At 48.6% G+C, this 42,040-nt stretch carries 43 protein-coding genes and 6 pseudogenes; 34 read left to right on the forward strand and 15 right to left on the reverse strand.

The window, feature by feature from the left end; translation table 11 throughout:
• Nucleotides 1-521: 521 nt before the first annotated feature.
• From HA48_RS22620 to HA48_RS15765, 5 genes and pseudogenes are all read left to right on the forward strand, one after another.
• Nucleotides 522-743, forward strand: a pseudogene (locus tag HA48_RS22620) (DUF905 family protein); the annotation flags it as partial.
• Nucleotides 744-1,113: 370 nt separating this feature from the next.
• Nucleotides 1,114-1,263 carry a succinate dehydrogenase flavoprotein subunit gene (locus HA48_RS15750; RefSeq protein WP_128602169.1) on the forward strand — a complete coding sequence of 50 codons (150 nt, stop codon included), beginning with the start codon at nt 1,114-1,116 and terminating at the stop codon, nt 1,261-1,263.
• Nucleotides 1,260-1,832 (forward strand): hypothetical protein, encoded by a 573-nt coding sequence (locus HA48_RS15755; RefSeq protein ID WP_128602170.1) that lies wholly within the window; start codon nt 1,260-1,262, stop codon nt 1,830-1,832. Before HA48_RS15750 ends, HA48_RS15755 begins: the two co-directional genes overlap by 4 nt.
• An 88-nt stretch (nt 1,833-1,920) precedes the next feature.
• The gene (locus tag HA48_RS15760; RefSeq protein ID WP_128602171.1) at nt 1,921-2,268 is read left to right on the forward strand and encodes a hypothetical protein; all 348 of its coding nucleotides are present in this window, start codon (nt 1,921-1,923) and stop codon (nt 2,266-2,268) included.
• 5 nt (nt 2,269-2,273) lie between these two features.
• The gene (locus HA48_RS15765; protein WP_128602172.1) at nt 2,274-2,795 is read left to right on the forward strand and encodes a DUF5983 family protein; all 522 of its coding nucleotides are present in this window, start codon (nt 2,274-2,276) and stop codon (nt 2,793-2,795) included.
• Nucleotides 2,796-2,903: 108 nt separating this feature from the next.
• Here the strand turns inward: HA48_RS15765 and HA48_RS15770 are convergent, their stop codons facing one another.
• Complete coding sequence (locus tag HA48_RS15770) at nt 2,904-3,161, reverse strand: hypothetical protein (RefSeq protein ID WP_208613143.1); 258 nt, start codon at nt 3,159-3,161, stop codon at nt 2,904-2,906.
• A 241-nt stretch (nt 3,162-3,402) separates the two neighbouring features.
• Here HA48_RS15770 and mobA point away from each other — a divergent pair, with 241 nt between their 5' ends.
• The 3 genes from mobA (at nt 3,403) to HA48_RS15785 (ending at nt 6,225) form a co-directional block, all read left to right on the forward strand.
• Nucleotides 3,403-3,744: a plasmid mobilization protein MobA gene (gene mobA, locus HA48_RS15775; RefSeq protein ID WP_128602173.1), complete on the forward strand. Its 342-nt coding sequence runs from the start codon at nt 3,403-3,405 to the stop codon at nt 3,742-3,744.
• Nucleotides 3,744-5,705, forward strand: a complete 1,962-nt coding sequence (gene traI / locus HA48_RS15780) for a TraI/MobA(P) family conjugative relaxase (RefSeq protein WP_128602174.1) — start codon at nt 3,744-3,746, stop codon at nt 5,703-5,705. Before mobA ends, traI begins: the two co-directional genes overlap by 1 nt.
• 262 nt (nt 5,706-5,967) lie before the next feature.
• The gene (locus HA48_RS15785) at nt 5,968-6,225 is read left to right on the forward strand and encodes a hypothetical protein (RefSeq protein WP_128602175.1); all 258 of its coding nucleotides are present in this window, start codon (nt 5,968-5,970) and stop codon (nt 6,223-6,225) included.
• A 1,145-nt stretch (nt 6,226-7,370) separates the two neighbouring features.
• Here the strand turns inward: HA48_RS15785 and HA48_RS15790 are convergent.
• Nucleotides 7,371-7,742 (reverse strand): hypothetical protein, encoded by a 372-nt coding sequence (locus tag HA48_RS15790; RefSeq protein WP_128602176.1) that lies wholly within the window; start codon nt 7,740-7,742, stop codon nt 7,371-7,373.
• 428 nt (nt 7,743-8,170) lie between these two features.
• On the opposite strand from HA48_RS15790, the gene HA48_RS15795 reads away from it, so the two are divergent.
• From HA48_RS15795 to HA48_RS22625, 3 genes are all read left to right on the forward strand, one after another.
• On the forward strand, nt 8,171-9,691 hold the full coding sequence (locus tag HA48_RS15795) for a recombinase family protein (RefSeq protein ID WP_128602177.1): 1,521 nt from the start codon (nt 8,171-8,173) through the stop codon (nt 9,689-9,691).
• A 77-nt stretch (nt 9,692-9,768) separates the two neighbouring features.
• Entirely contained in the window at nt 9,769-10,356 is a 588-nt protein-coding gene (locus HA48_RS15800; protein ID WP_244182873.1) for a resolvase, read from the forward strand.
• 45 nt (nt 10,357-10,401) lie between these two features.
• Nucleotides 10,402-10,548, forward strand: coding sequence for a tyrosine-type recombinase/integrase (locus tag HA48_RS22625; protein ID WP_244182874.1), 147 nt, complete (start codon nt 10,402-10,404; stop codon nt 10,546-10,548).
• A 224-nt stretch (nt 10,549-10,772) separates the two neighbouring features.
• Here HA48_RS22625 and HA48_RS15805 read toward each other — a convergent pair whose 3' ends face one another.
• Nucleotides 10,773-11,444 (reverse strand): coiled-coil domain-containing protein, encoded by a 672-nt coding sequence (locus tag HA48_RS15805; RefSeq protein WP_128602178.1) that lies wholly within the window; start codon nt 11,442-11,444, stop codon nt 10,773-10,775.
• A gap of 550 nt (nt 11,445-11,994) precedes the next feature.
• Here HA48_RS15805 and HA48_RS15810 point away from each other — a divergent pair.
• Entirely contained in the window at nt 11,995-12,591 is a 597-nt protein-coding gene (locus HA48_RS15810; RefSeq protein ID WP_128602198.1) for a DUF2913 family protein, read from the forward strand.
• Nucleotides 12,592-12,752: 161 nt separating this feature from the next.
• On the opposite strand, the gene HA48_RS15815 is transcribed toward HA48_RS15810, so the two are convergent.
• Nucleotides 12,753-13,541: a nucleotidyltransferase domain-containing protein gene (locus HA48_RS15815; protein WP_244182876.1), complete on the reverse strand. Its 789-nt coding sequence runs from the start codon at nt 13,539-13,541 to the stop codon at nt 12,753-12,755.
• A gap of 226 nt (nt 13,542-13,767) precedes the next feature.
• Here HA48_RS15815 and HA48_RS15820 point away from each other — a divergent pair, with 226 nt between their 5' ends.
• Nucleotides 13,768-14,226 carry a helix-turn-helix domain-containing protein gene (locus HA48_RS15820; protein ID WP_128602179.1) on the forward strand — a complete coding sequence of 153 codons (459 nt, stop codon included), beginning with the start codon at nt 13,768-13,770 and terminating at the stop codon, nt 14,224-14,226.
• On the forward strand, nt 14,223-14,798 hold the full coding sequence (locus HA48_RS15825) for a PIN domain-containing protein (RefSeq protein ID WP_128602180.1): 576 nt from the start codon (nt 14,223-14,225) through the stop codon (nt 14,796-14,798). The genes HA48_RS15820 and HA48_RS15825 overlap by 4 nt, the downstream gene beginning before the upstream one ends.
• Before the next feature lie 57 nt (nt 14,799-14,855).
• On the opposite strand, the gene HA48_RS15830 is transcribed toward HA48_RS15825, so the two are convergent.
• Nucleotides 14,856-15,893 carry a tyrosine-type recombinase/integrase gene (locus tag HA48_RS15830; RefSeq protein ID WP_128602181.1) on the reverse strand — a complete coding sequence of 346 codons (1,038 nt, stop codon included), beginning with the start codon at nt 15,891-15,893 and terminating at the stop codon, nt 14,856-14,858.
• 464 nt (nt 15,894-16,357) lie between these two features.
• On the opposite strand from HA48_RS15830, the gene HA48_RS15835 reads away from it, so the two are divergent.
• From HA48_RS15835 to HA48_RS22630, 3 genes and pseudogenes are all read left to right on the forward strand, one after another.
• The gene (locus tag HA48_RS15835) at nt 16,358-18,034 is read left to right on the forward strand and encodes an ATP-dependent nuclease (RefSeq protein ID WP_158086972.1); all 1,677 of its coding nucleotides are present in this window, start codon (nt 16,358-16,360) and stop codon (nt 18,032-18,034) included.
• A gap of 3 nt (nt 18,035-18,037) precedes the next feature.
• Complete coding sequence (locus HA48_RS15840) at nt 18,038-18,904, forward strand: DNA adenine methylase (RefSeq protein WP_128602183.1); 867 nt, start codon at nt 18,038-18,040, stop codon at nt 18,902-18,904.
• A 365-nt stretch (nt 18,905-19,269) separates the two neighbouring features.
• Nucleotides 19,270-19,475 (forward strand): annotated as a pseudogene (locus HA48_RS22630) (transposase); the annotation flags it as partial.
• 86 nt (nt 19,476-19,561) lie between these two features.
• On the opposite strand, the gene HA48_RS15845 reads toward HA48_RS22630, so the two are convergent.
• The gene (locus HA48_RS15845) at nt 19,562-20,371 is read right to left on the reverse strand and encodes a hypothetical protein (protein WP_128602184.1); all 810 of its coding nucleotides are present in this window, start codon (nt 20,369-20,371) and stop codon (nt 19,562-19,564) included.
• A gap of 83 nt (nt 20,372-20,454) precedes the next feature.
• Here HA48_RS15845 and HA48_RS22635 point away from each other — a divergent pair.
• From HA48_RS22635 to HA48_RS15870, 5 genes and pseudogenes are all read left to right on the forward strand, one after another.
• Nucleotides 20,455-20,632 (forward strand): annotated as a pseudogene (locus tag HA48_RS22635) (DNA cytosine methyltransferase); the annotation flags it as partial.
• 45 nt (nt 20,633-20,677) lie between these two features.
• Nucleotides 20,678-21,115, forward strand: a complete 438-nt coding sequence (locus tag HA48_RS15855) for a DUF4926 domain-containing protein (RefSeq protein ID WP_128602185.1) — start codon at nt 20,678-20,680, stop codon at nt 21,113-21,115.
• Between the two features lie 22 nt (nt 21,116-21,137).
• Nucleotides 21,138-21,398 carry a MafI family immunity protein gene (locus HA48_RS15860; RefSeq protein ID WP_128602186.1) on the forward strand — a complete coding sequence of 87 codons (261 nt, stop codon included), beginning with the start codon at nt 21,138-21,140 and terminating at the stop codon, nt 21,396-21,398.
• A 311-nt stretch (nt 21,399-21,709) separates the two neighbouring features.
• A complete protein-coding gene (locus HA48_RS15865; protein WP_244182878.1) occupies nt 21,710-21,919 on the forward strand; it encodes an Imm8 family immunity protein in 210 nt (69 codons plus the stop codon).
• A gap of 78 nt (nt 21,920-21,997) precedes the next feature.
• A pseudogene (locus HA48_RS15870) lies at nt 21,998-22,479 on the forward strand (hypothetical protein).
• A 292-nt stretch (nt 22,480-22,771) separates the two neighbouring features.
• Here the strand turns inward: HA48_RS15870 and HA48_RS15875 are convergent.
• A pseudogene (locus tag HA48_RS15875) lies at nt 22,772-23,703 on the reverse strand (LysR family transcriptional regulator).
• A gap of 123 nt (nt 23,704-23,826) precedes the next feature.
• Here HA48_RS15875 and HA48_RS15880 point away from each other — a divergent pair.
• From HA48_RS15880 to HA48_RS22640, 3 genes are all read left to right on the forward strand, one after another.
• The gene (locus HA48_RS15880) at nt 23,827-25,221 is read left to right on the forward strand and encodes an MFS transporter (protein WP_128602187.1); all 1,395 of its coding nucleotides are present in this window, start codon (nt 23,827-23,829) and stop codon (nt 25,219-25,221) included.
• Entirely contained in the window at nt 25,211-25,312 is a 102-nt protein-coding gene (locus HA48_RS22975; protein WP_128602201.1) for an integrase core domain-containing protein, read from the forward strand. The genes HA48_RS15880 and HA48_RS22975 overlap by 11 nt, the downstream gene beginning before the upstream one ends.
• Nucleotides 25,313-25,415: 103 nt before the next feature.
• Nucleotides 25,416-25,619 (forward strand): VOC family protein, encoded by a 204-nt coding sequence (locus HA48_RS22640; protein ID WP_244182879.1) that lies wholly within the window; start codon nt 25,416-25,418, stop codon nt 25,617-25,619.
• Nucleotides 25,620-26,327: 708 nt separating this feature from the next.
• Here the strand turns inward: HA48_RS22640 and HA48_RS22645 are convergent.
• The 6 genes and pseudogenes from HA48_RS22645 to HA48_RS15915 all read right to left on the reverse strand — a co-directional run bounded on the left by HA48_RS22645 (nt 26,328) and on the right by HA48_RS15915 (nt 31,322).
• Nucleotides 26,328-26,615 carry an alpha/beta hydrolase family protein gene (locus tag HA48_RS22645; RefSeq protein ID WP_244182880.1) on the reverse strand — a complete coding sequence of 96 codons (288 nt, stop codon included), beginning with the start codon at nt 26,613-26,615 and terminating at the stop codon, nt 26,328-26,330.
• Nucleotides 26,616-26,665: 50 nt separating this feature from the next.
• On the reverse strand, nt 26,666-27,337 hold the full coding sequence (locus HA48_RS15895) for an alpha/beta fold hydrolase (protein WP_244182881.1): 672 nt from the start codon (nt 27,335-27,337) through the stop codon (nt 26,666-26,668).
• A 14-nt stretch (nt 27,338-27,351) separates the two neighbouring features.
• A complete protein-coding gene (locus HA48_RS15900) occupies nt 27,352-27,681 on the reverse strand; it encodes an EthD family reductase (RefSeq protein WP_244182882.1) in 330 nt (109 codons plus the stop codon).
• A 276-nt stretch (nt 27,682-27,957) separates the two neighbouring features.
• A complete protein-coding gene (locus tag HA48_RS15905) occupies nt 27,958-28,977 on the reverse strand; it encodes an alpha/beta fold hydrolase (RefSeq protein ID WP_208613144.1) in 1,020 nt (339 codons plus the stop codon).
• 226 nt (nt 28,978-29,203) lie between these two features.
• Nucleotides 29,204-30,672, reverse strand: a pseudogene (locus HA48_RS15910) (MFS transporter).
• A gap of 47 nt (nt 30,673-30,719) precedes the next feature.
• Nucleotides 30,720-31,322, reverse strand: a complete 603-nt coding sequence (locus HA48_RS15915) for a TetR/AcrR family transcriptional regulator (protein ID WP_128602188.1) — start codon at nt 31,320-31,322, stop codon at nt 30,720-30,722.
• A gap of 469 nt (nt 31,323-31,791) precedes the next feature.
• On the opposite strand from HA48_RS15915, the gene HA48_RS15920 reads away from it, so the two are divergent.
• The 5 genes from HA48_RS15920 to HA48_RS15940 all read left to right on the forward strand — a co-directional run bounded on the left by HA48_RS15920 (nt 31,792) and on the right by HA48_RS15940 (nt 35,781).
• The gene (locus HA48_RS15920; RefSeq protein ID WP_128602189.1) at nt 31,792-32,538 is read left to right on the forward strand and encodes an SDR family NAD(P)-dependent oxidoreductase; all 747 of its coding nucleotides are present in this window, start codon (nt 31,792-31,794) and stop codon (nt 32,536-32,538) included.
• Nucleotides 32,539-32,658: 120 nt separating this feature from the next.
• The gene (locus HA48_RS15925; protein ID WP_128602190.1) at nt 32,659-32,961 is read left to right on the forward strand and encodes an EthD family reductase; all 303 of its coding nucleotides are present in this window, start codon (nt 32,659-32,661) and stop codon (nt 32,959-32,961) included.
• Between the two features lie 222 nt (nt 32,962-33,183).
• Nucleotides 33,184-33,816, forward strand: coding sequence for a TetR/AcrR family transcriptional regulator (locus tag HA48_RS15930; protein WP_128602191.1), 633 nt, complete (start codon nt 33,184-33,186; stop codon nt 33,814-33,816).
• The gene (locus HA48_RS15935) at nt 33,809-34,699 is read left to right on the forward strand and encodes an alpha/beta fold hydrolase (RefSeq protein WP_128602192.1); all 891 of its coding nucleotides are present in this window, start codon (nt 33,809-33,811) and stop codon (nt 34,697-34,699) included. The genes HA48_RS15930 and HA48_RS15935 overlap by 8 nt, the downstream gene beginning before the upstream one ends.
• A gap of 446 nt (nt 34,700-35,145) precedes the next feature.
• Entirely contained in the window at nt 35,146-35,781 is a 636-nt protein-coding gene (locus HA48_RS15940) for a response regulator transcription factor (protein ID WP_128602193.1), read from the forward strand.
• A 162-nt stretch (nt 35,782-35,943) separates the two neighbouring features.
• Here HA48_RS15940 and HA48_RS22650 read toward each other — a convergent pair whose 3' ends face one another.
• Nucleotides 35,944-36,069, reverse strand: coding sequence for a sigma factor-like helix-turn-helix DNA-binding protein (locus HA48_RS22650; RefSeq protein ID WP_244182883.1), 126 nt, complete (start codon nt 36,067-36,069; stop codon nt 35,944-35,946).
• Nucleotides 36,063-36,500, reverse strand: coding sequence for an RNA polymerase sigma factor (locus HA48_RS15945; RefSeq protein ID WP_244182884.1), 438 nt, complete (start codon nt 36,498-36,500; stop codon nt 36,063-36,065). The genes HA48_RS22650 and HA48_RS15945 overlap by 7 nt, the downstream gene beginning before the upstream one ends.
• Nucleotides 36,501-36,753: 253 nt before the next feature.
• Between HA48_RS15945 and HA48_RS15950 the strand changes: the two genes are divergently transcribed.
• The 4 genes from HA48_RS15950 to HA48_RS15965 all read left to right on the forward strand — a co-directional run.
• Nucleotides 36,754-37,899, forward strand: coding sequence for an HrpJ domain-containing protein (locus HA48_RS15950; protein WP_128602194.1), 1,146 nt, complete (start codon nt 36,754-36,756; stop codon nt 37,897-37,899).
• Nucleotides 37,900-37,915: 16 nt separating this feature from the next.
• Nucleotides 37,916-40,018, forward strand: coding sequence for a type III secretion system export apparatus subunit SctV (sctV, locus tag HA48_RS15955; protein ID WP_128602195.1), 2,103 nt, complete (start codon nt 37,916-37,918; stop codon nt 40,016-40,018).
• Between the two features lie 11 nt (nt 40,019-40,029).
• Nucleotides 40,030-40,947: an FHA domain-containing protein gene (locus HA48_RS15960; RefSeq protein ID WP_128602196.1), complete on the forward strand. Its 918-nt coding sequence runs from the start codon at nt 40,030-40,032 to the stop codon at nt 40,945-40,947.
• A partial coding sequence (locus tag HA48_RS15965; RefSeq protein ID WP_208613145.1) for a FliI/YscN family ATPase occupies nt 40,941-42,040 on the forward strand: 1,100 nt, incomplete at its 3' end. The genes HA48_RS15960 and HA48_RS15965, both read left to right, overlap by 7 nt.

The raw sequence follows: 42,040 nt of genomic DNA on the forward strand, positions 1-42,040 counted from the left end.
TTCGGCTCCCCGGCAAGCCGGGTCGTCGAGCGCTATGTCGCTAAGCGGTAAGCCGCCAAGCGCCACCGAACCCATGCGGGTTTCGGCCGCAAGCCGTTCCGGTCTGATGGCTGAGGTCAACGGCTGCTGCCGGCTTCGCCGTCCCTTTCACCGTCCCGGCAAACCCCGCCGGGACTTAAAGGCCAGCCCGCGGGGCGGTCTGAAACTTCCCTTCTGACGCTCCTCTGCCTTCCGGCCAGCCCTTGCGCGGAGGGCTGGTCGTAGCACCGCCGGCTCAGGCAAAAAGGGGTGAAATGCACGCCGCCAGAAACTTTTCGCCAGGGGCCGCAAAAACTTTCAGTCGTCGCCCCTTTCTGCCCTCGCTTCGTCGTTGCTCCTTTGCCCTTTGCCGCGAAAGGCCAGACCGGAAAGAAGAACCCCGCGTCAGAGAAGGGCTTTTCAGGCACCGCGCGGCGGTCAGCCGGATCATTTATTTCAGACAGGAGCACATCATGACCTCAACCCAGACTGACAACACCGAAATGCGCTGCGTCGCGGCGCTGGGCGACGGCGCTTTTACGCGCGAGCAGGCCGAAAACATCACGGCAGCCTTCAGCAACGTTTTCATTGAAGACGATCAGGACAGCCACTTTCGACTGGTCGTGCGCGAGCCGTCAGGCAGCCTCATCTGGCGCACCTTCAGCTTTGAGCATGACGCCGGGTACTGGCTGCGAAAGTACATCAACAGCCGGGGCGTGCGTCAGTCCCTGAAGGATCAGCTGACGGCGCTGACCGACCTGAATGACGTCCCGATGACGCTCACCCAGCGCCGTGAGCTTATGGCGCATATCGTCAGCAACTTAGCTGAGTCGGTGGCACGGCGGGTGCCGGTCAATCACGTGGTGCTTCCGGCTGAAGAGTCACAAGTCTGGGAAGAAACCGGGCGCATCGCGCTGGCACACTTCGGGCTTCAGAGTGAAAAGGCGTGGCTCAAGGCGAGCCAGTGGCTGACCGCTGAGCTGGAGCAGGGCGGCAACGAACAGGCGTAAAAAAAGCAGGGTTTCCCCTGCTTTATTCACGGCGGCCAGTTCGAGCTGGCTGCCTTATCAAAGACCAGATACTTAGGAGAGTAATATGATTTTTGACCCGCAAATCGTCGCACAGGCAACGGCATTTGTAAAAGCTTTAAATAGCGGACGTGGCGTGCGCGTACCAAAAATGACCTTCAACCAGTGGCCGCACTTCATGCGCGCCGTGCGTCAGCAGCTGAAGGTGCAGATATGAGTATCGCAACTGCCCTGAATTTACCCGCCGCGCTTCCGGACGTAACGCAGAACGACATCATCCGCGTGCTGGGTGAGTACACCTTTATCCGCCTGGATAACGGCGGCGAAGCGTTTTATCACCACGGCAACTGGATCACCGGCGCAGACGCGAGCTGCGGCGAGCCTTCCGTATCAGGGCTGGCGCAGAGCATGGCGCGCGCGGGGTGTAAGTCCCTGCGCTGCATTGAACTGCCGGTGCCGGATGACGCGGAATGGAGCTGGGATGACGTGGTGACGCAGCTGGTTCGCGCATCATTTACGCGTCAGATCCGCGGCGAACTGACCGTCACGGTTAGCGTAAGCACCCGACACGGGCGCGGCGTGCACGTCTGCGCTGACCCGCTGCTGAGCGGGATTAACAGTAACCTCTGGTTTCCGCTGAACGCGGCAGAAGACTGGCACGCAGGCATAGAGCGCGTGCTGACCATGAACGGCGTGGCGGAGAACGTGGTGCGGCTGGAGCCATTGCGGGACGGTCCTGAGTACACCGATTTTAAGGTGATTTATAACCGTAAAGTCTGCGCCTGATGCGCAGAGGGGCCGGAGGAAATCTGGCCCCATGACGTTTTTTTTCCTGTCGCATCCTGAGCGTCACAGCATTACAGAGGTCTTCACAATGAAATCCGAATCCATCAACTTACTGACCGCTTCAACGTCTGAAGAGACATTCACCATCCTTGATTTACGGGCACTTTCACAGCGGGCAGAAGCTTCCGAAGAGGTGAACGACAACGCCCGGCGCATCAGCCTGGCGGCATCCTCACTGCTAAATTTTGCGGAGCAAACGGGGATCGGAAACAGTACCGAACCGGCAGAGACTGCCGTCACCGATCTTCTGACAGACCTTATGCACTTATGTGCACATTGCTGGCCGGATGAGGGTGAAATATTCTTTTACAGTGCACTGAACACCGCCCGTATGCACTTCGCTACGGAATCTGATGAACCTGCACAGTGGGACTGAATGAAATGAAAATCTCCATCACTGATATTTCGGGAGGTATTAACAGTTCGCACGAAGGATATGCCGACCTGGTTGCTGATTCTGTTTCCTTCAGCCTGGGCCGTCCGCTGATCCATGAGGAACATGGGAAGATATATGACATCACAGAACGCGCCATTTCTGATGCGGTTCAGCAGCTGGAAAGCAGCGAAACAGACTCCCTGAGTAAGCCTGATGAACCGGAAATCTGTCGCTGTGCAGTAATCAGTAACGCGCACATGACGCATAATGATTCTGAGATTCTTGAATCATTATCACCCAGGCTGAGCGGTGGAGATGGCGCATATCACTGGATACACCCAACGCGATATGGATTTCTAATTAGTTTGTCTGCCAGTACGGATGCGATTGAGGAAATGAGAAGGGAAGGGCTGTCTGATAACTTCTGTCACGTTGTCACCTTTTTGTCAGAAAAGCGCCAGGTATCGATGATTCATTTTGATGCTGATGCGGATCTTCTGGAAGGATTCAACGTCCACAACTGGTAATGAGGAATTCCGGCAGGTGATCACAATACCTGCCGGATATTTTCATGAGGCAGGCTGGTTGTCCTGCGATGTGGTTTTCTGCTGCACCGGCTCAGACTTTCGCTGAATTCACTTTTTCTTACCACTTCCCTCATTTACCACAGCAGAAATTGCTTTCTCACTGAAACGGAAATTCATGGCATCCAGTGCCGACTTGATATCCGCTACCGTGTAACCTTTCTCTTTCGCCAGCACCAGAATGGTGTCCTTCAGATTTTCCAGCGCACCCTCTCTCGTGATGCGCTGAGACGTTAAATCCGGAAGATTTTCCAGCTTTCTGCGCGCCTCATCCAGTTCCTGCTGTGTGAAAACATTACGTGCCGCCATTTCCTGTTTACTTCTTATTGGTAAAGGACCGATTTTGCTGGATTTTTATCACTATTTCCACCCCATCACCTCACATGACGCCGGTTTACTTTTAAACAGCTAAGTGGCAAAATACGCCTTATTGATTTAAATGCTGGGCAGGAAATGTTTTGTGACCACCGCCAGCACGCTGGCAGTGATTCCCAAAACGACCTGCTCAGGGCTCCGCCCCGAGACCCGGGTAATGTGCCAAGGTTAAGTTATGTCGAAAAGCGAAAAGCGTCAGAGGGAAAAACTGGTTAAGTGCCGCTGCACAGAGGCGGAATTCGAGGCCATTAACAAGAAAGCCGCTGCCGCCGGACTGACGACTTCTGAGTACCTGCGCCGCACGGCACTTAACCGACGTATTACCGTACGTACAGATATCCGTATGATGAACGAGCTCCTGCGCCTGGGCGGTTTGCAAAAGCACCTGTATACCCAGATGCAGGAAAGCATGACTACCGAACTGAGCCATCAGTTTTCTGAAGTACTCACCAGCATCAAGCACGCCATTAACGCGCTGGACATGACACCGGTTCCCGTTGAGGAAATGAAAGACTGATGAACGTGATCATCCCGCCCAAGCGCCGCGATAAGAAGACCAGCTTTAAAAAGCTGGTTAACTACGTGAGCACGCGCGAGGAAAAGAAACCGGGTGAAGCCGTGACGCATGAGGCGGTCCACGATGCCAAAACAGAGTACGTCTCCACGCCCGGATTTGGTCAGCTGGTTGATTACGTCGGGCGCAAACGTGCTGAACCGGCGGCCGAAATTGTCAGCATTTCACCGGAGGGCATTCAGCGCGTGCTTTCCGGTGAAGTGCTGTGTGAGACAAACTGCTTCTCTCTGGAAACCGCCGCGTCTGAAATGAACCTCACAGCCTCGCAGAACCGACACTGCAAGGATGCGGTCTATCACTTTATTCTTTCCTGGCAGGGCGACGAAAACCCGGCGCCGGATGCAATTTTCCGCTCCGTGCGTTACAGCCTCAAACAGCTGGGCATGGAAGAACATCAGTATGTTGCCGCCATTCACCGTGACACGGACAACATCCACTGCCACGTGTCGGCTAACCGCGTTCATCCTGCTACCTTTCGCGCGCAAAACATGTGGAACGACGCTGACGAGCTGCAGAAGTGCTGCCGTGTGCTTGAGCGCGAGTTCGGCTTTAAAGTCGATAACGGCAGCTGGCATATGGATGAATATGGTGATCTCCATCGTACCCGTCGCGATATGCCCTCTGCTCCGCGCGGCGCCGCCAGGCGTGAAATCTTCTCAGACAAAGAAAGCCTGCATGGCTATGCCGTACGTGAGACCCGTCAGGTTCTCTCTGACGCGATTGCTCAGGACAAGCTGAGCTGGGATCGCCTGCATAACATTCTGTACACCCGGGGGCTGGGACTGCGCGAACAGAACGGTGGCCTTGCCGTGTATGACCTGATGAATTCCGAAGAGGTCAGCGTTAAAGCTTCTGATGTCCATCCGGACATCAGCCTGACGTCAATGGTCAATCAGCATGGCGAGTATCAGCCAGCACCTCCTGTATATAATTCTGACCGCCCTGAAGACGGCATGCTTGCAATGGAAACCTGCTACATGCCGCAGCTGCACGTGCGCGATCAGGAAGCACGCCGGGAGCGTCGCGAAGCCCGTGCGATAGCGCGCGACATTCTCCGTGCCCGCTATGAGGCTTATCGTAATGGCTGGGAAAAACCTGACCTGCGCGCAGGCGAGCGGTTCCGTCAGATAGCGTCTCACTGCGTTGTGGCCAAAGCCCACGTACGCGAGACCGTCAGGGATCCGCTGATGCGTAAGCTGATGTATCGGGTGGCTGAGTTTGAAAAGATGAAAGCCATGGCGGAACTGCGCCTGCAGCTGCGCGAGGAACGTCAGGCTCTTAAAGACACCGGAGAAGCCCGTCCGCTGAGCTGGAAGTCATGGGTTGAGCGCGAAGCGGTGAAAGGTGACGCTGCGGCACTCAGTCAGATGCGTGGCTGGGCTTACCGTGAGAAACGCGCCGCACGTCAGCAGAACAATGGGTGGCCGGAACCGAACGCCGTTATTCATTATGGCCCGGGTGATGATGTTCCAACGTTTAAATCGAGCGAACATGATACGCGACTGCTGCGTGACGGAACGGTCAGCTACCTGCGCGATGGTAAACCGGCCGTCACCGACTTTGGTGACAGGGTCGAGGTTTACGCCGCACCTGATAGCAAGTCCGATCGTTTCAACAATGATCTGGCGGCTGAGCTGACAGCCTGGCGAAGTGGAGATGCTACGGTTCTGAGCGGCGATCAGAAGGCTGTTAACCGTGTACTTTATTCAGGTGTGGTGAGAAACATCACCAAAGAGGACGGGCGCACCTTTAAAGTGAGCGATCCTGAGCAGATGGCCAGCATCTATGCGACCGAAAACAGCCTGAGAAATCGAGACGTACAACCAGAGCTGAAACAGGCAGAACCTCAACAGCGGGACGATGAAAATGTGCGCCCTGTTTTCAGAGATTTACCACGACCGTAAGGAGATCAACAGAAGAGACATAACCCAAACGTAAGTATTCAGTCGCTGATTGCACAGGGTTAAAGGCCTGTAAAATTAGCAATCGGGCACCTCGGCGTATCCATTGAGGACCCTTCTGAAACGTTGCTACAGGGGTGTCACGGCGGCGGACGATGAATTTAGCTGAAAGTGGGATAAAGTGCGGGTTGTGTCAGCGCGACGTCTAAAGCCTACCGCATGGGTGCATTAGCATTTCTGCTTGGAGAAATCCACGGCGAATGAAGTGCTGAAAGACTCGCTCAGCATGTTTGAGGCGTCGACCTTCCACGGCGCGATGCTGAAAGAGTCGCTGGAACATTATGTGATGTTGTGGAGAAATCAGCCTAATGCAAGGGCTCAGGTGGTGAGCACCCTTTACGTTCTGGCGCACCAGAAATGCGCGTTGGCCGGCGGCCAGCTCACCTTCGAACAGCACGATGGCGGGGCCATCGGTTTCTGCTCCAACGCCGCCGCAGTCCGACGGTTAAGCGTGCCGGTCTGAGCGCTGAATGACACCTACTTAGCTGACACCGTACCAGATGAAACTGTGATTTCTGCGGCCTTTTGCTGAACTTTCGGTAAGGGGCTCCATGACCAATCAAAGACCAGGCCAGCTAAACGCCACCGTGTACGTCATCGACAGCCGTCTACAACAGATACTCATTACATTGAACCAAAACGCACAGAACGATACCTGCTGGCTGAACGGTAAAGCCTTCAGTCAGCAGGGTAGGGGCTACGGTGTCAGGGCATGCGGCGACCTGAGGCGTACAGCCTAAAACCGGCTGGCCACAGTGACGGCGGCGGCAAGATACTGTCCGGGAAATAACTTCCTGCTTCATTTGTTTCTCTCATCCGTCTGAACACTCTTATGACAACGCCTGATGTCGCTTATCCCGAATATGAGCGGTGAAGCCTTAGCGCCGTGACCAATCCACGTGGCATCTGCGTCACATGCGCACAGCGCCAGTGTCCGGCTGACCAACCACTATGCACGCTTTGCTGACTATTGGCGTAAAAGGAGGGAAGTTTACCTATTAACCGCTGAACGAGCTTTTACAACTGCGATGATCCTTTTCAAAAACTAATCTCCTTTCTTTTAAAGGAAAGTTATTAATTACCTTTAAATATAAAAGTTGTTCAGCACCCGTCCTTGCAGCGGACTTTTATCCGCGCCGGTTCGTATCAGCCGCTTCGCGTCAAAAGTAGCTCCCGCCGACTAACGGCGGGCAATAGCATTTTAGTTACAACAAACACAGACACTCATATTGAACACTAACCCCGAGCAGATCCTGAAACCCCGCGCCCCTCTCCGGCAGGACCTGAGCCGTACCTGAAGCCCGGTTGCCCCCACTGACCAGCCCCGGCCGCCCGACCCGAAGGGTCGGAACTGCAGTGGCTGATAAATGGGTGTTGTAACTATGACTTTGGAGTAGCTGTGAGTAGTGCTGCGGGTTCTTTCTTTCGTCTACGACCGTCTGACTTCAGTGCGCCTGACAGGCCGCTGCTTAAACGGCGGTCAGACAGGAAAGGGCTGGGGGCGGGTAATTTATGCGGCTGAAGCGCCTGTATGGCTCTCTGCGCTGTTTTTAGCTAATGAATGACTTATCATTCACATACAGTGAGCAGAAGCTGAGAATGGCAAAATCAGACGTTATGGTCTGACAGCAGTTTGTTTATCTCTTTTGCCCGCCCTACACGAAAATCAAACTCGTACGTACATCCCTTCGCCGACAGAACGCGGTATAGCTCGTAGATAAGATCCCGGTTAGGCCCTTCACCCATTTCAGCTTTTTCCACCGCCAGCGGAGAAGCACTGATGAGGACTACATGATGCGGAGAATCCAGCTGCAGCACAGCATCAATCATGCCCTGAATCTGGCTGCGCTTATAAGTTGTGTTTTCATAATTAAAGATAACCGGCGTTTTCCGGGTACCCTGCTCAATCAGGACGCGTGCAAAACCGAGTCGTGTATGCGGGTTACCGCTACCTGTTACATAAATGTGGGCTGTTTGCATATCGATTTAATAATCCATGAAAGTTATGTTGTTCCATATCGAGAGCTGAGAAGGATTATGGACATCTCCTTTAAGAAGTCACTTCACACGCATTCTGTGTCACTTTCTGTGCCAGGTTATGTACAAGGTCTTGTGCATTATCAGTTTCGCCTGCCTGTATTAAGAGCTGGCTCGTCAGATGTCCTGATGTCAGTCACCTACTGCCAGGTAGCCATTTCACGCGCCACTTTAAGAGCACGGGGATTATGCAGAAGCTCGGGAAGGTCTGTAAATTCTCTGCTTATAAAACATTTCAGCTAAAACCGGACCGAAGCAACAGATTTGTTCTGGTGCGACCAGTATTCTCATCACAGTGAGATGTTCAGTCTAAACACGATAACGTCAATGCAACCTTAGCCTATCTGACTCAGTATTGAGGGCGGATTCTTATGAAAAAGGCGATAGCGTATTTACGGTTTTCATCACTTCAGCAGGCTCAGGGAGATTCTGCCAGACGGCAGAAAAAACTCATTGAAGACTGGCTTAGTCATAACCCAGAATATTATCTCGACCCTGTCACTTATGAAGATATGGGAATGAGCGCATGGCATGGTCAGCATGCTTCAAGGGGTGCCTTTTCAGTATTCATGGCTGCAGTTGAAATGGGCCTGATCGAAAGCGGTACTGTTCTTCTTATTGAGAGCCTGGACAGGCTTTCACGGGAGAAAATTGGCGATGCAAACAGCCGCCTGCGCGTTATTCTGGAGGCCGGTGTAAACGTCGTTACGCTCAGCGATAATATGCTTTATTCGCGTGAATCGCTTAATGAACCTTTTGCCATAATTAAAGCCATTCTGATTGCACAACGCGCCAATGAGGAAAGTGAGCTCAAATCGAAGCGACTTCGGGCGTCTTGGGCAGAAAAGAGAAAACAAGCGGCCCTGAGCGGTAAGATTATGACAACCAAGTGTCCGTACTGGCTAAAGGTAAATGCTAACCGCGATGGTTTCGATATTCTTGAAGACAAAGCCGATATTATCAGGTCAATTTTCAGGATGCGCCTGGAAGGTTTGTCATACGGCAGAATTCGCCAGGCGCTTAATTCACAAGGGCTGGAAAACCTGAAGGGTAAAGTTGCTCAGTGGCACTCTTCTTCCGTTGAAAGGTTACTCAGTAGAAAAGCAGTTATAGGCTATCTGGTTCCTTCTAAAAGTTGCAAATCGTCCGACAATGAAGATATCGCGGGATACTATCCTCCCATCGTCAGTAACGAGGATTTTGAACGTGTACAGCTGATGTTCTGGGAACCAGAAAGCCGCAAAGATCGAAACTTTAATCCTTATCTTATCAATGTATTTCGAAGTCTGATGCGTTGCAGTGTTTGTGGTCACTCAATGGTGCTCACTGGCATAACCACGAAAGGATACGGCTATTATGTTTGCTCCATGCGTCGTGAAGAACGCTGTGTTACCCCTACGATACGCAGAGATCTGACTGACCGCTATTTAATTACCGGCCTGCTTCGGGAAGCATCTTTAGCGACTACGCACACTTCACAGGAGGAAACGCTCCAGTCGCTAACTGTACGCCGGCTCACGCTAACCATGCAGCTGCAAAATATCATCAGGGCCATTGAAAACGTTCCTGATGTAAAGGAACTGAGTGAACGTGCAAAAATCTTGTCTCGTGAAATCAGGGATCTGGAAAGAGACATGAGCGAGGTCAGGCAAATAAGGGATAATAAAGCAGCCGCTGCGCTTAGCGTACTCAACATTGATGATCGCAAAGACTATCAGATGATTGCCCGTAGTCTCATACGTGAAATCCGAATGAATACCGAAGCTAAAACCTGCGATGTATTTATGCACAACGGAATTAAAATCCACAATTATCCGCTGACACGCTTTGTTGGATGGTCTTCAATACTCGATGCACTGGCCTTTTTGGAGCAGCAGGAAGTCTATCTCTAAAACGAAGATAGTCTGATCAGATGTGTATTTCGTCTTTACATTATGGTGTACAGCTAAGTTGCTACGCGATATGACGTATGGCTACCGTTATCTCTGACCACTTAGCCCTTAAAGGCTTTACCCGCGAAGTGATGCAGATTTCGCGTAGCGATGTCACCGGTCAGAACGTGACCGGATCTAGCGCCGTGGCGCTGCGCAACCTGGCCGCCGCGTACGGCACCGACATGCCGCGCTACCTACTCGTCCCCGAGGTGGCCATGCTGCTCTCGAAGGTGCCCGACCCGAAAAAGCTTCTCTTTATTGACGCGCTGTGGAACACCGGCGGAAGGATTAACGAGATTCTGCTGCTTACCCGGAAGGACTTTGCGCTGGATGATCCGCTGACCGGCGCCACGCTTTCTTCGCCTTTCGTGGTGCTGCGCACGCTCAAGCAGCGAAAGCTTGAGGAAGCCGCACGCAGCCGCCCGACGAAGGAAGAACAGCAGGCGGAGCGGGAAACCGAGGCGGAGATACCGAGAACCCCCCGCGCGCAGTGCCGCTCACCGATCCGGGCTTCGTGCAGCGCTTACGGGAGTGGTTTGCGACGGTGCAGCCGGCAGCCGGCGCGCGCCTGTGGGACATTAAAAGCGAGGACACCGCGCGCAGCTAGATTTCGCAGGCGGTGATGGCCGCCGCGCGTGACGCCCAAGACGTTCCAGGATTCGTTTGCGATGCATCTCGTGCAGCACCAGGTGCCGCAGAAGGTGATCCAGACGCTGATGGGTCATAAGGACACGAAGTCCACCGAGTGGTATACGCGGGTGTTTGCGCTAGACGTCACCCGCCAGCTCGGCGTGCGTTTCTCCATGGATGCCTAGGAGGCCGGCAGGCTGCTGCTGCCCGGTCAACCCTCAGCCCGCTGATTTCTCATCCATGGCCGGTCACAATTTTCCTGTAAGTACCACGGCGGATCCCGGGCCCGAGCGTGGGGTTACACGCAGCGGTGTCAGGACCTGTTAAGCCGTTCTTATTACTCGTGCTTCTGCTCGGCCAGAATTCCCGGATGCGGAACCTTCCCGGGTCAGACTGCTGCAGGCGGCTGTCACTCTTTCTCTTCCAGGGCTATTATCTGGTCACTCAAATTTTTGCCCTGTCTTTCAAGCAAACTAATTTTTTCCTGCAGGGCCCGGACCTGCGATTCCTGCTTTGAAGCCTGTTCGCAGATGTTAGAATAAACATTTGCACTTTTCTTTCCACATGCTGCCCTGTCATAGCCTGCGCTGGCGCTGGTCCTGTAGAGCAGCTGCTGAGCTTCTGCAATCTGCCTGATATTCAGTTCCAGGGCGGCGCTCAGTTTGCTAAGCCTGGTCTCTTTGCGATCCGAGCTCTGCCGGCGCTCAACGCTGCGCAGTGCGCTGAGCGTGCTTTTCAGGTCAGCATTCTCCAGCACGAGCTTTTCATTCCGCTCCTCAAGGCTTTTAACGTTCTCCCGATAGCCGGCTGACAGCTCAGCGACCCGCTTACTGATAGTCTCTTCACGGCTTGCCTGCGCCGCATCGTAGCGACTATGCGCAGTCCGGATCTCTTCACGTAAGTATGCAATATCTGAAGTCAGTCCTTCGTTGCGTACCTTCATTTCAGCCAGTGTAGTGTTATTCAGCACCTCTGAAGTGATAATGGTCGAAACGGTAGCCAGTGCAGCGCTCCAGACAATCCATGTTATGACAGGGTGGTTTCTGATTGTTAGGGGGATCCATCCGAACAGGTTGAACATTGGGCCGGGTGCCTTAATTCACTGAAATAAAATTAATATAACAGATATAAAACGCGCTGAGCACCTTCCCACCGCCGCCTCACCGAGATTACAAAATCGGCACTTGGGGCGAAGGCGAGCGCGGTGACGCGTTTTGGTGAATTCTGCAGGAGAGTAGTGAGGCTGTTCATGCGTGAATTTTCACGTAGCGTTGTCTGGGCATTTATACCGCTATTTTCCAGCAGCGGGGCTGGAACCAGCTCAATAAATCGCGCAGGAAGGATCCGGAATTTGGTTTTAACCGCAATATAGAGGGTTATCCAAACCCCGTAAAGGATCCTTCTTTCCAGCAAACTTAAGCAAACCCTTGCGGCACAAGGGCTCGGCCCCCCAATGCGCGCTTCTGGTATAATTGCATAATTTACCAGCCTCAAGCCAAATATACATTTTACTTGCATTCCAATAAACAAGGGTGAAATTCAAGCCCGCGCAGGTTAGGATCGACTATTAATTATCAACTCCCCGGTCCTGATGGAGTGGCATCTAAATGTCCTCTAAATATAATCAAAATATGGATACCTCAAACTTTTACGTCGATCACCTTGCCTGGTGTGGACTTATCGCACTGAACATGGCGCGTCAGACCGGAGCCGTCAGTTCCGCTGCGCAGGAAAATCTCTTTTTATGCAGGTGGCTGGCGACGGCAGAGAAGAAACGTCTGTTCCGGCGTGAACTGGCTAATGACATTCGCTGGCTGCTCAGGGAAGGCAGGGAGAAAGGGCTTCGGGCGGATCTTCCGGGCAAGCTGGAATATCTCTGGCGGGCAAGCAGTAGCGATTTGCTGGCGCAGAATGATTTATTCCGCCTCCAGCACGTGATGCACGCCATTACGCTGACGGGTATTAATTACGGCGTTCTCACTGAGTCTGAATGGGAAGGGCGCTATGCGGTTAAACTGAGTCAGAAGGTACCGGGAGTGTTTTTAAGGAAAAACGATCTGGAAACCGGCTTCGATGACGATGGGCGTCAGGTTAACCCTCTCGCTGTCCGTATCACCGCCGCTCTTCCTGCCGTGGATGCGCTGCTGAAGCGCGCAGGATGGCAGCGTCACGCCATCACAGCGGATCCCCTGCTGCATCATTTAATGATTTGTACTGAGGAAGGATAATTGAACTCCGGTTCCGCTTAACCACTTTTTACGCTCCTCGTATAGTCAGACAGGAACTGAGCAGGTTGACGTTTCAGTCAGCACTTCAACAGGCAGTGACCATCGGTTACTGGCTATCCAGAGCACAGTGTTCAGCTTTTAATCCGTAACCGTTCTCTGCGTCACCGCTGACGCGTGTGAAATTCTGCATTCAGCCAGTAGGCAAATGTCATTATCCTGCCAGCGAATGCCATTATGTCACCACGCGGGCGATAACTCATGGCCAGCCAGTAGTCCATCTCCTCAGCCAGTGCCGGGTACCGTTCATTAAACCACTCGCATTGCTCCTCAAGCGTGGCTGGCCAGTCCCGGTCCTTTTCAGTCCTCAGAATACTCGTTGACCGGATGGCTTTACGGGCCGCAGCTCTTTGCAGTCTCTGCCGTTGTGCGGGTTCTGAAGACGATTTCATCTGGGAAGCGTAATCATTAAGCACGTTAAAAAAATCACCATTTACGGCAACGGCAATTTCCCTTGAAGGCCTGAAGGCCGCAAAACTTTCGCGTAAATCCTCGCCGTATACGCAGACGCAATGGTGCTTGAGCCAGTATCCCCATCGATTGAGCTGCTGAGGATCCATCACAGTGGAAAGGGTGCCGGTGTCCAGGTCAATTTTACTGATTACCGGATGTGCCTCTTCAAGCGACCTGATAACCTCAGTCAGTTCAGGCGATGCAGTCCCGACGCGTTCACGACTGAAAATAACCGTGATATCCAGATCGGACACCGTCTCTACGGCGGTTCCCTGAGCCACGCTCCCGTAGACGTAGATGCTGTGTATGTTGTCTGCCTGAGAAATGACAAGAGCTTCAGCAACATCGCTAATCACATTGTTGAACTGAGGCTGTAAATTTTTTCCGTCAGGGACAGAGATAAAACCGGTTTCATCAACAGCCATTTTTCTCAGCTTCATCAAGGAATATGCTTACATTATGAAGGACAGGCCAAGACAGTTCACTCGTTCTGTAAACCCTGTGCAGGTAAAGAGTGCCACACAGCACAACGTTCCCTGCGATGCTGGCACATATTCCGCCAGAGGAACCCTTCCTGCAGCGTTAAGCTACACGTCACACCATAATGCGGTTGCATAAAACGCCATCATTTGCGAAAATTTCGAATAATAGATACAGGAGGTGTTCATGACACAGCTTCAGAATAAGCTTCCTTCCCTGCAGGAAGCGGAACTTGCGCGCCTGTGCAGCCGGGAACTCTCCGCCGTGCTCGAAACACGCGCAGAGTCACAACAGGTTTCACTCACTGACAAACGTGGCCAGATCCATAATGTCAGTATTCCGGTCAGCGCGCTGCGTATGCTGGTAGATGTACTCACCGAGCTGGGTGAAGGAAATGCGGTGCGCCTTGTTCCGGTCGGGGCAGAGATGACAACGCAGGAAGTGGCCGATCTGCTTAACATTTCGCGTCCAACACTGATTCGTCTTCTGGATAATGGCGAGCTGCCTTACCATCGTACGGGAAATCGTCGTAAAATTCGCTACGTAGACGCGCTTGCATACCGCAACAAACTGGTTAATCAGAGGCATGATGCGCTTGATGAGCTCGGCGCGCTCGATCAGGAACTTGGGCTGGGTTACGAATGAGTTCAGGTTATACCGTAGTATTTGACGCCTGCGTTCTCTATCCTGCACCTCTGCGCAGCTTCCTGATGTACCTTGCTGCCGGCGGGCAGTTTCGCGCGCGATGGAGTGAAGATATCCATGAAGAGTGGATCCGTAACGTATTGCTCAATCGCCCTGAGCTTAGCCGGACACAGCTGGAACGTGTTCGCGCATTAATGGATCGCCACGTACCGGATGCGCTGGTAACCGGATATCAGTCTCTGGTTGAATCCATCAGGGGACTGCCTGATGAAGACGATCGTCACGTCGTTGCCGCTGCGATTGTTACCCAGGCTGAAGGTATTGTGACCTTTAACCTCAGGGATTTTCCTGATGAGGTATTGTCGGTATGGAATCTGCGTGCCATTCACCCTGACAGCTTTATCACGGATCTAACTGATCTGGACATCACCACTGTGATTGACGCGGCCCGGCGCCAGCGCGCCAGTCTATTGTCTCCGCCTTTCACGCCCGATGAGTTTCTCGATTGCCTGCTGCGACAGCAGCTTCCGGAAACCGTCTCCCGGTTACGACCTCTTGCCGCATTAATCTGAATACCCGCACGTTAATGGCGTTCGGAGCGGGCCAGGCTAATTAATGGGTTGCCCCCTTTAATCAGGCCAGCTGTCCGCTTCCATCAGTGCGACCATGGCGCCTTTGTGAGCTTCTACCATACGTATGTACCTCATGACCGTCTGAGTCTGTGTCCAGGTGCCTTCCTGCATGATCTGTGCAATGGATATGCCCTTTCTGGCCATATCCTGCGCAGCGCCAACGCGAGCACTGTGGCCGCTCCAGCTGGAGTAGCGTCCCTTATTCGTTCTAAGGGGAGTTTTCGCTCCAGCGTGATGCCTTGCGCGGCGCCAGATATCTTCCAGGCAGGGGGCGCTCATGGGCACGGTCGAGACCTTGGTGATTTTATTTGATCGGTGGACCGGGCAGAACAGTACCGCGTCAGGTTCGCCAGCCAGACCAGCTGCGTTAATCCATTCCATCAGCCGTTCAGAAGAACGCGCGCTGAGCGCTTTAATAATCCCACCCGAATGCAGGATGGTCTTTGTCCAGCCCACATCGAGAATGATGCGGCCGTCGGCCGCCCGTGAAATATCCCGCACCCGAAGGCGGGACAACTCGCTCATACGTAGCAGGGTACCGTAAGCCACGTGCATAAAGGCCAGATCCCGCAGGTGCTGAAGCCGGGGTGAATGCTTCCAGGCAGCATCAAGACGATTCAGATCCGGCCGACAGAAGGGCACCGCCTGCCCGGTACGCTCGCCGGAAACGATGGCCGTACGGTTAATTTTCTTCTTGGCACGCACCACGTCGGGCGACACCGTCGGAGGCACCAGTCCCGCGTTACGGTGTAACATTGAGATGAGTGCTGCATGCACCGATATGGTAGAAGTCGAACGACCAATGGCCTGCAGGTGAAACAGGTAGTCCTGCATGTCATCCGACGACATTGGCAGGAACGATCGCCGGTTTTCCTGCGCCCAGCGCCAGCTGATTCGCATCACACTGAGCAATTGGCGCCACGTGTTAGGCGAGAATGCCTCGCGGTGCCGGACGAATGCAGCAAGCTTTGCGGTAAGATCGTCATCGGCGCTGCCGCTGAGGGCCACACCGGTAAAACCGGAGAGTTCGTTCATGTATGCTCAGTATTTACCCGTTGTCTAACAGCAGCGCTACGTGAATTCTGAAGAAAAAGCAGGGCAGATGCCCGCCAGATTTCACACAGCGCTGCCGGATTTTTAACCACCTGCGCCCACCCTTTTTATCAGCTGGGCGGCATTCAGGTCCCGCCTTCTCTTACAAATGGCCATAACGTGCAGGATCCGGCCCGGATCCGTATGATACAGGGGTTTTGCTCGTTTGTCTGGCCTTATATAAACATAATTATATAAGTTTAGATTACAGCGAGGTAAGTTATGAAACGGATTTACATAAGGAGTGATTCGACAACTTAAAAGTTGTAATATGAGCCAAATGGCTGTGAAGAACCATCAAATTGACTGATCTAGGGACTTAAACAAAAAAATAGCAACATATACTTCTTTACAGCACACAAATTTACTCAAGAAAAATGATAAAGGAAGTTATTTATAGGACACGTATGGAAATTAAATACACTAATGCTAAAGCAAAAAAAGAATTAGGGTTTAACGACAATAAAAGAATTCAAATTAAGGCTATTAAAGCCATTAATTTAACAAAATTCAGGAGTTTTTCTGATCGAAGAATAGAGTTAGGTGGAAATATTACTGTACTCATTGGCCGCAATGGTACTATGAAAACATCCGTAATGGGTTTAATTGCACACCCATTCGGCAGCGAATCAAAAGACGCATTTGGAAAACCCCTTAAAACTTCTATAAATGAAGTTTTTAAATTCTCAACAAAATATGACTTAGGTCCTGATAAGTATGATATTTACTTTGATGTAGGTAAAAAAGATTTTTTGAAAGAAACGGTTACTGTCAGACTAGCCAAAGATGGTTCGGAACGTCACAGAATAGTGATATCCGGGCATGAGCAGGGAGACGGAAATTTCACCTATAATACATCCTTTTTAAACTTAAAAAGATTACTACCTTTAGTGGGGACTAATGCAAAACCAGATGATACAATTAGTGCGCTAACTGATTATGAAAAGGATCTACAAAGAGACTTCTACGAGAGTGTATTACCAAGCATGGATTACGAGGATTTTACCGCAGTTTATGAAGCTAATACGAAGTCTACATTTGCACCATGTGGTGAAAATGCTAAATATGACTATCAAGCAATTTCATCAGGTGAAGATAACTTAGGTGCTATCTTTAATAAATTGGTAGGTTTTCAAAGAGCATATGATAACAAAAGTGAATTTGGTAATGGGATTCTATGCATTGATGAGTTTGAAAGTGGATTACACCCAATTGCTCAATTGAACCTTTTTAATTATCTTTTCAAATGGTCTAATAAATACAATGTGCAAATAATAATTACCACTCATTCACTTCATCTAATTCAAAATATAAATATAAAGCATCAATTAAATATTGAAAAAGAAAAAATTATACTAAACTTTATTAGCAAAGCTAATGTAGGGGATGATAGAAATTACAACATTATTAAAAATCCAGACTATAACTCAGCATATAAGGAATTAACCTTTGAAGATCCAAAAGAGATAATTAAACACAAAAAAATAAACATATTATGCGAAGATAAAATTGCGATACATTTCATCAAAGCATTAATACAGAAAAAAGACATACTCTCTTTAATCAACTTTAATTCCAACTTAAATTCTGACCCAGAGAACACTGGTACAAGCTATACATTATTAACTCAATTATGTTCGAATTTCCCATTTTTGCTAAATGAATCTTTTGTAATATTTGATGCTGACGTAAAAGGTAAAACCGACAAAATAAAAGATAAAAATACATTTTTAATTCTACCAGATTCAGATAATTTAGCTTTAGAAAAAAGAATAATCTGCTTTATTTTGTCACTTCCCGGAGATGATAAATTCTTCAAACAATTCCAAACTGAAAAAGAAATATTCATCAACCAATTTAAGAGTGCTGGAATGAAAAGCATTTCTGTTAAGGACTTAAAATCCGATAAGATACCTGTAAAAACCTGTAAGAAATGGGCTGAAACTGATATAGTTCGGTTTAAACAATACGTAACGTATTATGCAAAAACAGTTGATAGCTCAGAGTTTAAGCGTGAATTCTATAACAGGATTAATTTCATCAATAAAATCAGAGGCTTACCTTCAATCGGCGGTGGCAACTAGCTCATGCCTATAACTCACTCTCCTCTGAGATATCCTGGTGGAAAAGCTCAACTTAAACCATTCATGAAAGAGCTTATGAGCACATTTGAGGTAAAACCCTTAATCTATATTGAACCCTTTAGTGGGGGAGCTGGGCTTGCTTTATCTCTTCTTTTTGATGGTGCTGCATCAAAAATAATCCTCAATGATTATGACAAAGCTATTTACTCGCTGTGGTATTGTATTCTTTACAATACGGAAGAATTAATAAATAAGATCATTGACACTCCTGTTACTATTGATGAATGGTATATTCAGAAGGGAATATATGAACAGAAGGAAGAAGCTGACATTCTTAGCCTAGCTTTTTCAACATTATTCCTGAATAGAACAAATCGTTCAGGCATATTAAAAGCTGGGGTAATAGGTGGAAAGGAACAAAAGGGAAATTATAAACTAGATTGTAGATTCAATAAGTTAGGTCTGATTGATAAAATTAGAAAAATATCGTTTTCTGCTGATTGTATTGAACTGCACAATCTTGATGCCATTGAATTTATTGAAAAAGTTATAAAAAAACAGGATAAAAACCGTGCTTTCATTTTTTTCGACCCGCCATATTATGGCAAAGGAAAAGATTTATATACAAATTTCTTTGATAGAGAAGATCATGGTAATTTATTTGTCAAAATTAATGCTTTGAATGATTACAAATGGATTGTAACCTATGACAATTGCCAAGAAATCATAGATCTGTATAAAGAATACTACCCTAGAGTTTATTCTTTAAATTACAGCCTAGCTACAAAGAAGAAAGCAACTGAGTTACTTTTTGTAAGTAAGAGGATTGAAATTTACTCTAATATAAAAAGTTTAAATTTTAAAGTATAGTCCCTCATATTGATATAATATAATAAGTAGTAGCGTTTGGCGGGATGGCTAATAAGTTGCTAAAACCATAAGGCAGAACTGACAGGCTTCAATGGGATTTGTTGATTTTAAGTTAACTTATTAAGCCTTGATGAAGAGATGACATAGTTTTAGAAAAAATTCACTACAATCTTAAAGTTAACATAATTATGTTATTCGTTAGTAGTATGTTAAAGCTAAGTCGCTGTGGTCGCGAAGGGAGATGCGAGGGGTTATTCTAGACCGTAAGAAACCATAAACGCATTCATGACCTTGACCAAAATCCAGCCCCATTCAGAAACAGAATTCCGGCAAGATAATGATTCACATGAGCGAAGGTTGTTCCGATGAAAAAGTCACGATTTACTGAAGAGACAGATTGTCTTTGCCCTAAAGCAGGCTGAGCTAGATACGTCCATGCCTGAAGCTGGGTATCTCCGACGCCACATTTTATACCCAGTGCAAAAAATACGGCAGGATTTCTCTTTTAGAACTGAAACATATGCCGCAGCTCGAAGAGGAAAACCTTCGCCTGAAGAAGCTGGCCAGCGATCCTTACCTGAACTAATCTGGATTCAACTGTTACTACTGCCATGATAGCTTATGAACGGCCTTTTAAACGATGGGAAATATATTCATTTAGGATAAATAGAGTTCATCTATAACTGTTGAATATGCCAACGAGCAATAACCTGTCAGAAACTTTATGCACTCATCAACAATAAATTCTTTGTACTCGATTGGTATCTGATAACTATCTGGTAATTCACCTTGATGAACATAGCAACATCTCAACGCATAAATAAATGATAGTATGTATGAAGAATCAGTCCGGTCACTACTATTACCCATCAGAGAATTATATCCACGAGTGAGGAAATGTATTTGCTCACCTTGGGCTTGTTTCGTTAGGTTTTCAAGGTAGCGAGACAATGAAATGGTCATCGTGTCTCTCGATAATTTATCTGATTGAACATGAGTCAAGGTAAACGCCCATAGCATACTCTCGTAGGCAAAGAAGAACCATTTATCATGAAAGTATTTCTCATTTAGCAAGCGAGCCTTACCAAATGGGGTGTAAGTTGAATCTACATTAACAAATGGGTTTTGCTTCTTGGGTTTTTCTGCTTCAATCTTGCCCATGACTGAAACTCTCTGTGTCTTGAGCCATTCCATGTTTCTTTCCTCTTCAGATTTTTCCTTTAAATTACCAAATCCATATTCTGTAGCCGTAGTAAGTAATTCAAAGCAGTACCATAGCTCAGATAATTTTAGGGTCTTCGTATGAACTCGATTATAAAGTTCAGGCTTACAGTTAGTTAAGGTGACCTCCATTGTAACCGCTAGCTGAAACCTCTCGCTAAACGTCTTCAAGAGATTTTGTTTGTCTTCTACTATAAAATCTAAAAAAGTCTCGTAGAGAAAATCGACATCCTTTTGTTCGATCATACTTGCTCCATCAACTTGAAATTAATCAGATTGTTTAACGTACAGTTGATATAGCCATCAATCAAGATGCTAATGCAATTGCGATGCACATAATCAATCATCCTAACACACTGCATTATTGCGAATCGGTGTTCGACATCAATCTTAAGGTCGCTACGGCGGGTAAGCCTGTTGCCATAGTGTGGTTCTCACCTGATTGCCGGCATTTCAGCAAAGCAAAGGGGAGCACTCCGGTTATGAAAATAGATCCGTGGGCTCGCGTAGATTGCCGGACATTGGGCTCTGGATGTGTATCCCCGCGTCGTTATGCGGGATGATTACAGTTTTAACAAAGAAAACTCTGGCGAACTTGCGAAACAAGTGGTCTTTGAACCAAGCAAAGCGGTACAAACTTCGGAAACATCACATGGTGTTAAATATGACCAAGTAATATCAATTACTGGTGTCAATGGAAGGGTAATAGATGTAAAGTTTGGATGGATTAAGAATAATGATGGTGTCGTTAGACTCGTCACAGCAATACCGACCAAAAAAATAACTGGTACTAAATTTATGATTGAAGAATATGACATAGTTGAGTCCATTAAAGTGTTATCTGACTCTGTAGTTGTAGGATGCAAGGGGACTGTTGTAATGATTTATACAGATCCAATATTGGGCTATGAAGTAGAGTTTATGGCAGCCAATGGTGAAACGCTAGATGTTTTAACTGTGTATCCGGATGACATTCGGTTGTTGGACTGATTATTCTTAAAGGCTGAATTTAATGGATGTAAATGATGAAATTATTCAACTCGGAGAAGGATTGAAGGGTCGACTTGAACCCTCTTTGATCGATTTCGCGCTGGGGTATATAACACATGTAGAAGCGATTTTAGCTTTTGAAACTCTCTGTGATTATATTGCGGATTATAACGTCAAATTAAGGAAGGATGAATATGAAAAAATAATCAATACTGCTACTAAATTTGGACTAAGTATTGATATTCGATACACTTACATTAACCCTGAAAGACACCAAAATTAAAAAAAATCAGTCCTAGGTGGCTGGTTTTTTCGTTGAGTTATCTTTCAACTGCCAAGCGAATTCAAAAGTAGATTTAAACCCCACGGGTATTCAGGCTAATTCTGAATCGTACAAAATAAATACAGCAGCCGGTGATCGGGTGCGTATTGACAACAGGCATATGAGTATTAATAAATGAAAGCAGAATTAAAAATGTTAGGAAATGATTTGCACGATCTGAAATCCTATCTTCCAGATGAAATTGACAATATTACCATGTCATTAACTTTTACAATTGGTCCTGCTAATGAAATAGGGAATAGATTTTTCATTTGAAAGACTGGTCTCCCGAATGGCTCTACAAACATCACTTGCTGCCGGAGCTGATGCGTCATACACTTCTGGGGCGTAAGTACGATTTGGATGAAATAACCAAAACCATTACGGACTATATCGACAAGTGCGAAGGTAAGGGCTGGATGGACATAGCGCAAAAGCTCTCCCGTGTATTTGCTTGGGAATATAAAGATTACCATCCTTAAATAAGTAAAATATCGGCTACCTCGCCAAGGTTTTATTACGTGTCGATCATTCTTAATCATAAGGTAAGGACTTAGATTATGCATGTTAAGAAAGTGAACAAATCCCGCAAGCTTTACCGCAGCGAAAACACGACGACGCGCCATCACTCGAATAACCCCGGCGGAGATTATCGCTGGGAGAGAAACAAAAAAGAGCATCCGATGAAGATTTGCCTCTGCGGGCATCAATGCACGGTAAGCAGCATCGTGGCCGCGATTATTCGCCGTTGTTCCATTTTCTGCTCAGTAAAATAGGACAACGTTGGGATTTGGTGTTTAGCGAAGCGGTAAAGCGTGTTGATCGATCGGATCCTATTTTCTGGATGGTTGCTCAGCATGAACATCAGCTGCGGGATATCGTGTGCTGTGGTGATTTCAGCTTTTATCCGGGTCTGTTTATTGATGAGAGGGGATTACTGCAACAGGTCAATCCGCAGATAACAGCTGAAGATATTCCAGTAACATGCCGCTGTTGCACGCATACATTCATCGGCGTTCCAGTGCCATGGAGAGGGACTTAATTGTTTTAAGTATTCAGGAAGAGAGACATAAATATAGCCATAGTGACGTCGGCATTCCCTAGCACATAATTTAACATAAATAGCATTTTGCGCACCAAAGTTGTAGGGACAAAGCAGTAACGTCCGCTTTTCGCCCATAGCGAACATTGGCCTAGCGTTAGTCCGCTTTGTGCCAAAAGCCAACATTGCTAATTTTCGATTTTACTTCTGGCAAACTCCAGCCGCATAGTCTCAACAACGCGTGCCGAAAACAGTCCCGCGTGCCTTAAAACTCCCGTGATAACAGAGCAATTTATTTAGTTGATATGGGACGGAATACGTTACCGTACCCGCCACACACCTCTAAAATTTTCTCCCTGAGCCAGCGGTGCCCGGCGTCCTTTTCCATTCTTGGGTGCCACATCTGTGATACCACAATGTCCCGGGTTTTGAATGGCAATTCAAAGACATGTAAATTTTCTGCCATTCGTTGGTTGCGCAAGTACAGCGCGGGAACCATGGCGATAAGGTCGGAGGCCAGTGCGACGGATAATGCAGTCGGAAAACCTGGAACCACACTCATCACTTTGCGCGTGACGCCTAACGCCGCCAGAGCATCATCGACAAAACCATGTAACATCCCGTCGGGTGACGCCACCACGTGTCCCCAGGCAATATAATCTTCAACCTTTATTCCCGGCTGTAACGCCAGCGGATGCTCCTTGCGCACCGCGCCAATAAAGCGGTCCTGAAAGAGTCTCTGCACCCGAATTTCTGGACCCATATTGCTCTGGACGCCAATCTCCAGATCAACCAAACCCTCTCGAAGGTAACGAGGCGTTTTTTCAGGTTTCGGTGCAAAGCGTATGCAAATACCCGGGGCCACTTCGGCTACGGCGGCAATGAGCAGTGGGCCAAATGCCACGATAAAACCATCATTGGCCCTGATGGTGAACAGCCGTTCGAGGTTTTCCACCTTGAACGCCCCGCATGAGGCTGAAGTACTGCCCTCGCCTCATAGACCGCGCTTCTGGCACGATCCCGGGTTGCTTCAGCCCAAGGGGTGAGCACCATGTTACGTCCTGCTCGCACCAGAATTGGATCCCCCGTCACCTCACGTAGCCTGCTGAGTGTGCGGCTCATCGCTGAGGTACTCAGGTTTAAACGTCGAGCGGCCCCTGCAACGCTGGCTTCTGCCAGCAAAAAGTCGAGCGCGACAAGCAGGTTAAAATCGGGGTCGGACATATAGGTTCCTGTTCAGAATTCAGATATAGCGTCGAACGCAATTATACAGTGCAAATGCTGCATCTTCCGCCTTGTCTCTCTGCTGATTATAGTTTTCGCATCTCTCCTTTCACAGGCATAAAGATGACAACGTTATTTTCAAATCAACCGGGTGATGAAGGCCTGCCGGGTCAAGAGCGTGCACGCGTCATGGCCGCAGTGATGACCACGACGCTGATGGGCGTATTTGACGGCACGATGATCAACATCGCCCTGCCATCCATGGCAAAAGCAATGCAGGTACAGGCGAATGTCTCGGTCTGGTTCGCCAACGGTTACCTGCTCTCCGCCGCCATGACGTTGGCTATCTTCGCTGCGCTGGCAGTACGCGTCGGTTACCGGCCAGTATTTCTTTCAGGTCTTACCGTCTTTACGCTCACTTCGCTGGGTTGTGCGATGGCCAGTACGCCAGAGATGCTCATCGGAATGCGCATTATGCAAGGGATTGGCGGCGCAGCTACCCTGAGCATTGCGCCGGCGATACTGCGTTCTGTTTTCCCCGGCCGATTGCTTGGCCGTATTCTGGGGCTACATGCACTGCTCATTGCTTCAAGCTCAGCCATAGCGCCTGTACTTGGCGGCACGGTGCTGGACATAATGAGCTGGAAATGGTTGTTCGCCTTAAACGTGCTCCCTGGCACCGTTTCCCTGTTACTGGTATTCAGGTCGCTGCCACGAAAACCGGCGTCCGAGAGAACGCCGTTCGATACGATAGGAGCTGTGCTTTCTGCAATACTTTTAGGCTCAATGGTGCTGGCGGCAAACAGCGCCTCGTCAGACCATCACATCAGTGTCGAGGCTATCAGCTGGAGTCTGCTCGCGGTGCTCAGCGCCATAGCATTTATCTGGCAGATCCGCCGGGTAAAGCATCCTTTACTACCACCCGTAATGTTCAAAAATGGACGATTTACCCTGGCCGCTTTAACTTCGCTGGCCTGTTTTGTGAGCCAGGGAATTACCTTTATTGCGCTGCCATTTCTGTTTCAGAGCGTGTATGGCTACAGCCCTGTAGTTTCGGCGTTACTCTTTACGCCATGGCCGATTGGCATTGTGTTGATAGCGCCTCATGCGGGCCGTTGGGCTGACATATTTTCAGCGCCTCTGATTTCTACAGTTGGGTTAGCTCTTTTTGTTGTGGGTTTGATTTTGCTGGCCACGCTACCCGCCAGGCCCGCGGCATGGGATATCTGTTTACGTAGCCTGTGGTGCGGCATCGGATTTGGTTGTTTCCAAAGCCCTAACAACCGGGAGATGCTTTCTAACGTATCCCGCGACTACGCCAGCTACGCATCAGGCGTATTGTCTATCGTCCGGACGTTCGGTCAATGCCTCGGTGCTGCTGTCATGGGGGCACTGCTTGCAATAAATGAACTAAAGGCTGTCCACTATGCTCTGTGGATTGCTGTCGTCGCATCTGCGGCATCAGTAGTATTAAGCGTGAGCCGGTTACGTAAAACAGGCCTGGCGCATACACTATAATCAGAGTCGTCCTCATTCTGCACTGGGCTGGATGACCCAGTACGAATTCGCCGAGAAATCTGCCGGTTGCCAGAATAAGCAACCAACCTGAGCCGGTTATTCCTGATTATGCATGGATCATATTCGGGGTCATCTGGCAGGAAGTAAAGCGACGCGAAGATTGCCCCGCCATCTTCGTGAAAGATGACGCGCTCATGATCGCACTCTGGAAAACGCAGACAGGAAACCCGGTTAACTTTGACCGTAAAACCAACGTCGGCCTTCATCACTTAGCGTTGCGGGTTAACAATAAAGAGGCGCTGTATGACCTTCTTGATGTGTTGAAAGCAAATCAGATTGAAATCGAATTTGAACCAACTCCGGGGAGATGGGCCATCAATGCACATGATGTGTTATGAACCAAGTGGTATAAGAATTGAATTCTATTACCAGGAGTAGTTGATTTTTGGCGCTATGCACTGACAGCCTGTCACCACGTATCAAGTTTTCTTGCCGGAGCGGTTAAATCGTCGCTCAGGCAGTCATCGGACCCGATAATAAAAACCAGGGGCCAGTTGTTCTCAAATATAACAGCAATCAGGTTCATAAATCGGGCGATGGCATCTGAGTAAGCTACCTCATACTGCAATGTCGCAAGTGGTGATCCTCGACAGGCACTCCTTAGCGCAATCATTCATACAGGTCAGTGAGATAAGCCGGCTACCGCCGGCAGGCGTGCTCATGGATGAAATCGCTACAGGAGTAGCTATTTAAAAGATCGATGAGGCTGGCAAATCCAGTCATGTTGCAACAGCCACTAAATCCGCCAGTCTGCCTTTCTAAATAAGGTGTGATGGTCCAGTCCTTGAGGTATCAAAACGCGCGTTGACCCGTGTTGAGGCTTTAACGTCCATTGCGCAGTAATACCGATATCGCACTAACATACCAATCAGTACATAAATGATTTACATGGCGATCACCACCAACTAATGTACCGATGGGTATATTAGTTGTGTAGCCTGATTATAATCAGAGGCGCATTACCTGTCCTCATCCTAAGCACAGTCGAAAAATTTACTCACGGCGCTTTTGACAAGCATGAATCAGTCGCGAGTAATTACCTCTCTCTACTCACTGACAGGTATATGACGGTTAATCCAGTCAAGAACGGGTGCCAGCGCTTCATCTGAGTTCTTTTCGTATATCAATCCATGTCCGTTACCCAATACGCCATGATCGGATAAATGCAACACTTCAGCAGAGGCCCCGGCTGCGTTCAGGAACGCCGCGGTAGGCGGGCTCGCCGCTGCAAACGCAGAAGCTTCAGCCGTAACGATCAGGATCGGTTTATCGATCAGTGAAGGTAAACGATAGCTGCCCGGCTTTTTACGCTTTAACTCAGCGGCAGAAGTCATCGGCGGAGAAAAATTCAGTGCTGCTGCTGCGGGTCCCCAATCCATTATTCCTATGTTAGGTATCTCTGCGAAAGGGGCCCCATAGGTTCCACTGCCACAATCATTTTTACAAGATCCGGACGACGATCCGCCGTCAGCCAGCCGTCAGGTCCAGAAGCAGAGTGTGTTATCAGGATAGCGGGACCAATACGATCCAGAAGGGCAGCCATCCTGTCGGCATCCAGCGTTTGTGAATAAGCAAGGTCTGCCGGAAGCGGGCCATATCCAGCAATAAACTCATCCATAGCTGCGCCATCATTTACTGCAAAAGGCCACTGGGTATGCCGCTTATCTGTTCCGGGGAAGTAAATCTTTTGCCCATTTTCGTACGAAAAAGCCGGTCCCATTTCACCCATTGTCTGCACATGAAAGGGTGAACGTCCGTGTCCAGGCCTGTCAATCACCAGCACCGTATATCCATCCTCAACCAAGCGCTGTGCCCACCCCGGCCTGCCATCGGGCGTATCAAACCATTCAGTGCCCTGAAAGCCGCCGCCGTGCATCAGTACTACCGGATAAGGCCGGCTCATCAGCTTTGGCGCTTCCCACTCGACGTACATCGGTCCGCGCTGATAGGTCAGCCCATTTTGCTCAACACGTTCGCCGGGAATCCAGAAATGCCCCCGGCGAACCGAGCGTACGGGTGCATCATGCCACGGGCGGAATTGATGATCCTGCTGCATAAATTTTCCTTACTTTACAGTGGAATGCCGCGTAATCTTACGGGTGAAATATCGGTAAAGTGACTCACGTCTGCCATTACTCTCTCAACTTCGTGTGAGGTAAAAGCATCATTAATGGCCGCGTCATCACGGAAAATACACTCACAGATTGCCAGCGTACCGGGCTGCCTGGTTTCAGGATAAAAAACTGAAAGTTTCAACAGGCCATACGGTGCAAAAGCCTCCATAACCAGTGGAAGGTGGCTGTCTGCGTAGTAACAGCGGTCAAAACGAGAATCAGGGATCCCTGATAAGTAACGTAAAGGGTCACAGGTTGCATCATTTATCCTTGCAGATTTATACACAGAGAAGTTAATCCTTAATACAGGCACTCCATAAACACATCATCTATGCCATGGCAGTTAGCAGGCCGAGCCATACTAAGAACTGATGCTTTAAAAAGGGTGCGCAACTTGCTGCGTTATAAAATAAATAAAAGAATTATCAATTTTTAAGAAGCAGGGGGTAGGGTTACGTTTACCCTACCTTCCTCAATGAAAATGGCCGCTTCTTGTTGCTACTTTTTTATAAAAAAATCAAATGGCCATCCATTTATCTTCAGCTAACATGACATGGCTGCCTTATTTTAAAAATTCCAGTAAAGCTTTTGTGGTCTCCTGAGGGCGCTCCTCCGCAATCCAGTGGCCGGTGCCTTTAAATTCGATAAATTTAGAATCGAGGGTATACTCTTTGAGAAATGCCGACAGCAGCGGAGCGCTAATTCCGCCAATGCCCAGTATGGGCGTCTGTAACTTCTTATAGGTTTTCAAGTCATCTATATCCTGCTGCATTGATTGATACCACCCGTTTCCTGCGCGGATTGCATTGGGTTGTGCAGCTGCTAATTTATAGACCGAGCGATCAAAGTTTGAAATTGCACCTGGCGTTTTGTTCAGGTAGTCATAAACCCAATCCACTAATATATCAGTACGTCCCTCTAATAATTTCTCTGGCAAATCTGGCACCTGATTAAAGGCAAACCACCAGAAATGAAGGCCATGATGAGGATCGTTTATCTGATAATCATTTTTTTGTGGCAGCAACGGAAACTTCCTGAAGGCCTCAAAGGGGTGCGGAACGTCAAGTAAGGCCACGTGTTTCGTGTAATCAGGATAGTTTGCCGCAAAACTATAGGCAACCATCGCGCCAATATCATGCCCGACGATGTTAATATGACTATAGCCTGACTGATTCATCAAAGAGTAGATGTCGCGCGCCATGGTTTTCTTATCATAACCGGAAACTGGCTTAGATGAGCCTCCCTGGCCACGGATATCAACCGCGATGACCTGATAATGCGCAGCAAGTTCCGGCATTATTTTGTGATATTCCCACCAGGTTTCAGGCCAGCCGCCAAGTAGCACCAGAGGCTCTCCTTTTCCTCCAGTGACATAATGGAGTTTAACGCCATTTACGTAAGCCTCGTGATTCGTGAAACCAGGCAAGCGGCGTACCAATGCCGTATCTGTATACTCTTGCTGAGTTACGTTAATCGGTTTTATAAAATCACTCTCAGCGGGTGCAGCATTTACCAACGATAGTGGGGAGACCAAAATCGCTGCCATTAAAAAACGGCCTGTCGTTTTCAAGGTTACTTTCATAACACCGCCCTTATAAATTAAAAAGATATTGAGCCACAATGGAAATGACTTGTGACAGGAGGAAAATAATGAAAACTTATCGCTCAGCCTATACCCACATTATGTAATTATCACTGATGAAGGCAGCCCTTCATCATGGCAATGATATTTTTTTGATAAAAGTTGAGCGATGTTGTGCATGCTAAAATCAGCCATACCTCATTTTTAAAAAGAATGATTATTTCCGCTACTTATGAACTTTATTCGACATGAAATTTTTCGGTACAGAGACCCGAGTTGCAGGTTTCCGGATAAGCCTGACGCTTAATGCTGCGCCGAGGGCTAAGCAGAGTGCAATGGCCAGCGTCGAAATACCAAAAGCGTGGGTAATATCCGCTTCGGCATGACTATCTCCAAGCGTGCTGTAAAAAATACCGCCAATCACTGCCACACTCAGCGCAGCACTGATCTGCAAAGCACAACTCGTTACGCCAGAGATCATGCCAGAAAACTCAGGTGCAACACGGCCTGTAATCATACGCATCAGCATCGGCATCGCCAGCCCCTGCCCCAAACCCGTTAAGAAAAGCAGACCACTAAGCAGAACTATTGAAGGGAAAGCACCTGTAGCGGTCTCACTTACTAACCATACCATTCCTGTTAATCCCAGAGTCTCACATCCCATACCTATTGGACTGAGATAATCACCTGCATAGCGTCGCAGATAAGGTGTTAATAACGGGCCGATAAGAAAACCGGCGCCAAAAGGCAGAAAGATAAGTCCCGACTTAAGTGAATCTAAATGCAATGCGTTTTGCAGATAGACTGAAAATAAAAGAAAGAACGAAGCAAGCGTATAAAATAACAGCGCTATTATTAATCCCTGCCCTAAACCCGGTGCGCGTAACGCCACGGGATCCAGTAAAGGAGAACCCCCATTCTGGCTAAGGTGTACTTCATAGCGCCATAAAACAAAAGCCAGTAGCGGAACGGCCAGAAAAAGCATCAATGACCACCAGGGCCAACCCGCCTCACGACCTCAATAATTGGGATAATTAATGCGCTAAGCGTTGCAGTAGCCAAAACCATGCCGACGGGATCAAGCTTACGCGCATTTCGCGCACGCGTCTCTTTTAACAGGGGTAAGCCAAACAGCACGACAAACAGTACAACCGGTAAATTCACCAGAAAAATTAGCCGCCATCCTAAATGATAAAGATCCAGTGATATCAATACGCCGCCCAGCGCTTGCCCGATAACTGAAGCCAGACCAAACACTGCCCCATATAAACTCAGAGCTAACGGTTTCTCTGCTTCAGGAAAAATAACCTGTATTGAAGCTAATGCCTGAGGTGCCATGATGGCGGCCGTTGCCCCCTGCAGGATACGACCGACTATGAGCACCCATGGTGACCATGCCAGACCACATAATAACGATGCGGCAGCAAAACCGATTAGCCCAAGGAAGAACATTTTTCCCCGACCATAAAGGTCGCCCAGGCGGCCACCTGTAATCAACGTGACGGCATAGACTGCGGCGTACGATGAAATGACTAATTGTTCAACCGAGGAAGATGATGCAAATTCCTGCTGAATTGACGGAAGCGCGACGTTGACAATAAAAAAATCAAGTGGCGGAAGGAATGCACCTACAAGCAATATAAAAAACATTGCCCATCGGCGAGGTTCGGGTTGCAAAGTATTTTGTAAGGTCATTGAGCGTTCCTTATGGAACCATTTGGTTCCAAATTAGCGAAAAAAAACTACTGGCTTAACATGTTCATTGCGCATTCAACGAGTTCCAGCATCTCTGTTTCTGATGCCCCCGTTTTTCCCAATACCCGCATGCCTTCAATCTGACAGACCAGAAATCGGGCCATGGCTAATTCATTACGTTCAGGTAACTCACCATTTTCCTGAGCGCGAATGATTGCACCAACATAAAGTTGCTGCAGCCGTTTGAACATACGTCCTGTTTTCTCTGCAACATCATTGTCATATGCGGCCATTTCAGTGGCTAAGGAGACGACTAAACAACCGCGTCGCCCCGGTTCACCGGAAGAGAGTCTGGCGTATCGAAGAAGCGATGATTTTATCGCGTTTGTAGCTGAGCCTGGCTGCGAGAGCAATGTCGCCGTTTCCCGGAGTCCATCACTCATATATAAATCAAGGGCTGCAAGCAGCAGGCCTTTTTTATCCCCAAACGCTTTATACAAACTTCCACGTGACAGCCCGGTGCCAGCTATCAAATCCGGCAGCGAGGTGCGCTCGTAACCCCTATCCCAAAAAACCTTCATAGCATCACGCGCTGCAGTTTCCAGCTCAAATTCGCGTGGACGACCCAAGACTGATGAATTCGTCGTCATACTTACCTTCCCTACCGAAGATATTAAGAACTGATTGGTTCCTATTGTAGGTGTGGCAACCAAAAATACAAGTCGATTTTGCACGCGTGAGTTCACGTGCCCTCACAGCAGAGCTCATGCCGGTTTTGCCAGGCACCGGTGTCCTGTCGAAATATCTATTTTATTATCAATGCATTGCCTGAAAAGCACCTGATTACGCAGTAAAAGTAGGTGAGTGCTGAGAGATTCAATAAATTCTTTAAACGCGGACTCGCAGGCTGCTGCTTTAAACGTTTCTTTGCGCGGGTAGCCCGGGATTCCTCCGGCAGCGATTCAGGCAGAAGCGGGTATCCTCCGATATACAGCCTATCGGTTCCTGTTCATAAATGAACGCGGAAAGAACAAAACTGGCAGTTCTAATTCACTTTTGTAAGAGTCAATATTGATCCCTCTTAATAACGGCCTTAAGGCCTCATCTGGGATTGGAATAATGAAAAAACTTAAAGATAAAGTAGCTCTCGTAACAGGTGCTTCTAAAGGTATTGGCGCAGGCATTGCCCGCCAGTTGGCGGCAGATGGCGCACATATTATTGTTAACTACGCTACCGATAAAAATAGCGCCGACAGGTTAGTTGCAGAGATCGAAACTACAGGTGGAAAAGCCGTTGCGGTCGCTGCCGATGTTACTAAAGAGTCAGAAGTTCATGCTCTGGTACATTCTGCTATTGAATATTTCGGGCAACTGGACATTGTTGTGAACAATTCTGGTATCTATGAATTTGCCAAAATTGAGGATACAACCGAAGCGCTTTATCGTAAGCAGTTTGACATTAACGTCTTTGGTCCACTTATAGTCACTGCAGCGGCCACACCGCATCTGAAAGAAGGTGCCAGCATCATCAATATCAGCTCGTTTGTTACAAGTGTATTTATTTCAGAGAGCGCTATATACAGCGGTTCAAAAGGCGCTATCGACGCAATAACGGGTGTGCTCTCGAAGGAGCTGGGCCAAAGAGGCATACGGGTGAATGCAGTAAACCCAGGCTTAATTGAAACAGAAGGGAGCCATAATGCGGGGGCTATAGGATCTGATTTTCAGACCTGGAATGAGAGCCAGACTCCACTTGGTCGCATTGGTCAGGTTAGTGATGTTGCAAAAATCGTCGCTTTCCTCGCATCGGATGACGCGAGCTGGGTATCCGGGGAGATTATCCTCGCTTCAGGTGGTATGCGATAATGGCAATGAAGCCATTTATATCGGCTCTACAGCATGCTTCAAATATAAAATGATTTATACATGGGTTGATAATATTAACAACTGCATATTGTAATGCCTTGAAAATATAAAAGAGAAGATATGCATAAGATGATTGTCGTATGTGCCGGCGATGAAAAAAATCGCTTTGATCGTGAATATTATACAAATGTTCACTTACCGCTCGCGTCTGAATGCTGGAAACCTTACGGGCTGGTCTCGGCAGAGGCTTTCTATCCGGCCACAAGTAACAGTGACTGGCTATCAATAGGCGTATATACATTCAAAACTGCAGAGGCCATCAATCATGCTCTCAACGCTAAGATTACAGAGAAGATTATGGCAGATGTGCCCTTTTTCACTGATGCTACGATCATCATCAGAAGCCATTTCACTCCATTCTGAAACAGTGCTAATGCAAGCCAGGTTTTTTTAGCAAAAGAGGAGATAAGCCTGCGCCACTTAAAAACCCGTTATTTAAGTGACGCAGGTGGATCGTCCCGCTTGCAGTGATGTGCCATTGATATTAATCCTGCGTTTAACCTCCTGTGCGGCATCTTGAAGAAACGGGTGCAACGTTACGGTTATTTGTACCTTGCAGTACAAAATTAACCGTAAGGAATTACTATGGGTACAGCAATTCGGGGAAGACCCCCCAAATACATCAGAGAGATCGCGCTTGATAAAGCCATGCGCATATTCTGGCGCAAGAGTTACGAAGGCACGTCGCTGGACGATCTCTGCAAAGCTACAGGCATGAATCGCCCCAGTTTATACAAAGCCTTTGGAGATAAGGATCGACTATTCGGGGCCGCAGTTGAGTGGTATCTCAGCCATGAAGGTAACCTGACGCAGTTCTGGCTAGAGAGTAACAGGCCCGTGACAGAAACGTTTGCCAAACTCCTGAATGGTTATATCGAGCTTTTTAGCCAACCTGATACGGGGCGAGGATGTTTAGTCGTTTTGGGCGCTATTAATTGTCGCCCTGAACATCAGGATGTTGCAGATAAGCTCACAGCGTTACGCCTTGATACGCACCGGCGGGTCACGCTCTTCCTTCAAAAAGCGGCGGCACGCGGCGAGCTTAACGCCGAAGCCTGTCCGGAAGCTCTGGCGGAATTTTTTATGGCTATCTTCAATGGGCTTTCAGTTCAAGCTCGTGACGGCAGTTCACCGGCGAAAATGCAATATATCGTTGATCAGGCTGTGCGACTTTTTGCAACATGGACAGATAAAAATACGAGCGAACACAATGACTAAAGAATTATTTCCTGGCTTTGAAGAGCGTTTTATTAAGCATTCCAAAGGGCATTTCTATGCCCGTATAGGCGGTGCCGAAAACACACCCGCGCTGGTGATGTTGCATGGCTTTCCTGAGACGCATGCATCATGGCACCATATTGCACCAGCGCTGGCATTGACTCATCGTGTGATATGCCTCGACCTGAAAGGCTATGGCCGCTCTTGTGTAGTACCTGGCGATGCGACGCACGAAGAGTATGCGAAACGCACTATGGCCCAAGAGATAATAGATGTGATGTCAATTCTGGGGCATCACGAATTTAGTATTGCAGGTCATGATCGTGGTGCATTAATTGCCTACCGTATCGCCCTTAACTGGCCTGAAAAGGTTGTGAAGCTGGTAATAATGGATAACCTGCCTGTATCAAAAGTGTGGAGTATTATGGAAGAAAATCCCCTCGCGACCCCACACTGGCGCACTTTTGCCCTGCCCGTTGGCGCTGCGGAAAAACGCATGACGAAGGCACATCTGGAAGAGATTTTACGCGTACATACGGCTGACGGAACCCTGAAATGTTTTACTGACGAGGTGCTTGATGATTTTCGCCTTAGCTGGCGCGAACCAGAACGGATACACGCATTTTGCGAAGATTATCGCGCTGGCGCCTGGCAGGATCTTGAAGATGATCGCCGCGATCTGGAAGCCGGAAAGAGAATCAATGCGCCCACTTTGGTTCTGTGGGGTGAAAAGTTTCTCGGCAGGCTTACCGAATCACCCCTCACCAGCTGGCAAAACACCTTTATTCCTCAGGCAGAGGGCATACAAGTTGATGGTGGTCACTTCAACGCAGAAGAAAACCCGCAGGAGACGCTGCGTGCCTTACAGGCATTTCTTTGTTGAACCCCATACTTACCATTCAGCGATTGTATAGGGATAACTCTGGCAATGTCTGTGTGACGTCTTTGCACAAGGTGCCATATTTTCATTAGTGTTTTTGTGAATCATTCCGCATAACGAAAACGCATCATTACTATACCTGCTTGTTAATTATCACCCGACGAATAGAAGAGAAATCGCTCTTCGCCGGGTATCCTTTTTTATATTTATGATAAGTATTGCGTTAAGAATTCAATATAAAACATTACATTACGGGCTAACTAAATGGATTTTTATATCCTCTTTATGCAAATGACATAAGCACGAAACGTGATAGTAACCCACTAAATTATTGACAGCCAACCATCCAACTAGTAGGTTGGATTCTTGAGGGTGAAAGAAGTTTACGCAAACAACGTTCAGTCTCAACACACAGGTAAAATGGCTCCAGATGAACAAAAGCTGACATAATGATGATTAAACTTGTGCTTGCTAACGACCGACTGTTAATCCGAAAAGGCCTTCGTCAGCTACTGATGCTTGACAAGGCTATTGAGGTGATAGCGGAGGCGGAAAATGAAGAAGAGTTATATAGCATTCTTGCCTGGCAAACAGTAGATGTATTACTGCTGGATCTTTCACTATGTGGTATTTATAAAACCAGCCTCCTCCAGCGGATTACTGTGAATTTCCCGTCTGTAGCGGTACTCGTGCTAAGCATGCACAATGAGCCACAGCTTGCGCTATCGATATTGAATAATGGCGCATATGGTTTTATAAGTAACGATCAGGATCCTGATGCTTTATTTACTGCAATTCACCATGTCGCCGGGCAGCAGCGTTATATTCATCCAGCCATTGCTGAAAAAATTATATTTTCAGAAAGCGAAAAACAGAGTGGGCCTTTACATCGTTATGATTTACTATCGTTACGAGAAAAACAGATCATGCAGTTGTTAAGTGAAGGCAACAATAGCAATGCTATTGCTACGCAACTTAACATAAGTAATAAGACGGTCAGCACACATAAAGTTCGCATGATGGAGAAAATGAAATTTACCAGCAACGCAGACATTGTACGATTTATGATTAAATATCAAAATTAATTAAACGCACCTGATTAAAGTGAAATATTTAAATATGTTAAAACAGCCTAACATCAATATATCCAACCAATGCTCATGTCTGCATGAAAATTATTGAACCAAGCCCCGCTATTACAAACTTTAACAGCGGGGTTATTAGCTCATCCTTTAACATTAAAGTTATTAACATTCGCCTATTTCAAGTTCTTTTTTCAATGTCTGACGCAAACGTGAAAGCCGTGAACGCACCGTACCCACTGGCACTTGCAACTCATCTGCAACAGACTGATAGCTATGATCATCTAACACAATAAGTTGCAGGACCTGCTGATGCTCAGCGGAAATTTCCTGATGCGCTCAAGTGCTTTAATTAAAGTATCATTATCTTCTATGGCCCAATCCGGACGATCGTTATTAATAAGTAACGATGCAGCTATCTCATCATCAAGGTCATCGTGAAGATATGATACCTTCAGTGTTTTATAATAATTTTTAACAAGGTTTATCGCAATACCAAACATCCAGGTTTCAGGTTTTGAGTCACCGCAAAATTTGTTTTTATTACGCAAAACCTCAAGCCATGTAGATTGCATTAAGTCATCAACGTCAGCATAGTTAGACACACGCTTGCGTATAAAGCCCTGAAGCCTTCTCTCATTTTTTCGCATTACGCCTTCCCAATTAACTATATGATCATTTTCTGATGCTTTTACAATTTCAAACTCTAATTGTGATGCCATTCTTGTAACCTCATTGGTAAGGAGGGTTACCTTAAGCAAAACGTATGCCAAAAAATAATAGCATTTTAAACGCTTGATTTAACGGCACTCAAATTACCCATACAGAGCATTCTGAGAATAAACCTGCACACATTTGCTTACCCGTTTTGCAAAGGTTAGCGCTTTGCTCACTCATAAATATTTCTCAGCAACGGGAACCGTAATAAATAAAACATCCACATAGCAATATGCTTGGCTTTTGAGATAAATCGCTATGAACATGAAAATTCAACAGCATCATTTACATAAGCTCCAGCAGGAACTTATGCAGCAGGAAAATCTGTTAAATGAACGCGCGCCGGAAGGGAAAACACAGCCTGCCGGCTCACGTATTTCCTTTCCGCCCTCGCGAAATGCGGAGAGCAGCGCAAACCATAGTGAGATTTTTGCTGAAAAAAATGAGATGCAGCGCAAGCGTGATGAACAGCGGGCGCTAAGTCGGGGTCAGCAGCGCGGCAAGCTCATACAGACCAAAATTGAGCGATTGAATGAGCTCTACGGGCTGCTGGAAAGCCGCAACACGCCCGCGCAGGAGAAACAGGAACAAGCACTGCAAGACTTGCTGATAAACCAGCATGAGCCAAATGCGCAGCAGCTTCTCGATGCAGCAGGCGGCGATCCGGTGCTGGCTGATACGCTGTTACGAGTGGCGCTAAGTAAAGCTCAGCGCCTGGAGCAAAGTGACATGACAGTGGCCATCAGCCATGCATTGCAGAGGTTAAAGGCCGATTTCGACGCGCAAATTACTGCCGGACGTAATACGGCGCCGGCCATCGCCAATTTCACTACGCATCCTGAACAAAAAATGGCCATGCGACAGCTTTATTACTCAGTAGTAATTGAACAGCAATCTGCAGAATTAATTTTTGACTCTCTGTTGGAGAAGTTTGGCTTTGAAGAGTTTGAGCCCGCCATGCGTACCCTGCAGCGTGCTCTGTCTGATGATATTGCGGCCTTCTCTTCCTCGGTATCGCGTAAAGCACTACGTCACATTCTCTCCGGCCTGGATGATACGCGTGCGATTACCAATACGTTAGCCAACGTTCAGGAGTTTCTTGAGCGTCTCAAAACGCGCCACTCGCAAGTCACTATAGGTGCAGATACCTTCACCCGCACCCTGTTAAGCATGTGCAGTAAAGGTTTTCAGTCGCATGAAGTGACCCGTTTAGCCCCCCAGGTTATTGGCCAGCAGCCACTGCATCAATCAATGTTTTATAACCAGTTTCTGACGCTGGTGCAGGCGCTGCCTCAAAAGTTATGGGGCCAGGATGAAAGCAACCGCAACAAAGCCATTCTAATGTTGCGCACCCTGAATGGTGAATACGCCATATGGGAAAAACGCTTCGCGCATAATTCCTGATAGCCGAGATGCAGAAATGAATATGCTGTTTTTGATCCTGAACAGAATTGCCACCAGCGCTATGCAGCGTTCAGAGATTGTCGGCGCGGCAATCGCCCTGGCCATTGTGTTCATGCTCATTATCCCTTTACCCCTGGCGCTGATAGACGTGCTGATCGCCATTAATATCAGCGCCTCCTGTTTGCTGATTGTTCTGGCGATGTACCTGCCAAAACCACTGGCTTTCTCTACCTTCCCTGCCGTACTACTGCTTACCACCATGTTCCGTATGGCGCTGTCGATCTCGACAACCCGACAGATTTTATTACAGCAAAACGCCGGACACATTGTGGATGCCTTCGGGAACTTTGTAGTGGGTGGTAACCTGGCCGTAGGGATGGTGGTCTTTATGATCCTGACGGTGGTTAACTTCCTGGTGATAACCAAAGGCTCGGAACGCGTCGCTGAAGTGGCTGCCCGCTTCACACTGGATGCGATGCCCGGTAAGCAAATGTCCATCGATAGCGATCTGCGCGCCGGTTTAATCGACGTTCAGCAAGCCAAAACGAAGCGTGAAGATTTAGCGAAAGAGAGCCAACTGTTTGGCGCGATGGATGGCGCCATGAAGTTTGTAAAAGGCGATGCCATTTCCGGTCTGGTAATTCTGTTTATTAACATGATTGGCGGGTTCTGTATCGGCGTCCTGCAGCTGGGTATGCCCGCCGGAGATGCCATCCACGTCTACACCATTCTGACCATTGGTGATGGACTTATTGCACAAATTCCCGCCCTGCTGATCTCCCTTACCGCCGGCATGATCATTACCCGCGTATCCTCCAGCGAAGAGATTCTGGATAACAATATTGGCCGGGAGATTACGCAGCAACTGACCAGCCAGCCAAAAGCCTGGATTATTGGTGGCGTGGGCATGTTCTGTTTTGGCCTGCTGCCAGGTATGCCAACCCTGATTTTTATTATTCTCAGCATTATTACGCTCACTACCGGCCTGTTCCAGCTGTGGCGCGCACGTAAGCAGGCTCAGCATGAGCAGAGCGGCGCACAGGAGCTGGCTCCCGAAGTTAACGGTGAAGAAGATCTGCGGGTGTTTAATCCCAGCTATCTCTATCTGCTGCGTTTTCCCTCTTCACGCGCTGGCGATCCGGCTGTAACGGCGCTAATCGAAGACATACGCCGCATACGTAACCGCATCGTCAATCAGTTTGGCTTCACTTTACCCGTGTTCAATATTGATTATGACCCGCAGCAGGCCGATGACGAATTTCGCTTTTGCATTTATGAAGTGCCGAAGGTCATCGGCACCTTCGCGACAGCGGGACGGGTTATCGACAAAAAATGGCAGGATGAATTAGGCGAGAGCGCGTCGCAGGCTGTTGCGGGCGCAGAAAACCGCAATGAACAGGGCTGGCTGTGGCTCAACGACGATCACCCCTTTTTGCAACGTGATGATGTGGTCTCCTGGAGCGCGCATCAGTTACTGCTGGCGCGCATGGAAGAAGCTCTATTTACCAGTGGTCCGCGCTTTATTGGCCTGCAGGAGACTCGTGCCATTATGTCATGGCTGGAGCAGGAGCAGCCCGAGTTGGCACAAGAGTTTCAGCGCATTTTCCCGTTAACCCGCCTCAGCGCGGTATTACAGCGGCTGGTCTCAGAGCGCATTTCACTGCGATCGGTACGAACTATTACTGAATCCCTTATCGAGCACGGCCAGCACGAGCGTGATGTCAGCCTGCTGGTCGATCAGGTACGTATCGACATCAAAGAGCATATTTGTCACCAGTACAGCCAAAACAACAGCATGCTGGTATGGCTGCTGGCACCGGAAACCGAGGAGATGCTGCGCGACAGCCTGCGCCAAACACAGAACGAGACCTTCTTTGCCCTGAATCAGCAACAGCACAGCAAACTGCTGGAGCAGATGCGAGAAATTTTCCCTCCTTTCAGCAACTTATCTGGTGTTTTACTGGCGGCGCAGGATTTACGCAGTCCGTTGCGCCTGATGATTCAGGATGAGTTCCATCACGTACCGGTGCTCTCCTTTGCCGAGCTGCAGTTCAATATTCCGGTAAACGTGATGGGACGTATCGATCTTCATCATGCGCTGGAATCCTTCGATGCCTAAAGGTGCATGTCATGTATGAGTTAAGAGTATTAAACGGAATGCATGAAGGTGCTGCCCTGCCACTAAGCGGTGATGCATGGATCATTGGGAACGCCATCGAGAGTGAGTTACAGCTGTGCGATTCCGACATCAAGCCTCATCATGGCCAGCTAACGCTGACACAGGCGGGCTGGCACATCACTCCTCTGGAGGGCCGCATCTGCAACCGCGACGGTGTGCGTATTAGTACGCCGCTGCAGCTTAAACCCGGTGACATTTTTACGCTTGCTGGTGTGTGGCTGAGCCTGAGCGATGCCAGCGCCCCCTGGAGCACGACACGAGCCATTGCGGCACAGCCAGCGCCCGCAGCAGATATCCGCCCAATGAGCGGCCCTTTTTCAAAGATGAAAAAACCCGGGTTTGCGCGCTTATTGCCTCGCTGGGCGCACGTCACTGCAGTATCGCTCTTACTGCTGCTGGCTTTCACCGTTACCAGCTGGGTGCTTCAGCCGGGCGTGGCTCAGCAAAATGAAAATGAAAACCAGTTTATTAAACCTCAACTGACTAATACCTCCGTCCTGCGCAGCGTGCTGGAGCAGAAGCTGCGTGAACGCGAGCTACTTTCACTCGTGAAATTAGCCACATCACCGCGTGGAATTGCACTGTCAGGCGAACTATCACCAGAACAGCTGAAGATTATGCAGCGCATGGTGAAGATGATTAAGGACAATTATCAACTGAGCGTATCACTGGACGATCAAACGCGCGTAAAAAGCATCAATTTGCCGTTCCGGATTATTCAGATTACCTCAGGCTCACACGCCAATATCGTCACGGAAGGCGGTCAGCGTCTGTTTGTCGGGGATGAGCGCGATGGACTACGGCTGATGGCGATAACAGCTGATCAGGTGCAGTTTGCCGGGCGTGAAACAATCACAGTGAAATGGTGAACACTATGACAAACGCCGTTCTTGAACAGTGGTTCAGCCAGCAACAACAGGCGCTGACGCAGCTTTCGGCAGTATCAGTGACCGGCAAAATTACCGGCATTAGTGGTATTTTGCTGGAGAGTAGTTTGCCGCAGGCACGCATCGGCGATTTGTGCCGCGTCAGCCGTGCGCAGGATGGGGAGATCATGGCAGAAGTGGTGGGATTCAATCCACGACATACGCTGCTCTCCGCTCTCGGTCCACTGGATGGCATTGCCCAGGGCGCACGTGTTACCCCGCTGTTTCAGCCGCACAGCATTGCCGTCTCCGATAGTTTGCTGGGGAGCGTACTGGATGGCTTTGGCCGTGCGCTGGATGATCAAAGCCTTTCCGCTTTCGCCCTTGCAAGTGAAAACGCTCACACCACGGGCGTACTTGCCGATGCGCCATCACCGACCGATCGGCCGCGTATTGATAGTCCGCTGCCCACTGGCATCCGTGCGATTGATGGCATGCTGACTCTTGGCATCGGCCAGCGCGTGGGCGTGTTTGCCGGCGCGGGTTGCGGTAAAACCACGCTACTGGCGGAGATGGCACGCAATACACCCTGCGATGCCATTGTCTTTGGCCTGATTGGTGAACGCGGACGTGAGTTACGCGAATTTCTCGATCATGAACTGGACGCTGAGTTGCGCGCCCGGACGGTACTGGTTTGCTCAACGTCCGACCGCAGTAGCATGGAGCGTGCGCGGGCCGCCTTTACTGCCACCTCAATTGCTGAAGCGTTTCGCGATCGCGGCAAAAACGTGCTGCTGATTATCGATTCTCTCACCCGTTTCGCCCGCGCGCAGCGTGAAATTGGCCTGGCGCTGGGCGAACCGCCGGGCCGCGGCGGTCTCCCGCCCTCGGTATATACGTTGTTGCCGGGTTTACTGGAACGAGCCGGTAAAACTTCACGTGGTGCTATTACTGCACTCTACTCAGTGTTAATTGAACAGGACTCAATGAATGATCCGGTGGCGGACGAAGTACGATCGCTGATCGATGGCCACATTGTGCTGGCGCGACGGCTGGCTGAACGTGGCCACTATCCAGCTATTGATGTGCTCGCCAG

It is taken from the genome of Pantoea wallisii (assembly GCF_002095485.1).
Classification (GTDB): domain Bacteria; phylum Pseudomonadota; class Gammaproteobacteria; order Enterobacterales; family Enterobacteriaceae; genus Pantoea; species Pantoea wallisii.

Bases quoted from the DNA above. Each gene is read 5' to 3' on its own strand.
- HA48_RS15750 (WP_128602169.1), top strand. From the start codon at position 1,114: ATGATTTTTGACCCGCAAATCGTCGCACAGGCAACGGCATTTGTAAAA.
- HA48_RS15755 (WP_128602170.1), top strand. From the start codon at position 1,260: ATGAGTATCGCAACTGCCCTGAATTTACCCGCCGCGCTTCCGGACGTA.
- HA48_RS15760 (WP_128602171.1), top strand. From the start codon at position 1,921: ATGAAATCCGAATCCATCAACTTACTGACCGCTTCAACGTCTGAAGAG.
- HA48_RS15765 (WP_128602172.1), top strand. From the start codon at position 2,274: ATGAAAATCTCCATCACTGATATTTCGGGAGGTATTAACAGTTCGCAC.
- HA48_RS15770 (WP_208613143.1), bottom strand. From the start codon at position 3,161: ATGGCGGCACGTAATGTTTTCACACAGCAGGAACTGGATGAGGCGCGC.
- mobA (WP_128602173.1), top strand. From the start codon at position 3,403: ATGTCGAAAAGCGAAAAGCGTCAGAGGGAAAAACTGGTTAAGTGCCGC.
- traI (WP_128602174.1), top strand. From the start codon at position 3,744: ATGAACGTGATCATCCCGCCCAAGCGCCGCGATAAGAAGACCAGCTTT.
- HA48_RS15790 (WP_128602176.1), bottom strand. From the start codon at position 7,742: ATGCAAACAGCCCACATTTATGTAACAGGTAGCGGTAACCCGCATACA.
- HA48_RS15795 (WP_128602177.1), top strand. From the start codon at position 8,171: ATGAAAAAGGCGATAGCGTATTTACGGTTTTCATCACTTCAGCAGGCT.
- HA48_RS15800 (WP_244182873.1), top strand. From the start codon at position 9,769: ATGGCTACCGTTATCTCTGACCACTTAGCCCTTAAAGGCTTTACCCGC.
- HA48_RS22625 (WP_244182874.1), top strand. From the start codon at position 10,402: ATGCATCTCGTGCAGCACCAGGTGCCGCAGAAGGTGATCCAGACGCTG.
- HA48_RS15805 (WP_128602178.1), bottom strand. From the start codon at position 11,444: ATGTTCAACCTGTTCGGATGGATCCCCCTAACAATCAGAAACCACCCT.
- HA48_RS15810 (WP_128602198.1), top strand. From the start codon at position 11,995: ATGGATACCTCAAACTTTTACGTCGATCACCTTGCCTGGTGTGGACTT.
- HA48_RS15815 (WP_244182876.1), bottom strand. From the start codon at position 13,541: ATGAAGCTGAGAAAAATGGCTGTTGATGAAACCGGTTTTATCTCTGTC.
- HA48_RS15820 (WP_128602179.1), top strand. From the start codon at position 13,768: ATGACACAGCTTCAGAATAAGCTTCCTTCCCTGCAGGAAGCGGAACTT.
- HA48_RS15825 (WP_128602180.1), top strand. From the start codon at position 14,223: ATGAGTTCAGGTTATACCGTAGTATTTGACGCCTGCGTTCTCTATCCT.
- HA48_RS15830 (WP_128602181.1), bottom strand. From the start codon at position 15,893: ATGAACGAACTCTCCGGTTTTACCGGTGTGGCCCTCAGCGGCAGCGCC.
- HA48_RS15835 (WP_158086972.1), top strand. From the start codon at position 16,358: ATGGAAATTAAATACACTAATGCTAAAGCAAAAAAAGAATTAGGGTTT.
- HA48_RS15840 (WP_128602183.1), top strand. From the start codon at position 18,038: ATGCCTATAACTCACTCTCCTCTGAGATATCCTGGTGGAAAAGCTCAA.
- HA48_RS15845 (WP_128602184.1), bottom strand. From the start codon at position 20,371: ATGATCGAACAAAAGGATGTCGATTTTCTCTACGAGACTTTTTTAGAT.
- HA48_RS15855 (WP_128602185.1), top strand. From the start codon at position 20,678: ATGCGGGATGATTACAGTTTTAACAAAGAAAACTCTGGCGAACTTGCG.
- HA48_RS15860 (WP_128602186.1), top strand. From the start codon at position 21,138: ATGGATGTAAATGATGAAATTATTCAACTCGGAGAAGGATTGAAGGGT.
- HA48_RS15880 (WP_128602187.1), top strand. From the start codon at position 23,827: ATGACAACGTTATTTTCAAATCAACCGGGTGATGAAGGCCTGCCGGGT.
- HA48_RS22640 (WP_244182879.1), top strand. From the start codon at position 25,416: ATGATCGCACTCTGGAAAACGCAGACAGGAAACCCGGTTAACTTTGAC.
- HA48_RS22645 (WP_244182880.1), bottom strand. From the start codon at position 26,615: ATGACTTCTGCCGCTGAGTTAAAGCGTAAAAAGCCGGGCAGCTATCGT.
- HA48_RS15895 (WP_244182881.1), bottom strand. From the start codon at position 27,337: ATGCAGCAGGATCATCAATTCCGCCCGTGGCATGATGCACCCGTACGC.
- HA48_RS15905 (WP_208613144.1), bottom strand. From the start codon at position 28,977: ATGAAAGTAACCTTGAAAACGACAGGCCGTTTTTTAATGGCAGCGATT.
- HA48_RS15915 (WP_128602188.1), bottom strand. From the start codon at position 31,322: ATGACGACGAATTCATCAGTCTTGGGTCGTCCACGCGAATTTGAGCTG.
- HA48_RS15920 (WP_128602189.1), top strand. From the start codon at position 31,792: ATGAAAAAACTTAAAGATAAAGTAGCTCTCGTAACAGGTGCTTCTAAA.
- HA48_RS15925 (WP_128602190.1), top strand. From the start codon at position 32,659: ATGCATAAGATGATTGTCGTATGTGCCGGCGATGAAAAAAATCGCTTT.
- HA48_RS15930 (WP_128602191.1), top strand. From the start codon at position 33,184: ATGGGTACAGCAATTCGGGGAAGACCCCCCAAATACATCAGAGAGATC.
- HA48_RS15935 (WP_128602192.1), top strand. From the start codon at position 33,809: ATGACTAAAGAATTATTTCCTGGCTTTGAAGAGCGTTTTATTAAGCAT.
- HA48_RS15940 (WP_128602193.1), top strand. From the start codon at position 35,146: ATGATGATTAAACTTGTGCTTGCTAACGACCGACTGTTAATCCGAAAA.
- HA48_RS15945 (WP_244182884.1), bottom strand. From the start codon at position 36,500: ATGGCATCACAATTAGAGTTTGAAATTGTAAAAGCATCAGAAAATGAT.
- HA48_RS15950 (WP_128602194.1), top strand. From the start codon at position 36,754: ATGAACATGAAAATTCAACAGCATCATTTACATAAGCTCCAGCAGGAA.
- sctV (WP_128602195.1), top strand. From the start codon at position 37,916: ATGAATATGCTGTTTTTGATCCTGAACAGAATTGCCACCAGCGCTATG.
- HA48_RS15960 (WP_128602196.1), top strand. From the start codon at position 40,030: ATGTATGAGTTAAGAGTATTAAACGGAATGCATGAAGGTGCTGCCCTG.